Annotated in this window: 61 protein-coding genes and 1 pseudogene; 30 read left to right on the plus strand and 32 right to left on the minus strand. The window is 70.6% G+C overall.

All coding sequences use genetic code 11. From position 1 onward, the window contains the following. Both DEI91_RS13770 and DEI91_RS13775 read left to right on the plus strand, forming a co-directional pair. Positions 1-972 (plus strand): HupE/UreJ family protein (locus DEI91_RS13770; RefSeq protein ID WP_111052839.1); only part of this gene is annotated, 972 nt, incomplete at its 5' end. A 133-nt stretch (positions 973-1,105) separates the two neighbouring features. Next, entirely contained in the window at positions 1,106-3,238 is a 2,133-nt protein-coding gene (locus DEI91_RS13775) for an Ig-like domain repeat protein (protein ID WP_111052840.1), read from the plus strand. 98 nt (positions 3,239-3,336) lie between these two features. Here the strand turns inward: DEI91_RS13775 and DEI91_RS13780 are convergent, their stop codons facing one another. The 3 genes from DEI91_RS13780 to DEI91_RS13790 form a co-directional block, all read right to left on the minus strand. Then, positions 3,337-4,194 (minus strand): glycoside hydrolase family 16 protein, encoded by an 858-nt coding sequence (locus tag DEI91_RS13780; RefSeq protein WP_111052841.1) that lies wholly within the window; start codon positions 4,192-4,194, stop codon positions 3,337-3,339. 184 nt (positions 4,195-4,378) lie between these two features. Then, the gene (locus DEI91_RS13785) at positions 4,379-5,920 is read right to left on the minus strand and encodes an MFS transporter (RefSeq protein WP_111052842.1); all 1,542 of its coding nucleotides are present in this window, start codon (positions 5,918-5,920) and stop codon (positions 4,379-4,381) included. A gap of 213 nt (positions 5,921-6,133) precedes the next feature. After that, positions 6,134-6,421, minus strand: coding sequence for a helix-turn-helix transcriptional regulator (locus tag DEI91_RS13790; protein WP_111052843.1), 288 nt, complete (start codon positions 6,419-6,421; stop codon positions 6,134-6,136). A gap of 49 nt (positions 6,422-6,470) precedes the next feature. On the opposite strand from DEI91_RS13790, the gene map reads away from it, so the two are divergent. From map to DEI91_RS13810, 4 genes are read left to right on the plus strand one after another with little or no spacing between them, the layout of a single operon-like run. After that, positions 6,471-7,247 carry a type I methionyl aminopeptidase gene (gene map, locus DEI91_RS13795; protein WP_111052844.1) on the plus strand — a complete coding sequence of 259 codons (777 nt, stop codon included), beginning with the start codon at positions 6,471-6,473 and terminating at the stop codon, positions 7,245-7,247. 58 nt (positions 7,248-7,305) lie between these two features. After that, positions 7,306-8,079: a LamB/YcsF family protein gene (locus tag DEI91_RS13800; RefSeq protein WP_111052845.1), complete on the plus strand. Its 774-nt coding sequence runs from the start codon at positions 7,306-7,308 to the stop codon at positions 8,077-8,079. Beyond that, entirely contained in the window at positions 8,076-8,708 is a 633-nt protein-coding gene (locus DEI91_RS13805) for an allophanate hydrolase subunit 1 (RefSeq protein ID WP_111052846.1), read from the plus strand. The genes DEI91_RS13800 and DEI91_RS13805 overlap by 4 nt, the downstream gene beginning before the upstream one ends. Next, the gene (locus DEI91_RS13810; protein WP_111052847.1) at positions 8,705-9,646 is read left to right on the plus strand and encodes a biotin-dependent carboxyltransferase family protein; all 942 of its coding nucleotides are present in this window, start codon (positions 8,705-8,707) and stop codon (positions 9,644-9,646) included. Before DEI91_RS13805 ends, DEI91_RS13810 begins: the two co-directional genes overlap by 4 nt. A 35-nt stretch (positions 9,647-9,681) precedes the next feature. On the opposite strand, the gene DEI91_RS13815 is transcribed toward DEI91_RS13810, so the two are convergent. After that, a complete protein-coding gene (locus DEI91_RS13815; RefSeq protein ID WP_111052848.1) occupies positions 9,682-9,912 on the minus strand; it encodes a helix-turn-helix transcriptional regulator in 231 nt (76 codons plus the stop codon). Beyond that, positions 9,912-10,523, minus strand: a complete 612-nt coding sequence (locus tag DEI91_RS13820; protein WP_111052849.1) for a hypothetical protein — start codon at positions 10,521-10,523, stop codon at positions 9,912-9,914. Before DEI91_RS13820 ends, DEI91_RS13815 begins: the two co-directional genes overlap by 1 nt. A 165-nt stretch (positions 10,524-10,688) precedes the next feature. Between DEI91_RS13820 and DEI91_RS13825 the strand changes: the two genes are divergently transcribed. Then, the gene (locus tag DEI91_RS13825; RefSeq protein ID WP_111052850.1) at positions 10,689-10,994 is read left to right on the plus strand and encodes a putative quinol monooxygenase; all 306 of its coding nucleotides are present in this window, start codon (positions 10,689-10,691) and stop codon (positions 10,992-10,994) included. 82 nt (positions 10,995-11,076) lie between these two features. Here DEI91_RS13825 and DEI91_RS13830 read toward each other — a convergent pair whose 3' ends face one another. The 3 genes from DEI91_RS13830 to DEI91_RS13840 are packed head-to-tail and all read right to left on the minus strand — an operon-like array spanning position 11,077 to position 13,908. Continuing rightward, entirely contained in the window at positions 11,077-12,156 is a 1,080-nt protein-coding gene (locus DEI91_RS13830; RefSeq protein ID WP_111052851.1) for a DUF2891 family protein, read from the minus strand. Further along, positions 12,143-13,213: a DUF979 domain-containing protein gene (locus DEI91_RS13835; protein WP_111052852.1), complete on the minus strand. Its 1,071-nt coding sequence runs from the start codon at positions 13,211-13,213 to the stop codon at positions 12,143-12,145. The genes DEI91_RS13830 and DEI91_RS13835 overlap by 14 nt, the downstream gene beginning before the upstream one ends. Then, a complete protein-coding gene (locus DEI91_RS13840; protein ID WP_111052853.1) occupies positions 13,210-13,908 on the minus strand; it encodes a DUF969 domain-containing protein in 699 nt (232 codons plus the stop codon). Before DEI91_RS13840 ends, DEI91_RS13835 begins: the two co-directional genes overlap by 4 nt. Before the next feature lie 94 nt (positions 13,909-14,002). On the opposite strand from DEI91_RS13840, the gene DEI91_RS16050 reads away from it, so the two are divergent. Beyond that, a complete protein-coding gene (locus DEI91_RS16050; protein ID WP_181439611.1) occupies positions 14,003-14,644 on the plus strand; it encodes a GntR family transcriptional regulator in 642 nt (213 codons plus the stop codon). Between the two features lie 115 nt (positions 14,645-14,759). Here the strand turns inward: DEI91_RS16050 and DEI91_RS13855 are convergent, their stop codons facing one another. Then, positions 14,760-15,119 (minus strand): hypothetical protein, encoded by a 360-nt coding sequence (locus DEI91_RS13855; RefSeq protein WP_111052855.1) that lies wholly within the window; start codon positions 15,117-15,119, stop codon positions 14,760-14,762. A 265-nt stretch (positions 15,120-15,384) separates the two neighbouring features. Between DEI91_RS13855 and DEI91_RS13860 the strand changes: the two genes are divergently transcribed. Continuing rightward, positions 15,385-15,999 (plus strand): CoA pyrophosphatase, encoded by a 615-nt coding sequence (locus DEI91_RS13860; protein WP_111052906.1) that lies wholly within the window; start codon positions 15,385-15,387, stop codon positions 15,997-15,999. An 86-nt stretch (positions 16,000-16,085) separates the two neighbouring features. On the opposite strand, the gene DEI91_RS13865 is transcribed toward DEI91_RS13860, so the two are convergent. From DEI91_RS13865 to DEI91_RS13885, 5 genes are all read right to left on the minus strand, one after another. Then, positions 16,086-16,628, minus strand: a complete 543-nt coding sequence (locus DEI91_RS13865) for a hypothetical protein (RefSeq protein WP_111052856.1) — start codon at positions 16,626-16,628, stop codon at positions 16,086-16,088. Positions 16,629-16,876: 248 nt separating this feature from the next. Beyond that, positions 16,877-17,695, minus strand: coding sequence for an SDR family oxidoreductase (locus DEI91_RS13870; RefSeq protein WP_111052857.1), 819 nt, complete (start codon positions 17,693-17,695; stop codon positions 16,877-16,879). An 88-nt stretch (positions 17,696-17,783) separates the two neighbouring features. Continuing rightward, positions 17,784-19,334, minus strand: a complete 1,551-nt coding sequence (locus tag DEI91_RS13875; RefSeq protein WP_111052858.1) for an MFS transporter — start codon at positions 19,332-19,334, stop codon at positions 17,784-17,786. Positions 19,335-19,526: 192 nt separating this feature from the next. Then, entirely contained in the window at positions 19,527-20,291 is a 765-nt protein-coding gene (locus DEI91_RS13880) for a hypothetical protein (protein ID WP_146244305.1), read from the minus strand. Continuing rightward, positions 20,281-20,820, minus strand: coding sequence for an RNA polymerase sigma factor (locus tag DEI91_RS13885; protein ID WP_111052266.1), 540 nt, complete (start codon positions 20,818-20,820; stop codon positions 20,281-20,283). The genes DEI91_RS13880 and DEI91_RS13885 overlap by 11 nt, the downstream gene beginning before the upstream one ends. 162 nt (positions 20,821-20,982) lie before the next feature. On the opposite strand from DEI91_RS13885, the gene DEI91_RS13890 reads away from it, so the two are divergent. From DEI91_RS13890 to DEI91_RS13900, 4 genes and pseudogenes are all read left to right on the plus strand, one after another. After that, positions 20,983-21,507, plus strand: a complete 525-nt coding sequence (locus tag DEI91_RS13890; RefSeq protein ID WP_111052860.1) for a hypothetical protein — start codon at positions 20,983-20,985, stop codon at positions 21,505-21,507. After that, positions 21,504-21,884, plus strand: coding sequence for a hypothetical protein (locus tag DEI91_RS13895; protein WP_111052861.1), 381 nt, complete (start codon positions 21,504-21,506; stop codon positions 21,882-21,884). Before DEI91_RS13890 ends, DEI91_RS13895 begins: the two co-directional genes overlap by 4 nt. Positions 21,885-21,917: 33 nt before the next feature. Beyond that, positions 21,918-22,223 (plus strand): annotated as a pseudogene (locus DEI91_RS16930) (GNAT family N-acetyltransferase); the annotation flags it as partial. A gap of 63 nt (positions 22,224-22,286) precedes the next feature. Beyond that, complete coding sequence (locus tag DEI91_RS13900) at positions 22,287-23,570, plus strand: SDR family oxidoreductase (RefSeq protein ID WP_375537693.1); 1,284 nt, start codon at positions 22,287-22,289, stop codon at positions 23,568-23,570. 140 nt (positions 23,571-23,710) lie between these two features. Here DEI91_RS13900 and DEI91_RS13905 read toward each other — a convergent pair whose 3' ends face one another. The 4 genes from DEI91_RS13905 to DEI91_RS13920 are packed head-to-tail and all read right to left on the minus strand — an operon-like array spanning position 23,711 to position 26,170. Further along, positions 23,711-24,175, minus strand: coding sequence for a hypothetical protein (locus tag DEI91_RS13905; protein ID WP_181439612.1), 465 nt, complete (start codon positions 24,173-24,175; stop codon positions 23,711-23,713). Then, positions 24,141-25,055: a sporulation-delaying protein SdpB family protein gene (locus tag DEI91_RS13910; protein ID WP_111052864.1), complete on the minus strand. Its 915-nt coding sequence runs from the start codon at positions 25,053-25,055 to the stop codon at positions 24,141-24,143. The genes DEI91_RS13905 and DEI91_RS13910 overlap by 35 nt, the downstream gene beginning before the upstream one ends. Beyond that, complete coding sequence (locus DEI91_RS16935) at positions 25,048-25,623, minus strand: SdpA family antimicrobial peptide system protein (RefSeq protein WP_111052865.1); 576 nt, start codon at positions 25,621-25,623, stop codon at positions 25,048-25,050. Before DEI91_RS16935 ends, DEI91_RS13910 begins: the two co-directional genes overlap by 8 nt. After that, positions 25,613-26,170, minus strand: a complete 558-nt coding sequence (locus tag DEI91_RS13920) for a hypothetical protein (RefSeq protein WP_111052866.1) — start codon at positions 26,168-26,170, stop codon at positions 25,613-25,615. The genes DEI91_RS16935 and DEI91_RS13920 overlap by 11 nt, the downstream gene beginning before the upstream one ends. Before the next feature lie 396 nt (positions 26,171-26,566). Between DEI91_RS13920 and DEI91_RS13925 the strand changes: the two genes are divergently transcribed. Further along, the gene (locus DEI91_RS13925; RefSeq protein WP_258374438.1) at positions 26,567-27,193 is read left to right on the plus strand and encodes an SRPBCC family protein; all 627 of its coding nucleotides are present in this window, start codon (positions 26,567-26,569) and stop codon (positions 27,191-27,193) included. Then, on the plus strand, positions 27,193-27,861 hold the full coding sequence (locus DEI91_RS13930; RefSeq protein ID WP_111052867.1) for a DUF4166 domain-containing protein: 669 nt from the start codon (positions 27,193-27,195) through the stop codon (positions 27,859-27,861). The genes DEI91_RS13925 and DEI91_RS13930 overlap by 1 nt, the downstream gene beginning before the upstream one ends. Positions 27,862-27,900: 39 nt before the next feature. Here DEI91_RS13930 and DEI91_RS13935 read toward each other — a convergent pair whose 3' ends face one another. Continuing rightward, complete coding sequence (locus tag DEI91_RS13935) at positions 27,901-28,842, minus strand: LysR family transcriptional regulator (protein WP_111052868.1); 942 nt, start codon at positions 28,840-28,842, stop codon at positions 27,901-27,903. Between the two features lie 120 nt (positions 28,843-28,962). On the opposite strand from DEI91_RS13935, the gene DEI91_RS13940 reads away from it, so the two are divergent. Both DEI91_RS13940 and DEI91_RS13945 read left to right on the plus strand, forming a co-directional pair. Further along, positions 28,963-29,940: a putative oxygenase MesX gene (locus DEI91_RS13940; RefSeq protein ID WP_111052869.1), complete on the plus strand. Its 978-nt coding sequence runs from the start codon at positions 28,963-28,965 to the stop codon at positions 29,938-29,940. 20 nt (positions 29,941-29,960) lie between these two features. Next, entirely contained in the window at positions 29,961-31,010 is a 1,050-nt protein-coding gene (locus tag DEI91_RS13945; protein ID WP_111052870.1) for a methionine synthase, read from the plus strand. A 129-nt stretch (positions 31,011-31,139) separates the two neighbouring features. Here the strand turns inward: DEI91_RS13945 and DEI91_RS13950 are convergent, their stop codons facing one another. From DEI91_RS13950 to DEI91_RS13960, 3 genes are all read right to left on the minus strand, one after another. Continuing rightward, positions 31,140-31,637 (minus strand): hypothetical protein, encoded by a 498-nt coding sequence (locus DEI91_RS13950; protein WP_146244306.1) that lies wholly within the window; start codon positions 31,635-31,637, stop codon positions 31,140-31,142. Between the two features lie 55 nt (positions 31,638-31,692). Beyond that, complete coding sequence (locus DEI91_RS13955; RefSeq protein ID WP_181439614.1) at positions 31,693-32,472, minus strand: hypothetical protein; 780 nt, start codon at positions 32,470-32,472, stop codon at positions 31,693-31,695. A 107-nt stretch (positions 32,473-32,579) separates the two neighbouring features. Then, complete coding sequence (locus tag DEI91_RS13960) at positions 32,580-33,422, minus strand: serine hydrolase (RefSeq protein WP_111052873.1); 843 nt, start codon at positions 33,420-33,422, stop codon at positions 32,580-32,582. Positions 33,423-33,457: 35 nt separating this feature from the next. Between DEI91_RS13960 and DEI91_RS13965 the strand changes: the two genes are divergently transcribed. The 6 genes from DEI91_RS13965 to DEI91_RS13990 all read left to right on the plus strand — a co-directional run bounded on the left by DEI91_RS13965 (position 33,458) and on the right by DEI91_RS13990 (position 36,427). Beyond that, complete coding sequence (locus tag DEI91_RS13965) at positions 33,458-33,847, plus strand: SdpI family protein (protein ID WP_111052874.1); 390 nt, start codon at positions 33,458-33,460, stop codon at positions 33,845-33,847. 8 nt (positions 33,848-33,855) lie between these two features. Beyond that, entirely contained in the window at positions 33,856-34,281 is a 426-nt protein-coding gene (locus DEI91_RS13970; RefSeq protein WP_111052875.1) for a PRC-barrel domain-containing protein, read from the plus strand. Positions 34,282-34,373: 92 nt separating this feature from the next. Next, positions 34,374-34,727 carry an SdpI family protein gene (locus tag DEI91_RS13975; RefSeq protein WP_146244308.1) on the plus strand — a complete coding sequence of 118 codons (354 nt, stop codon included), beginning with the start codon at positions 34,374-34,376 and terminating at the stop codon, positions 34,725-34,727. Positions 34,728-35,101: 374 nt separating this feature from the next. Continuing rightward, the gene (locus tag DEI91_RS13980; RefSeq protein WP_111052876.1) at positions 35,102-35,659 is read left to right on the plus strand and encodes a histidine phosphatase family protein; all 558 of its coding nucleotides are present in this window, start codon (positions 35,102-35,104) and stop codon (positions 35,657-35,659) included. 91 nt (positions 35,660-35,750) lie between these two features. Beyond that, positions 35,751-36,023, plus strand: a complete 273-nt coding sequence (locus tag DEI91_RS13985) for a hypothetical protein (protein ID WP_111052877.1) — start codon at positions 35,751-35,753, stop codon at positions 36,021-36,023. Next, the gene (locus DEI91_RS13990) at positions 36,020-36,427 is read left to right on the plus strand and encodes a hypothetical protein (RefSeq protein WP_111052878.1); all 408 of its coding nucleotides are present in this window, start codon (positions 36,020-36,022) and stop codon (positions 36,425-36,427) included. Before DEI91_RS13985 ends, DEI91_RS13990 begins: the two co-directional genes overlap by 4 nt. Before the next feature lie 108 nt (positions 36,428-36,535). On the opposite strand, the gene DEI91_RS16755 is transcribed toward DEI91_RS13990, so the two are convergent. Continuing rightward, a complete protein-coding gene (locus DEI91_RS16755; protein WP_258374439.1) occupies positions 36,536-36,658 on the minus strand; it encodes a hypothetical protein in 123 nt (40 codons plus the stop codon). Positions 36,659-37,048: 390 nt separating this feature from the next. Between DEI91_RS16755 and DEI91_RS13995 the strand changes: the two genes are divergently transcribed. Both DEI91_RS13995 and DEI91_RS14000 read left to right on the plus strand, forming a co-directional pair. Continuing rightward, positions 37,049-37,456 carry a hypothetical protein gene (locus DEI91_RS13995; RefSeq protein ID WP_111052879.1) on the plus strand — a complete coding sequence of 136 codons (408 nt, stop codon included), beginning with the start codon at positions 37,049-37,051 and terminating at the stop codon, positions 37,454-37,456. A 21-nt stretch (positions 37,457-37,477) separates the two neighbouring features. Beyond that, positions 37,478-37,744 (plus strand): hypothetical protein, encoded by a 267-nt coding sequence (locus tag DEI91_RS14000; protein WP_146244309.1) that lies wholly within the window; start codon positions 37,478-37,480, stop codon positions 37,742-37,744. An 81-nt stretch (positions 37,745-37,825) separates the two neighbouring features. Here DEI91_RS14000 and nrdF read toward each other — a convergent pair whose 3' ends face one another. From nrdF to nrdH, 4 genes are all read right to left on the minus strand, one after another. Further along, on the minus strand, positions 37,826-38,827 hold the full coding sequence (gene nrdF / locus DEI91_RS14005) for a class 1b ribonucleoside-diphosphate reductase subunit beta (protein ID WP_065963154.1): 1,002 nt from the start codon (positions 38,825-38,827) through the stop codon (positions 37,826-37,828). 94 nt (positions 38,828-38,921) lie between these two features. Next, on the minus strand, positions 38,922-41,027 hold the full coding sequence (nrdE, locus tag DEI91_RS14010) for a class 1b ribonucleoside-diphosphate reductase subunit alpha (RefSeq protein WP_111052881.1): 2,106 nt from the start codon (positions 41,025-41,027) through the stop codon (positions 38,922-38,924). 17 nt (positions 41,028-41,044) lie between these two features. Continuing rightward, complete coding sequence (nrdI, locus tag DEI91_RS14015; RefSeq protein WP_111052882.1) at positions 41,045-41,461, minus strand: class Ib ribonucleoside-diphosphate reductase assembly flavoprotein NrdI; 417 nt, start codon at positions 41,459-41,461, stop codon at positions 41,045-41,047. Positions 41,462-41,577: 116 nt separating this feature from the next. Continuing rightward, on the minus strand, positions 41,578-41,811 hold the full coding sequence (nrdH, locus tag DEI91_RS14020) for a glutaredoxin-like protein NrdH (RefSeq protein ID WP_058769310.1): 234 nt from the start codon (positions 41,809-41,811) through the stop codon (positions 41,578-41,580). Between the two features lie 377 nt (positions 41,812-42,188). On the opposite strand from nrdH, the gene DEI91_RS14025 reads away from it, so the two are divergent. Next, a complete protein-coding gene (locus DEI91_RS14025) occupies positions 42,189-43,394 on the plus strand; it encodes an MFS transporter (protein ID WP_111052883.1) in 1,206 nt (401 codons plus the stop codon). 72 nt (positions 43,395-43,466) lie between these two features. On the opposite strand, the gene DEI91_RS14030 is transcribed toward DEI91_RS14025, so the two are convergent. Then, a complete protein-coding gene (locus DEI91_RS14030) occupies positions 43,467-43,919 on the minus strand; it encodes a hypothetical protein (RefSeq protein ID WP_111052884.1) in 453 nt (150 codons plus the stop codon). Between the two features lie 140 nt (positions 43,920-44,059). On the opposite strand from DEI91_RS14030, the gene DEI91_RS14035 reads away from it, so the two are divergent. Further along, a complete protein-coding gene (locus DEI91_RS14035; RefSeq protein WP_111052885.1) occupies positions 44,060-44,878 on the plus strand; it encodes an aldo/keto reductase in 819 nt (272 codons plus the stop codon). 71 nt (positions 44,879-44,949) lie between these two features. On the opposite strand, the gene DEI91_RS14040 is transcribed toward DEI91_RS14035, so the two are convergent. Next, positions 44,950-45,279, minus strand: a complete 330-nt coding sequence (locus DEI91_RS14040; protein ID WP_111052886.1) for a hypothetical protein — start codon at positions 45,277-45,279, stop codon at positions 44,950-44,952. 465 nt (positions 45,280-45,744) lie between these two features. On the opposite strand from DEI91_RS14040, the gene DEI91_RS14045 reads away from it, so the two are divergent. Next, entirely contained in the window at positions 45,745-46,266 is a 522-nt protein-coding gene (locus DEI91_RS14045) for a ribonuclease H (protein WP_111052887.1), read from the plus strand. 89 nt (positions 46,267-46,355) lie between these two features. Here DEI91_RS14045 and DEI91_RS14050 read toward each other — a convergent pair whose 3' ends face one another. Further along, on the minus strand, positions 46,356-46,607 hold the full coding sequence (locus DEI91_RS14050) for a DUF6458 family protein (RefSeq protein ID WP_111052888.1): 252 nt from the start codon (positions 46,605-46,607) through the stop codon (positions 46,356-46,358). Between the two features lie 74 nt (positions 46,608-46,681). Beyond that, positions 46,682-49,237 carry an RNA helicase gene (locus DEI91_RS14055; protein WP_111052889.1) on the minus strand — a complete coding sequence of 852 codons (2,556 nt, stop codon included), beginning with the start codon at positions 49,235-49,237 and terminating at the stop codon, positions 46,682-46,684. A gap of 105 nt (positions 49,238-49,342) precedes the next feature. Here DEI91_RS14055 and DEI91_RS14060 point away from each other — a divergent pair, with 105 nt between their 5' ends. Continuing rightward, positions 49,343-50,356 carry an LLM class flavin-dependent oxidoreductase gene (locus DEI91_RS14060; RefSeq protein WP_111052890.1) on the plus strand — a complete coding sequence of 338 codons (1,014 nt, stop codon included), beginning with the start codon at positions 49,343-49,345 and terminating at the stop codon, positions 50,354-50,356. Between the two features lie 397 nt (positions 50,357-50,753). Here the strand turns inward: DEI91_RS14060 and DEI91_RS14065 are convergent, their stop codons facing one another. Continuing rightward, complete coding sequence (locus DEI91_RS14065) at positions 50,754-53,336, minus strand: beta-glucosidase (protein WP_111052891.1); 2,583 nt, start codon at positions 53,334-53,336, stop codon at positions 50,754-50,756. Between the two features lie 123 nt (positions 53,337-53,459). On the opposite strand from DEI91_RS14065, the gene DEI91_RS14070 reads away from it, so the two are divergent. Then, complete coding sequence (locus DEI91_RS14070; RefSeq protein WP_111052892.1) at positions 53,460-54,050, plus strand: TetR/AcrR family transcriptional regulator; 591 nt, start codon at positions 53,460-53,462, stop codon at positions 54,048-54,050. Positions 54,051-54,162: the final 112 nt, after the last annotated feature.

Here is a 54,162-nt window from a genome sequence, read left to right on the forward strand (position 1 = left end):
GACGAGCCGGGCATGGTCCGGGCTGCCGAAGCACACCTCGACTCGATCGGTGGGTACCTGTTCGACCGGTTCGCGGTGTCGTCCGGCGGGGAGGCGTGCACCGGCACGCTCGACGACGCGGTGCGCGTGGAGATGCGCGACGAGGTGCCGTACGCCCTGGTGACGGCGGACTTCGCCTGCCCTCGACCCGGACACACCGCGCCCGGGCACGTGGTCCGCTCGGAGCTGTTCCCGGACAGCGAGACGTTCGTGCGGGACACGAAGACGATCGTCACCTACGACGTCGACGACCAGGAGGGCACGGCCACGCTCGACGCCGACGAGCCGTCGTTCTCCACCGAGCAGTCCGCGGGCGCACGGTTCTGGGAGTTCTTCACCCTCGGGGCCGAGCACCTGCTGACCGGGATCGACCACATCCTGTTCCTCATCGCGCTCATCGCCGGTTCCCGACGCCTGCGCGAGGTCGTGTACACGGCGTCGGCGTTCACGATCGCGCACTCGATCACGTTCATCCTCGCCGCGCTCGGCGTCGTGAGCCCGCCGTCGATCGTCGTCGAGCCGCTCATCGCGCTGTCGATCGCGGCGGTCGCGGGGTGGTACCTCTGGCGGCTGTTCCAGCGCCGGTCCCGCGCCGACGAACTCGTCGTGACCGACCACGGCCGGTTCGCCCTGGACCGGTCGGGGTGGTCGCGTCTGGCCGTGGTCTTCGCGTTCGGCCTCATCCACGGACTCGGGTTCGCCGGCGCCCTCGGCATCCAGGAGGCGTTCTCGTGGCAGCTGCTCGTGTCACTCCTCGTCTTCAACGTCGGCATCGAGGCGGTGCAGCTCGCGATCATCGTCGTCGTGTTCCCGCCGCTGTCCCTGCTGCGACGGAAGGGCCACATCGCGTCGCTCTGGGTGACCGGCGCGGTGACGGCCGGCGTCTTCGTGATGGGGATGATCTGGTTCGTCCAACGGCTCGTCGAGGACTGACGGCTCCTCGAGGGCTGAGCCCCTACCGCTTCATCCCTGTGAGACGGATGGTCACACAGCGTTTACTCACGATCTACCAGGGGGATGCAGAGTCGCTCTGCTGCACCATCCCTTGCCTTGAGAACGGACCCACATGAGTCTCCTGTCCGGCGCCCCTTCCCGGCGCAGAACCACCACCCTCCGCTTCGGCGGGGCCGTCATCGGCGCGGCCCTCATCGCCGGCGCCTGCCTGGTCGGCACCTCCCCCGCGACCGCGGCACCGACCACCCCGACGAGCAACATCTCGGCCGGCGGCCCGCTCCACATCCTGCTGGGCGTCGGCGCCACCGAGAGCCAGCGCATCGCCTCGTGGTACTTCCCGGCGGACGTCGACCAGTCGCTCGAGATCCAGAAGACCGACAGCATGACCGGCGGCGTCTTCACCGACGCGAAGACGACCATCGCCGCGTCGAAGGCCGCGAACACCGCAGCCGACACGAGCACCACCGACCGGTCGACCCGCTCGATCCCCGGCATCACCGCCGAGGCCGGCTACGTCAACGCCCACGCGACGATCAAGGACCTCGAGCCGAACACCACGTACACCTATCACGTCGGTGCCGCGGACGGCTCGGCCTGGTCCGCCCCGTACACGTTCACGACGAAGAGCTTCAGCGGCGACTTCGACTTCCTGTTCTTCGGTGACCCGCAGATCGGTTCGTCGGGCTTCGTGGACGACGACGGCGCCGGCTGGGCCGACACGCTCGAGTACGCGACCACGAAGGAGAAGGACGCCGAGCTCCTCGTCTCCGGTGGTGACCAGGTCGAGAACGCCAACAACGAGTACCAGTGGGGCGCGTTCGCCGACAGCAGTGACGTCCTCAAGCGCTACCCGTGGGCCTCGACCATCGGCAACCACGACGTCGGCGGCAAGGCGTACGAGCAGCACAACCAGCTGCCGAACTCCCTCCGCGTGCCGGACTTCTACCCGGGCGGCAACTCGACCGCGAACTCCGGTGGCGACTACTGGTACATGTACAAGGGCGTCCTGTTCATCGACATCAACTCGAACGCCTACTCCGGCGGTTCCGACGCGGCGCACGTGAACTACATCCGCGACGTCATCACGCGCCACGGCGACGACGCGAAGTGGACCGCGCTGGTCTACCACCACTCGATCTACTCGCCGGCCGACCACGCGAACGACCGTGACAACCAGCAGCGCCGCTTCGACTTCACCCGCGCCTTCTCCGACATGGGTGTCGACGTCGTCCTGCAGGGCCACGACCACTCCTACTCGCGCAGCTACGCGATCAAGAACGGCAAGAAGGCCAACCCGGACGAGCAGCCGGGTGCCGAGGACGTCTTCGCCGGTCCCGGCGGTGTCATCTACCTCACCGCCAACTCCGCGTCGGGCTCGAAGTACTACGACCTGACCGAGCCCGACCCGACCCAGGGTGGCTACGGCGCCGACCCGCTCGACCCGACCGGTCAGCGCCACTTCGCCAACTCGGTGGAGAACCAGGAGCACGTCCGCACGTACGTCAAGGTCTCGGTCACGGACGACGACCTCGCGGTCACGAACGTCCGAGCGGGCGACTGCACGACGCTCAACGCGGCGGTCCAGCACGGGAACGTCGACAGCTGCGGCGTGACCCTCAAGCCGACCGCGTCGGCCGACCCGGCTCCGATCGGCTCGACCGTCGACGACTTCACGCTGCACGCGGAGCTGCCGGCGACCACGACCACGCTGACGGCGACCGCCGCCAAGCAGGTCTACGGCACCACCAAGCCGGTCACCGTCACCGCCACCATCGGCGGCGGCCTCGGCACCAAGACCGGCACGGTCACGTTCTCCGAGGGCCGCACGAAGCTCGGCTCCGCGACGGTGGCGAACGGCAAGGCGACCTTCACGCTGCCGAAGACCTTCCCGGTCGGCAAGCACAGCATCACCGCGTCCTTCGTCACCGGCTCGGCGTACACCGCGACGGACGCGACCGCGACCCGTGCGCTCACGGTCGTCGTCGACAAGGCCCCGTCGAAGACGGTCATAGCCTACTCCGGCACCAAAGCGGGCTTCCACGTGAACGCGCCCGGCGTGAACGTGAAGGGCCAGGTGCGGATCTACGACGGCTCGAAGTTCGTCAAGACGATCAACATCACGAACAACGGCGGCGCCACGCGGTTCACCCTGAAGAAGGGCACGCACAAGCTGAAGGCCGTCTTCACCGGCTCCAGCACCGTCGCGGCCAGCACGAGCCCGACCATCACGGTCCGGGTGCGCTGACCTCCGGAGCTGACGAGTGCGGGCCCCGCGGCTTCGGCTGCGGGGCCCGCACCCGTTCCCGGGTCGACGTCTCGGCGACGTCGGCGTCCCGATGACGGTCAGGCGTTCTGCCAGACCCGGATCCAGTCGACGAGCATCTGCTGCGGGAACGCGGTGGTCGCGTCCGGCGAGCCCGGCCACCCGCCGCCGACCGCGACGTTCAGGATGACGAAGAACGGCTTGTCGAACGCCCACGGGTCCCCGTTCGTGTCGGCCGGCGTGATCGTCCGGTACGTCGCTCCGTCGACGGACCAGCTGATCGAACCCGGCCGCCAGTCCACGGCGTAGACGTGGAAGGCGTCCGCGAAGGCACCGGTCGGGAGTGTCGCCGCCGCGCTGATGCCCTCGGCCCCGGAGTACCCGGGCCCGTGCACGGTGCCGTGGATCGTGCCGGGTTCGCGGCCGATGTTCTCCATGACGTCGATCTCGCCGCACGCCGGCCACCCGACCTGCGGCAGGTCGGCACCGAGCATCCAGAACGCGGGCCAGATGCCCTGCCCCCGCGGGATCCTGATGCGGGCCTCGACCCGGCCGTACTGCACCGAGTACGTGCCCTGGGACGTCAGGCGGGCCGAGGTGTACGAGCCGTCGGCCTCCCGTCGGGCGGTGATCGCGAGGCTGCCGTTCCCGTCGAGCGCCGCGTTCCGCCGCGAGTCGGTGTAGACCTGCAGCTCGCCGTTGCCCCACCCGCCACCGCCCAGGTCGTACCGCCAGATCCCCGGGTTCGGGGCGCTGCCCGCCGCGCCGTCGAACTCGTCGGCGGCGAGGAGCGTGGGCGCGGTGGCCGCTCGGGCGACCTCGGGGCGGAGTGCGGCGACGCCGGTCATCCCGACCGCGGCGGCGGCGCCCAGGCCGAGTGTGAGCAGGCGGCGGCGGTCGATCGCGCCGCCGGCGCGGGACTGGTCGTCCTTCGTCATGGTTCCTCCGGCACGGTGTGCTGTCATGGGGTGGACGAACAGTAGACGACACGTTCCGCCCGGAGCGCCATGCCCCCGTCCGGGTCGGCCGCGCTGAGCGGCCAGAAGGCGTGGCCGGCCGGACCGGACGGGAGGCCCGTGGCGGCACCGCCACGGGCCTCCCGTCCGATCTGCGTCGCGCCGCTCAGGCGTGGCCGGCCGCGGCCTCGGCCGTCTCCTCGAGCACCTCCGCCGGCGCGTGCGCGCCGGCGGAGCGGACGAAGACCGCCGCGAGGACCGCCACGACGACCGCGACCACCCCGGCGACCACGAAGGCGGTGTGCATGCCGCCGAGGAACGCGTCCCGGGCTGCCACGGACGCCGCCGATCCGAGCCCCGCGGGGACGATGCCCTGGGCGAGGCCCTGCCGGGCGGCACTCGTCAGCCCGAGCCCGGCCGTGCCCGCGAGCACGCCGGCGCTCACCACGGCGGACAGCACCGAGGTGCCGAGCGCGCCGCCGAGCTGCAGCGCGGTCGCCTGGAACCCGCCGGCGACGCCCGCCAGCTGCACCGGGGCGCTGCCGACGACGGCCTCGGCACCGGCGGTCATCGTGAAGCCGGCACCGAGGGCGAAGACGACGAACGGGACCGCCATCCCGATGTACGCGGAGTCCTGCGTGGTGCCGGTCAGGGCGAACAGCGCCACCCCGACCATGAGCAGGCCGATGGTGAGCGTCCGGCGGATGCCGAGCCGGGCCACCAGGGCCGCGCCGATCGGCGACGCGATGACCGAGACGCCGCTCAGCGGGAGCTGCATGAGCCCCGCTTCCAGACCGGTCGCCCCGCGCAGGTTGAGCATGTACAGGGACAGGAAGAACGTGACGCCGAGCATCGCGAAGAAGTTCGCGCCGACCGCGAGTCCGCCGATCGAGAGCGACGACGAGCGGAACAGCGACATCGGCAGCAGCGGGTCGGTCACGCGCAGCTCGACCAGCACGAAGACGACGAGCAGCGCGAGACCGCCGAGCAGCACCCCGAGCGTGAGGGGGCTCCCCCACCCCCACGACTCGGACTGCACCACGGCCAGCACGATGCCGAACAGGCCGAGCGCGAGCAGCACCACCCCGGGCACGTCGAAGCGTCCGCGGTGGGGTGCGGTGGACTCGCGGAGGACGAGCCCGCCGAACACGACGCCGACCACGGCGATCGGGGCGTTCACGAAGAAGACGGACTCCCAGCCGAGGGCGGCGACGAGCACGCCGGCGACGATCGGACCGGCCGCGATGGCCACCGAGGACGCCCCACCCCAGACGCCGACCGCGACGCCGAACCGTTCCTTCGGGAAGGTCGCCCGCAGCAGCGCCAGGGTCTGCGGCATGAGCAGTGCGGCGCTGAGGCCCTGGACGGCGCGGAAGACGATCACGCCGGTGGCGGTCCCGACCAGGCCGATGGCGACCGAGGCGAGTGCGAACGCGACGACCCCGATCAGGTACATGCGGCGGCGACCGAACCGGTCCCCGAGCTTGCCGCCGAGGATGAGGAACACCGCCAGGGCGAGCAGGTAGGCGTTCGTGATCCACTGCAGCTGGGTGAAGGTGGTGCCGAGGTCGGCGGCGATCGCGGGGTTCGCGATCGAGACGACGGTGGCGTCGAGGCCGACCATGAACAGGCCGAAACAGACGGCGACGAGGGTGGCGATCGGGTTGCCGCGCAGGGTGCGGCGGGATCCGGGCATGGCTGTGCCCATGAGGGCTCCTTCGGACGACACGGACCGTGCTCCGGCGGTGGGACCGCGCGGCGAGAGGCACGAGGGGTGCGAACCGAAGGACGCGGGGTGGCACCGACTGGGAGCGGTACACGAGCCGACCGTCGTTCTCGCGTGACGGGCGGCCCCCTTGGTTCTGGCCCGACGACGGTAGCAGACGACCGGGCCGGGTGACGAACGGCCCGGGCTGACGCCTCAGGGAGCGACGGCGACTTCCACGGCCGGCCGTACCGACCCGCTCGCCGCGCCCACGTCGGCCCACAGGGCGTCGAGGGACAGGCCGAGCACGGCGGCGAGCGCCGCCACGGTCGGGAAGGAGGGCGTCGCGATCCGCCCGGTCTCGATCTTCCGCAGGGTCTCCGGAGAGACACCGGCATCGAGCGCGACCTCGAGCATCGAGCGGGAGCCCCGAGCGGAGCGGAGCAGGGCACCGAGACGCCGCCCGCGTTCGAGGTCGACCGGGGAGAGCGGCAGACGGACCATGACCATACGATAATACCGGTATGACAATCGGAACAGGAGCGGCAGCCGCATGATCGAGATCCTCACCCCGGCCGAGCTCCCCCGGGCACGCGCCGCCGGCGCCCTCGTGGCGGACATCCTGCAGACGCTGCGGAGCCGCACCACGGTCGGCACGAACCTGCTCGACCTCGACCGGTGGGCGGCCGAGATGATCACCGCCGCCGGGGCCACGTCGTGCTACGTCGACTACGCACCCTCGTTCGGGCGCGGCCCCTTCGGTCACCACATCTGCACCGCCGTGAACGACGCCGTCCTGCACGGGCTGCCGCACGACCGCGCCCTGGCCGACGGGGACCTGCTGACGCTCGACCTCGCCGTCGTGCACCACGGTTACGCGGCCGACTCCGCGGTCAGCTTCGTCGTCGGCACGAGCCGCCCCGCGGAGAGCGTCGCGCTCATCGAGACCACCGAGCGGGCCCTCGCCGCCGGGATCGCGGCCGCCCGCCCGGGAGCGCGGCTCGGGGACCTGTCGCACGCGATCGGGTCGGTCCTCACCGAGGCCGGGTACCCGATCAACCTCGACTTCGGCGGGCACGGCATCGGCTCGACCATGCACCAGGACCCGCACGTGGCCAACGACGGGCGCCCGGGCCGCGGGTACACGCTGCGTCCGGGCCTCCTCCTCGCCCTCGAGCCGTGGGTGATGGTCGACACCGACGAGCTCGTCACCGACGCCGACGGGTGGACGCTCCGCAGCGCCACCGGGTGCCGGACCGCCCACAGCGAGCACACCATCGCCATCACCGAGGACGGGGCGGAGGTCCTCACCCTGCCCTCGCACACCTGACGATGACAGCCGGCACCGGGCGCGCTAGGTTGTTGAACAATCTCGACAGGAGGTCCGGATGCCCACGATCGACCTGAACAGCGACCTCGGCGAGGGCTTCGGTGCTTGGACCGCGGGCGACGACGACGCGATGCTCGACGTCGTCTCCAGCGCGAACATCGCCTGCGGCGCGCATGCGGGCGACCCGACGATCATGCTCGACACCTGCCGGGCCGCCGCCGAGCGCGGGGTGGCCGTCGGCGCACACGTCGCGTACCGAGACCTCGTCGGCTTCGGCCGCCGCCCCGTCGCCGTCACCCCGGACGAGCTGTACGCCGAGGTCGTGCACCAGCTCGGCGCGCTCAGCGCCGCAGCCCGTGTCGCCGGCACCGTCGTCACCTACGTCAAGCCGCACGGCGCGCTGTACAACACCGCCTGCGCCGACCCGGTGCAGGCCGAGGCGGTCGTCCGCGCGGTCGCCGACGTCGACCCGTCCCTGTCGGTCCTCGCCCTCCCCGGGTCGGAGCTGGTGCTCGCCGCGGAACGCCACGGGCTCCGCGCGGTGAGCGAGGCCTTCGCTGACCGCGCCTACGAGCCGGACGGGTCACTCGTGTCCCGCAGCCGACCGGGCTCCGTGCTGCACGACCCGGACGAGGTCGCGGCCCGCGTGCTCCGCATGGTCACCGAGGGGGTCGCGACCGCGGTCGACGGTTCCGAGATCCGCGTGGCGGCGGACTCGGTCTGCGTGCACGGCGACTCCCCCGACGCCGTCGCGATGGCACGGGCGATCCGCACGCTGCTGACCGAGCACGGCGTCGACATCGCGGCGTTCTCGACGGCCGCCGCGGCATGACGCCCGACGTCCGGGTCGCCGGGGCGACGGCGCTGCTGGCGACGTTCGACACCCTCACCGACGTCGTGGCGTTCCGCGCCGGCCTCGCTGCGGCCCCGCTGGCCGGGATCACCGAGGTGGTCTCCGGCGCCAGGACCCTCCTCCTCCGCTTCGACCCGACGGTCACCGACGCCGGTCGGCTCCGTGCCCTCGTGTCGGACGTCGAGTCGGTACACGCCTCCGACGACCACGCGGACCGGGACCCGGTCGTCGTCCCGGTCACCTACGACGGCGCCGACCTCGACGCCGTCGGTGCGCTCACCGGCATGACCCGCGGCGACCTCGTGGCGTGGCACACCGGGCAGGTCTGGACGAGTGCCTTCTGCGGCTTCGCCCCCGGCTTCAGCTACCTGACCGGCACCGCACCGTCGCTCGACCTGCCCCGCCGCGACACCTCGCGCACCGCCGTCCCGAGCGGCGCCGTCGCCCTGGCCGGCGAGTTCAGCGCCGTCTACCCGCGGACCTCCCCCGGCGGCTGGCAGCTCATCGGCCGGACCGACGTGCCGATGTGGTCGCTCGACCGCACCCCGCCGGCGCTCGCACCGGCCGGCGTCCGGTTGCGGTTCGTCGACGCGGCGGCACGGTCGTGAGTGCCCTGACCGTCGTGCAGGTCGGTTACGGCGTGACGACACAGGACCTCGGCCGCCCCGGACTGAGCGACATGGGGCTGGGTGCGGCCGGCCCCGCGGACCGGGGGTCGGCCGCACTGGCGAACCGGATGGTCGGCAACCGTCCGCACGCTGCCGTCCTGGAGGCCCTCCTCGGCTCCGTCGCGCTCCGCACCGACGCGCACGTGGTCGCCGCCGTCACCGGGGCACCGTGTCCGGTGTCGATCGAACGCGCGGACGGACGAGTGCGCGGTGCGGCCGCCTACGAGGTGCTCCTCCTCGAGCCCGGCGACACCCTGCGGGTCGGGCTGCCGGAGGGCCGACTCCGCGCGTACGTCGCCGTCCGCGGAGGCATCGCGGTCGAGCCGGTGCTCGGCAGTCGGTCGTGGGACTCGCTCGCGCAGCTCGGTCCCGCACCGCTGTCGGCCGGGGACGTCCTGCCGGTCGGGCCCGCCGTGCGCGGTGCCGCGTCGACCACGGACGGTACGGCGACGGCCGGGGACGGGCTCGGCGTCGGCTCCTGGCCGGTGGTCGACGCGGTGCCGCCGCCGCTCCTGCCCCGGCCCGGCGACCCCGTGGTGCTCGACGTCGTGCCCGGTCCCCGTGACGACTGGTTCACGCCGGACTGGCGAGCCACCCTGACCGGACAGGACTTCCACGTCACCCCGGACAGCGACCGGGTCGGGGTCCGCACCACCGCAGACGCCCCCCTCGTCCGTGCGGTCACCCGCGAGCTCCCCAGCGAGGGCGTCGAGACCGGCTCGCTGCAGGTCCCGCCGGCCGGCTTCGCCGTGCTGTTCCTCGCCGACCACCCGGTCACCGGCGGTTACCCGGTCGTGGCGGTCCTGACGCCGGAGTCCGTCGACCGTGCGGCGCAGCTCCGTCCGGGCGACGCGCTGCGCTTCCGGCTCGTCCACTGAGCAGCGACGCCCGTGCGGTCCGGCGCCGGTGGGTGTCAAGTGCTCCGGACCGAGAACACCTCACCGGGCTGGCAGTCGAGCACGTGGCAGATCCGCGTGAGCGTCGAGAACCGGATCGCCCGCGCACGGTTGTTCTTCAGGACGGAGAGGTTCACGACCGTCACCCCGACACGGTCCGCGAGTTCGGTCAGGGTCATGCCCCGTGCGGCCAGGAGGTCGTCGAGGTGACACACGACCGCGTGGCCGTCGTCGGCTTCCGGCGCCATCAGACCAGTCCGGACTGGTCGCGGACCATCCGCTGTGCGGCGGTGAGGGCGAACCGGAAGCAGATCACGAGGAGCAGTCCCAGGTACACCGCCACGTACGGCGGGTCGACCACGGGCTCGGGCAGGCGACCGTCCCATCCGAGCCCGGACACGACCCAGTTCCACCCCATCCGTCGGACGAACGACGGGACGAAGCCGGCGACCACGACCATCCCCGCCAGGACGCCGAGGACCACGGTCGCGGACCGGTCGAAGAGTGCCCCGCGCGTGATCGTCCACGCCACGGCGGCGACGAGGCCGATGAGGGCGGCGACCAGCACGACCTCGAGGGCGTCGCCGGTGCGGATGAGTCCGATCGCGCCACCGGGCACGTCATCGGTCCGGACCTGCAGCACCAGCTGGTCGGCGCGGACCGTCGCGCCGCCGGGTGGCTGCGGGACCTCGGCCGTAGGTGCCGTGCGCACGGGGACGGACACGAGCCCGGACCGGACGGACGCGGCCAGGTCGAGCGCGTACCGCGCCGCCACCACCACGATGCCGACGGCACAGGCGATCACGTAGGCGAGGTAGGAGTTCCTCCCGCGAGGTGGGTCGTAGACGGGTGCGGTCATCGGTTCATCCCCTGTCGATCGTCGATGGTATCGAATTTCGATGCAACGATAGTCGATGGGGTGCCCCCGGACAACCCCCGGTCTCGGAACACCCGCGCCGCCGACGGGGTTGCACCCCCCGGGTCCTGCCGTCCGACGGGACCCGATCGACGAAAGGTGCACTCCATGACGCAGACCGTCTTCCTCGAGGTCCAGCTCCGCAGCGACGTCTCCGCGGAGGACGTGGCCGCAGCGGTCCGCGAGACGCTCGCGCAGACCGCCGTCCAGCCGGGCAACGAGTCCCTCGAGGTCCTGGTCGACGACGCCGACCCCACGCGCCTCGTGGTGCTGGAGCGCTGGGCCACCGTCGCGGACCACGACGCCTACGTCGCGTGGCGCGCCACCCCCGAGGGTGCTGCAGAGGCGCTCGGCACCGTGCTCGCCGCCCCGCCCGTCACCCGGACCTTCGGGCAGACCATCTCGCTGGACTGACGCTCCCCCGCAGAACGCAACGTCGGCGGCGGCACGTGACCGAGTTCCGGTGCGTGCCGCCGCCGACGTTGCGCGTTGCGTTTCAGCGAGCGGCGTGCTCCCGGGCCTCCATGGCGTCCCAGGCGAAGCTCGCGAGCCAGTGGGTGGAGTAGTACTCTTCGCCGACGCTCGCCGCGAGACCGGACGCGAGCAACGTGTCGGCGGCCGCGTCGAGCAGGTCCGCCAGGGCGGTGTCGTCGCCGCCCGCGGCCAGGAGCACGTCCGCGATCCGACGTGCCGATCCGGCCCGGGACAGGTCGAGCCCGAAGAGGTGCACCTGCTGCGGGTCGTTCTCGTCGCGGACCGTCGTCGGGGTGAGGATCGCGTCTCCGGCCGACACCTGCGCGAAGAACGTCCGCGCCCACGGCACGAACTCCGCCGGGGGCAGCACCGCGCGCATGAGGTCCGCCTCGGCCGATCCGGCGGACAGGAAGTCGTGCCCGCTCCGCTCCCACGCGAACGGCCACCCGGCGTCGGCGCCGAACCACTCGCGGGCGGTGCGCTCGACCGTGGCGACGAGCTCGGTCCGGCCGAGCGACCGGGCACCCTCGAGCACGAGCAGCAGCCCGAACGCGGAGTTCGAGTGGACGCCGTGTCGGACCGGGTGCGCGGCACCCTCGACCCAGCGGGTGACCAGGTCCTCGAGCACCTCGACCACGGGCGCGAAACCCGGCGCGAGGGCGCGGATCGCCGGCACCTCGGAGGCAGAGACCTCGGCGGCGAGCCGCATCAGCCACGCCCAGCCGTAGGGCCGCTCGTAGTGCGGCGTGGCCCGGAGGTACGCGGCCTCGGTCGCGAGGTGCTCCGCGGAGAGGTGGGCCTGCAGGACCGAGGTGATCCGGGCCTCCAGGTCGGCGGGAACGCCGAACGCGACCAGGCGGGTCGCGAGCCAGTGCATGTGGACCGACGAGTGCCAGTCGTACGACGTGGCGAAGGCGGGGTGCAGCTCGACGGGGAGCGCGCGGTCCTCCGGACCGGACGTCGTGTGGTGCGCGGCGTACGGGTACTCGCGCGTGGTGTTGTCGAGGGCGACGGCGGCGAAGCCGGCGGCCCAGGCGGCGCGGGTCAGCTCCGGCGCCGGCGAGGACGCGGATCCGACGGCCCCGGGGTCAGAATGCGACAAGGTACATCACTCCCATGTTGACGACGAGCAGGATCCCGGCGGTCGGGAGCTGCGCCTTGATCGGCCCGTACTTGTCCCGCATCTCGAGCAGGGCGGCGGGCACGAGGTTGAAGTTCGCGGCCATCGGGGTGACGAGGGTCCCGCAGAAGCCGGCGAGCATGCCGATCGCGAAGATCGCGGCGGGGTTGCCATCGAAGCCCTGCACGAGGACCGGCCAGCCGATCGCAGCGGTCATGATCGGGAACGCCGCGAAGGCGTTGCCCATGATGACGGTGAACAGGGCCATGCCGAGGCAGTAGACGACGACCGCGGCGAACAGGGACCCGTCCGGCAGGACCGCCTCGATGATCGTGCCGACCGCCGTGCCGACGCCGGCCTGGGTGAACACGATGCCGAGTGTCGAGAGCATCTGCGGCAGGAGCGCCGCCCAGCCGATCGCCTGCAGCAGCCGTGCGCCCTCGCGGACCGGGGTGTCGAGCCGCGGCGGACGGAGCACGAACACCGCGACGACCACGGCGAGCACCGAGCCGATGCCGAGCCCGGTCAGGGTCGCGCTCCCCTCGGCCAGGAGCTGCTCCCCGCCGACCGACACGAGCGGGCCGAGGGTCGCGACAAGCACGGCGACGACCGGGATCACGAGGGCGGGGATGAACAGCTTGTTGCCGAACCGCTGCGCGAACGCGGCGCGCTCGTCCGGGCTCGTCGTCGCGAGGACGCTCGTGCTCGAGCTCGGGCGGGTGGTGACGGCGGTCGGTTCGGCCGGGCCGGTCGCGGAGCCGACCCCGGCGCCGGGGACGCTCGCGACGCGGGTGCGGCTCGTCGTGCCGGTGAAGCCGAGGCCGGCGAGCGCCACCATCACGAGGACGGCGATCCCGAGCACCCAGGCGGGGACCGCCCCGGACACGACGAAGGTGCCGGCGAAGAACGACAGCCCGAGGATGCCCCAGAAGGCGGCGTTCCCGAGGCGCTTGGCGTGGGAGCGGTCCGTGACGATGAACACGGAGACGGCGATGAAGAACGCGCCGATGAGCCAGTAGAGCCATTCGCTGGTGATCATGCCGCGACCCCCTCGGTCTGACGGACGTCGGCCGCCATCCTGTCGAGCTTCCGGTCGAGCAGGAGCAGGCGGATGCCGTGCACGACGAGCGCCGCGATGCCGGTGGGGATCGCCCACAGCGCCAGGTCGATCGGTTCGAGCGCGAGACCGTACGTGGTGTCGACGAAGGTCGTGATGAGCAGGATCGACCCGACGGCGACGAACACGTCCTCGCCGAAGAACACCCCGACGGTGTCGGACGACGCCGAGAAGCCCTTGATCTTCTCGCGCATCCGCTCGTCGATGCGGCCGTACTTCTTCGTCGCCGCACCCTCCGCCATCGGGTGCACGAGCGGGCGGACGGTCTGCGCCGGCCCGCCGATGCTCGTCAGGCCGACCGCAGCGGTGACCTGCCGGACCGCCAGGTACCCGGCGAGGATGCGGCCCGTCGTGAGCTTGTCGAGCTTCGCGATGAGCCGCTTCGCCTGGTCCTGGAGCCCGTAGCGCTCGATGAGACCGATGACGGGCAGCACGAGCGCGAACGTCGTGACGCTCCGGCTCGACGCGAACCCGTTGCCGAACGCGGTGAGGATGCCGACGGGGTCGATCCCGCCGATGGCTGCCGTGACGATGCCCGCCACGGTGACCACGAGCAGCGCGTTGATGCGCAACGCGAAGCCGATGATCACGACGGCGACGCCGATGAGGACGAACATGCGGGCCAGTCTGGCGTGCATTGTTGAACAATCTCAAGGCCCCGCTGGCATCTGTAACACGCCGGTCACACGAGTGCTCTGCGAGGATCGGGGCATGGCACGGACGGTCAGCGGCGCAGAGTCCACCGCGGCACGGCTGCGGTCCTCGATCGCGGACGGCGCGTTCATGCCGGGCACGCAGCTGTCCGAGGAGCGCCTGAGCGACCAGTTCGGCGTCTCGCGGAACACCCTGCGCGAGGCGTTCCGGCTGCTCGCGCGCGACCGGCTCGTCGAGCACGTCTTCAACCGCGGGGTCTTCGTGCGCCGCCTGTCCGTGGCGGACGTCACGGACCTCTACGCCGCCCGACGCGTCCTCGAGGAGGCGGGCATCCGCGCCTGCATCCCGGAGTCCCCCGCCCTGGCCGCGGCTGCGTCCGCGGTGTCCGACGCGCGGTCGGCGGCCGCCACCGGTGACTGGCGCGCGGTCGGCACGGCGGACATCCGGTTCCACTCCGAGCTCGTGCGGGCCGTGCCGAGCGAGCGGCTGCACGTGCTCATGGACGCACTGCTCGCCGAGATGCGCCTGGCGTTCCTCACCACCGACGACCCGGCGGCGTTCCACGCGGACTTCGTCGACCGGAACGAGGCGATCGTCGCGGCGCTGCGGGCCGGCGACCGGGACGGCGCGGCAGCGCTCCTGGCGGACTACCTCGACGACGCCGAGGCGACGCTGCGGGCCGCCGCCAGCGCGGGCTGACGGCCGGGAGGCCCGACCCGCCTCGTGCGCGCGCCCGCGGCCGAGCAGGGCGCCGGAAACGGCCGGGTCCGGCGCTGCACGCCGACGGCGTCCCGGCCACCGTCCGCGTGCCCGCTCAGGGCTTCGCCGCCTCCGCCGGGGCTCCGGGTTCGTCGTCGCCCGCCGTCAGGTCCGACCGGGTGTCCGCGTGGATGACGGTGTCGTGTCCGAACGTGCGGGCAGCGGCGCGCAGCCGTGCCACGAACTCGTCGTTCTCGAGCTCGAGTTCGTCCTCCTCCGCGTCGGCGACGACGACCTCGCTCGACGGGCCGATGAGGATCTTCGTCGTCGTCATGGTGCCGTCCTCGGCGACCGACGGCACCGCCACGGTGTCGGCCCGGTCACCGCCGGAGAGCGCCGCGGCGTACTCGATCACGGCGTCGGCGACGTCGTCGCTCGTGAGGATCACGGTGTTGTCGTAGTGGATGGTCTTCATCGGGAGCCCCTTTCGCTGGACCAGCAAAGCCCCGCTCGACGGGAACCCACTGGGCAGGCCGGGCGGGCGCGCGTCCTGCGGACACTGCGGCGTCGCCGGTCGCCCACCCGACCACCGCAGACATGCGTGGCCCCGGCCCTGCCTAGGCTGACCGGGTGACCACACCGTGCACGTCGCCCGTCCGCACCGCTCCGAGGACTCCGTGAGCGCGCGCGACCGACTCGCGACGGCCGTCGCCCCCGGCGCGGCGCCGCTCGTCACCGGGATGCCCGCGGCAGCGTCACCGCGCCGTGCCGCCGTGCTCATGCTGTTCGGCGTGCTCGACGAGGTGCCGAGTGAGCGCCCGGCCCGGGCTGGGGACGTCGCACGGGACCTGGACGTGCTCCTGCTCGCCCGTGCCGCGACCCTGCGGTCCCACGCGGGCGAGGTGGCCTTCCCGGGCGGCCGTGTCGACCCCGGTGACACCGACGCGGTGGCTGCAGCGCTCCGGGAGGCCCGGGAGGAGACCGGCCTGGACGTCACGGGCGTGGACGTGCTCGGGACCGCGGCTCCGGTGCCGCTGGCGTTCTCACGGCACCTGGTGACGCCGGTGCTCGGGTGGTGGCGAGCGCCGTCACCGGTGCGGGTGGTGGACGAGGCGGAGTCGGCCGCGGTGTTCCGCGCACCGGTCGCCGACCTCCTCGACCCCGCGAACCGCGGGGTCACGGTCTCCCACCGCGACGGCCGGGAGTGGCGCAGCCCGGCCTTCACGGTCCACACCGCGTCCGGCCCACACGTCGTGTGGGGCTTCACCGCGACGTTGCTCGACGGTCTGTTCGACCGGGCCGGGTGGACCGAGCCGTGGGACCACGACCGGGTGGTGGCGCTGCCGGGACGGTGAGTGCGTCGGGCCGTCGACCGCACGACGGACGGGAGGCGCGGTGCCAGCCGGCACCGCGCCTCCCGTCCGTCAGCGGACCGAGCCGGTCAGCGACGCCACTTGTCGAGGATGCCGGCCTTCGACCGCTGCTGCTCCCCCTGCTGCGCACCCATGACGAGGAGCACGCCGGTGAGGGCCGGGGTGGCCCACTGGAGGATCTTCTGCTGGCGCTGCGCGGCCTTCAGGGTGTCCGACGCGTCGCCGCTCGGCTCGGTGGTGCCCTCGGCACCCTCGCGGGCGTGCTCGGCCATCTTCTTGCCGACCGAAGCGGACCAGAACGTCGTGACGAGGGCAGCGCCGGTCAGCACGAGCTTGACACTCGTGTTCGTGCGGGCGCCCTGCTGCACGCCGAGGCGGTCGCGGTTCGCGATGATCAGGCCGATGCCGCCGATGCCGTGCACCGCGAGCGCGGCGAGCTGCACCGGTGCCCACTTGCCCCAGCCGACGCTCGACAGGGTGAGGCGCTCGACGGGGTCCTTCGCGCCGGCGGCGGCACCGTTCAGGCCGGTGGCACCCATGAGGTTGCCACCGAACCAGGCGGCGAGGCCGAGGTCGTGCATGCTGCGGATGACGGTGTTGTTCTGGGACATGGGGGTCGCTTCCTGGTCGGTGGCGCTGGCGCGGCGGTCGGCCGCACGGGGCGGACAGCAGCCCAGGGCCGAGTCCGCGGCGGGGTCCGGGTGCAGATCGCGTACCGGTTCGCCCCGTCGTGTGAACCCGGACGCTACGCGTCGGCGGTCCGGTGTCGGCTCAGGTCGGCGGCCTGCGTGGCCGGGTCCTGACGGACGGGAGGCACGGTGCCAGCTGGCACCGTGCCTCCCGTCCGGACCGGGGCCGGTCAGGCGCCGTGCGCCTCCTCGGCGACGGGCTGCCACTCGCGCCACGTCGCCAGACGCGACTCGTAGTCCCGCTCCGCGATGCCGAGCGGGGCCTTGCCGAAGAACACCCGGAGCGGGGGCTGCTCGGCGTCGACGACCTTGAGGATCGCGGCCCGCGTGGCCTCCGGCTTGCCCGGGTCGGCCGCCGAGGGGCGCTTCGACGCGGCCTCGCGGACCTCGGCGTACGCCGGGTTCTCCTCGCTGTGCTTCGAGGACGGGCCGGACCAGTCGGTGGAGAAGCCGCCGGGCTCGATGAGGGTGACGGAGATGCCGAAGCCCGCGACCTCCTGGGCCAGCGACTGCGACAGGCCCTCGAGTGCCCACTTCGACGCGTGGTAGGCGCCGACCGTCGGGAACGCGCTGATGCCGCCGATGCTCGACACCTGGATGATGTGCCCCGAGCCCTGCTCGCGCATGATCGGCAGTGCCGCCTGGGTGACCCACACGGCGCCGAACAGGTTGGTCTCGAGCTGGGCCCGGAGCTCGTCCTCGCTGAGCTCCTCGACCATGCCGAAGTGGCCGAAGCCGGCGTTGTTGACGACGACGTCGAGCGACCCGAAGTGCTCCGCGGCACGGGCGACGGCGTCGCGGTCGGCGGTCCGGTCGGTCACGTCGAGCCGCAGCCCGAGGAACGTGTCCGGGTACCGGTCGACGAGGTCCTGCACGTCGTCGAGGTCGCGGGCCGTTCCGGTGACGGAGTCGCCGCGTTCGAGTGCTGCTTCCGCCCACTCGCGGCCGAAGCCCTTGGATGCTCCGGTGATGAACCAGGTCTTGCTCATGTGTCCTCCAGTCGTGTGACCGGGCCAGTCAACGCCGTGGTCGGTCGGTGCGCGTCGATGTCCGGATCCGGGTGCAGTGCGGGCGGCGTCAGACCGACGCCTCGGTGCCGTGCTTCTTCCCGACGACCACGTCGACGATCCCGGCGACCAACGCCGCCGCGACGAACCCGAGTGACACCACGAGCCCGAGCGGCAGACCCTGCGCGTAGTCACCCCGCGAACTCGCGAGCGTGGAGTAGAACACGCTGCCGACCGCCGCGATGCCGATCGCGGAGCCGACGCGGGCGCCGACCTGGATGAGCCCGCCCGCCGAGCCGCCCTGCTCGACCGGGACCTCGGAGAGCGTGAGGGTCTGGTTCGGCGAGATGGTGAGCCCGGACCCGATACCGGCCACGAGCAGCGGCAGGACGAGCCACCACCCCAGGTCGGACTCGAAGTGGTTCCCGACGACCCAGACGACCGCGCCGAGCCCGATGAGGACGAGGACCGTGCCGATGACGATGAGCTGCCGGCCGAAGCGGTGCACGACACGGCCGCCGACGGTCGAGGCGATGCCCGAACCGATGGCGAACGGGATGGACGCCAGCCCGGCCATCAGCGCCGAGTAGTGCAGGCCCGACTGGAGCGCGAGCGTCAGGACGAAGAACAGCGGGGTGAAGCCGGCGAAGTAGACCGTCGCCAGACCGACGCCGAGCGAGAACGACCGGCGGCGGAACAGCCGGAGGTCGACCACGGGCTCCTTCGTCCGCTGGTAGTGCCGCTCCCACAGGACGAACAACACGCCGAACACGACGGCGACGACGATGAGCCACCACTTCGCGTTCCCCTTCCACTCCTGTGACTGCACGAACGGCAGCAGCAGGGCGACCACGGCGGCGCCGAGGAGCAGGATGCCGACCGGGTCGAAGTCGTGCTTCTTCCCCCGCTCGTCGCCGCTCGGCGCGGGCAGGTACCGGAAGGCCAGGAGGATCGTGACGAGTCCGACGGGCAGGTTCACGAAGAAGACGAACCGCCAGCCGTTCTCGGTGCCGAAGGCCGTGATGAGCAGGCCGCCGATGAGCGGGCCGATGGCGGTCGCGATGCCCACGGTGGCACCGAAGAGGCCGAACGCCGTGCCGCGTTCCTTGCCGCGGAACAGCTGCTGGATGAGCGCGGTGACCTGCGGGGTGAGCAGACCGCCGGCCAGGCCCTGCAGCAGACGGGCGATCACCAGGACGAGGCCGTTCGGCGCGAAGCCGCAGAGGGCGCTCGCCAGGGTGAACAGGCCGACCCCGATGACGAACATCCGCCGCCGGCCGGTCGCGTCACCGAGCCGTCCACCGGGCACGAGCAGCAGGCCGAAGGACAGTGCGTAGCCGGACAGGATCCACTGGACCGCCTCGGGTGTGGTCCCGGGCAGCCCCGTCGAGATGGACTGCAGCGCGACGTTGACGATCGAGACGTCGAGCAGGACGATGCCGCCACCGAGCAGGCAGATGACGAGCGCCTTCCAGCGGTTCGGGTCCGGCTGGTCGCCGGAGCTGCGGTCGTCGGTCTGCGCGGGCTTCGAGGCATCGGCGGGCGCAGCGTGGTGCGCCGTGTGGTGGGCGACGGACGGAGCCGCATCGGGCTCGGCGGGTCTGCGGTGTTCGGCTGTCATGACGCCCTCACGGTAGGCGCGTCACGGTGCGGGGTCCGCAGGGAGGACGTTTCCTGTCCACACCCCGGCGCTGTTCACAGCACTCCGTGAACAGGCGCTCAGCCCCGCCGATGTGACGACGGGTGGGAAACGCCCCCCAATGGCCGCTTCCCACCCGTCGTCGGTCTCGTGTCGGTCGACGTCGCCGGACCGCTACCCCCAGATCTGCTGCTCGACGGCGTCGAGCAGGCCGTTCGTGGGGAAGTTCGTCTGGCTGACCTCGAACCACGTCGTGCCCCGGAAGTACCACGTGTCCGTGGTGTCGACGGGGTACGGCGCTGCCTGTCGGGTCTGCGTGCAGACGCGCGCCGGCCCGCGGTCGGAGCAGACGTGCCCCCGCTCGACGAGGGTGGTCTCGAAGGCGCTGATCTGCTCGGCCGTCCCTGTCCCGACGTCGATCGACAGCCCCGACACGTCAGCGCTCGGGTCCATCCACAGGCACGACAGCGCCGTCGTGAGCGGGGCAGCGGCGGTCCGCAGATGAGCGGTACCCGACGGGTCCTGGAGCGGGGTCCCGTCGAAGAGCCGGTCCCGCTCCGACGCCGGGACGAGCCCGGTGCAGTCCGACGGCAGCGTCGCAGCCGCCGGTGTCGGTGTCGGCGTCGGTGTCGGTGTCGGCGAGTGGACGGGGTCTGGGATCTCCTGGACCGGTGCCGCCGCAGGTGTGCTGGGCGCCGCTGGTCCGGTGGGGCTGGGCGCCGGGGCCGACGCCGTGAAGGGCTGTGGGATCATCCCGAGGGCGACACCGCCGCTGGTGGCACCGAGGCCGAGCAGCGCGATCACGCCGATCGCGATACCGGCACGGCGACCGCGACGCCGGGGTGCCGGTCGACGGTCCTCGGCGCGGTCGAGGACGGTCTGCTTCATCGAGACGAGCATCCGCTGCAGGTCGTCTCCAGTGGGGGGCTCAGTGTTCATCGTGCATCACCGCCTTCTTCAGTCGTGCGCGTGAGCGGGAGACCCGCTGGGTGACCGCCCCGACGCTGAGGCCGAGGACCTGCGCGGCCTCGGCGTAGGAGTGGCCCTCGAGCAGGCACAGTTCGCAGATGCGTCGGTCGGTGGGTGCCAGGGCCGCGATCTCGTCGCGGACCCAGCGGAGGCGTTCGCGGGCCTCGTCGGCACCCGGATGCGCTGCGAGGTCCTCGGGGAGCTCGTCCCCGCGGTTCTTCGCGATGCGTCGTGCTTGGTTGCGGGCGTGGTTGCGGCACACCACGAGCAGCCACGGCAGCAGCGCGCTCGTGGCGAGGTCGAGTCCGGCAGCTTTCTGCCAGAGCGTGAGGAAGGTGTCCTGCACGAGTTCCTCGACGTCCTGCCGGCTGTCGGCCAGGGCCCACGCGTAACGGGTCAGGGTCGGCGCGAACCGGTCGAACGCGTCGGCCAGCGCCGTGCGGTCCCCGTCCGCGAGCCGACGAGCCAGTGCTGCGTCGGCTTCGGTGTCGTCATCCACTGATGCCCCCTCTCACCTGGAAGTGTCGAGGACGAGTCGATCCTGACGAGGACCCCGGCCATCGGCGTGTCGGCGGCCCCGTCGTGTCGCCGAGGTTGCTGTTCGGTCTCGTTCGTCCGTACCGCGGCCCGTCCGGCGGCGCGACACCGCAGAGTGAGGGCCATGGACACGTGGCACCTCGGCGACACACTCGGCATCATCGGCCGGAGCTTCCTCTGGATGGCCGGCGTGACCGTCCCCGTCGGCGCGGCCGTCGTCTGTGCCGCCATCTCGATCAGCAGTGGCAGCGCGCCCGACGTCCTCTCCTGGGTCTGGTGGTTCCTCGTGTTCGTCGTCGTCGCCGACGCGCTGACCCTGCTCGGCGCCGTCCTGTCCATGCCGTTCACGCACCTGCTCGGTCGGGCACTGCAGCGGGTGCCCTCCCGCACGGTCCACACGTCTGCGCACGCGGCCATGGCCGGTGTACTCGGCGCGGGGTCGTCGGCGCTCGCGATGGCGTGGTGGATGGCGGGCGTCGTCCCGCAGCTCTCCCTCGGCATCGCGATCGCTGCCGGAGCCGCCGCAGCGATCGCCACCTGGCGCCGGGCCGGATCGCCACGAGGACGCGCGTTGGTCGTCGACGGCGATGTTCCTGCCGGCGAGGACACCGCCGCCATCGACTCCTCGGACGCGGTGATCGCGCGATGACGGAACGGACAGCGACCCGTCGCGAGCAGGTCAACGGCCGAGCGCTGATCGCGATCCTCCTGGTCGTCGCATGGTGTGCCGTCCTCGTCGTCACGGGCGCGCTCGGCCCCCAGGACGGTCCGCCGTCCCAGTTCGACTACGACTCCGGTCAGCTGCCGCCGACAGCGGCTGACCGCGCGAGCGCGACCCTGCAAGCGTCCGTGCTGATCAGTGCACTCCCCGTCTCCGTCGTCGCGCTGTGCATCTCGGCGAGTTCGCTGCGCGTGTGGCGGGAGCAGGTGACCGCTGTCATCGCGACGAGCATCTCGAGCCTGGCGACCCTGGTGAGCATCGGTCTCGTGTGGATCGGGTTCGGGACGTTCGTCTTCTTCTCCTGACGCCATGCCAGGAGCACCGGCTACTCCAGGGCGGACGCCGAGCGACTGGTCGCGGGTCAGTCGGACGGGCAGCTCCCCACTCCGGGTTGCTGGCTGCAGCTCGCCGTCCGCGAGCGCGTGTCCGGGCAGCTCCTCGGCGACCTCGCGGCGCACCGCCTCGACGACCAGCCTGACACGTTCGAGATCGGCGTCACGCTGGCGCGGTCGTCGCAGGGCCGTGGCATCGCCACCGAGGCGCTGAGCGTGTTGCTCAATCACCGCTTCGACCACGCGAGCGCTCGCCGGGTCGTCGCGTTCTGTGACGCACGCAACATCGCCGTCGGGCGGCTCCTGACGCGCGCCGGGTTCCGGCAGGAGTCCAGGCAGGTCGACGCCGACTGGTTCGAGGGCGAGTGGACCACGTTGAACGGCCACGCGCTCCTCGCACGGGAGCGAGGTGGAGCTCGCTCCCGAGCGGAACCGCCCGCCGACCACGGAGGCCGTCTCGTCCTGCGGTTCCTGAGTCCAGGCCGGGCTCGGCGGGGCAGGATCGGCACCGGCGTGGCAGCAGCTGCGCCGCGATCGCCATCCGACAGGAGCAGCACCATGGACGACGGATCCCCCGCTTCCCGGACACCGGCGGACAGCAGCGAGGCGGTCCTCGTCGTCGGGGCCGGCGGCGTCGTCGGGCGCAGCGTCGTGGAGCACTTCGCCCGCAGTGGTGTCCGCACCCGCGGTGCCAGTCGCCGCGCTCCGCAGGACCCCGTGTCCGGCTGGGACCACCTGCCCGTCGACCTGTCCGACGCGGACGCAGCGGTCGACGGACTCCGGCCGGCCGCCGACACCACGCGCCTCGCGTTCGCCGCCTACGTGGAGCACGCCGACCTCGCCGAGCAGATCGCCCCGAACGTCGCGCTCCTCGAGAACACGCTCGACGCCCTGGATCGGCTCGACGCACCGCTCCGCCACGTCACCCTCTACCAGGGCATGAAGTACTACGGCGCACACCTCGGCCGGTTCAGGACACCGGCGAAGGAGGACGACCCGCGACTCATGGTCCCGAACTTCTACTACGACCAGGAGGACCTGCTCCGGGAGCGTGCGGCATCCCGGGGGTTCGCGATGACCGTGCTCCGCCCCGAGGCCGTGATCGGGTACGCGCAGGGCACGCCCATGAACCTGCTCATGGCGATCGGGACGTACGTCAGCATGACGAAGGAGCTCGGGCTGCCGCTGCGGTTCCCCGGTGCCCGCACCACGTACGACGGCATCTTCTACCAGATGACCGACGCCGAGCTCCTCGCTCGTGCCACCGACTGGGCGGGGACGTCCCCCGTCGCGGCCGGGGAGGCGTTCAACGTCACGAACGGCGACGTGGTGCGGTGGAGCCACCTGTTCGAGCGCCTAGCCGAGCACCACGGCCTCGACCTCGCCGAACCCCAGTCGATGGAGCTCGCGCAGGTGATGCCCTCCCGCGAGGACCTGTGGCAGCGCATGGTGGAGCGCCACGGACTCGTCGCCACCCCGTACGCCGACCTCGTCGACTGGCGGTTCGCGGACATGATCCTGAACTCGGCCTGGGACAACGTCTCGTCCCTGATCAAGATCCGGCAGGCAGGGTTCACGGAGTGCCACGACTCGGCGGACCGGCTGGTGGAGCTGCTGGACGACCTCGGACGGCGGCGGATCCTGCCCGTCCCCGAGTGAGGCCGGACCGAGCTCACCGGCCCTCGGGGCCTCGACGACGAGGCCCGGCGAGAGCACCAGCGTCATCGACCGCCCCACCGGAACTCGACACGCTTGCCCTGCAGCTACGTCCTGACCCGTCCGTCGGAGAGCGACCGGCTTCACACGGCAGAGGTCAGCGCCGCAGCGATGCGCTCGGCCATCGTGCTCTGCACGATGATCGTGCCACGGGTCGTCTCGACCCGGACCCCTCGACCCGCGGACATCGCGAGCACGCGTGCACCTCGGGAACGTCGGATCCCCACACCGCCGAGGCGTACGGGATCGATCCTCACGACGGTCGCACGCCGTACCTGCGCGAGGTCGTACGCGACCCTGAGGAACGGGAAGAACGAGAACCGGATCGTGCCGCCGGTCAGAGTGATCGTGATCCGCGCGAACACCGCAGACAGCCCGGCCAGGAGACCGACCAGCGTGGCAACGAAGGTTTCGGCGTCGAAGCCGGTGACCGCATTGGTGATGATGATCGCCCCAGCAAGAGCGCCAACCGCACTCCCAAGTGCGCGCACAGCCAGCGGTGCTGGGACTTGATCACGTAACTCGGTAGGCGTGCTTTCGAGTGACAAACCAGTCTCGCTTTCTCGGGAAGATCTCGTCGTAGGTGGCGTTCACAGGAGTCAGATGCAGGAGGAGCGCGGCCGCCATCACCAGTGAGAACGAGGTGATGCCCATGAAGATCGCGATGGCACCGTGGAGGATCAGCCCGAGCACGAGAAGGAAGCGCCGCACTCGGGGAGTCAAGAGCGGTCCTATGGCGAGAGCGAACTCGAGTGCGATGGTCGAGAACGTCGCGAGCGCTGTGATGAGTGGTGCGGTGGTCATTGTCTGGACCATCGGAGCGAGCAGCGGTCCCGGCCCGAAGGTCGGACTGCGGAGCCAGTAGTAGAGGGCAGTTCCGTTCGCCCACTCCGGTACCGCGAGCTTCCCGACGGACGCCTCGAGATAGACGACGAAGATCTGCACCCGAACGAGCGCCCAACCAACGAACGCCAAGCTGCCGCGTACTGAAGCGCACCGATCAGAGGTCTGGTCCGACCACGAGCTTCGGCGCCAATCGGTGCAGCTGAGCGGGATCAGCAGAAGACCGAGGATCCCGTACAGCTGGTCACCACCATCACCCAACGTCATCGTCACGCTGGCGCTGAGGATGAGGTAGGCGGCGGGTAGGGCCGTGAGCCAGGGAAGGGCTCCGCTGGCGAAGACCAGCAGGACTGACCCGGCCAGTATGCGCGCGGTATCGAGGTGTTGACCGAGGAGGCAGAAGAACGCCCAGCCGTTGTACGCGTCGCAGAGCGGTGCCTCCTGCTGAACAGCGCTGGTCGTGAACAGAACCCATGCAGGATTCGTCAGCAGAGTCAGAGCCATGCCGGCGTAGAGCACACTCCGGGCAACACCGAGCCCCGCTCCCCACGGGTACGCGATCATCGACCCGCCGCGATCAGCCATTCCGGCAACTCACCTCGAGCGCGATCGCCTCACCGACGTAGGTGCGGTCGCGAGACAGATGCCGCCACTCCCAGGGAGTCGGCTTCGTCGCTGCCAGAAGAACGTCGCCGCAGAGCGTGGGATGCGGAAGCGGGTTCACGACGAAGCGCCGTCGCTGATCGCTCACACAACGCGCAACGTCCCCGCCGTGGCACCTCCGCCACGCTCCCCTCGGGATCCCGGCGAGGACGGACGCCATCTCCACCCCTTGCCGACGCCCCTCCCGGCTCAGGCCGCCGAGGAAGCGGAATTGCGCGTTCGAGAGTCCCGCGACCTGGATCCACCGGCCGCCATGCTGGACGTACGCGGTCGGGGTCGCGGAGCGAGCGGGTTTCGTGAAGAAGGCCCATCCCTGCGGAGCGACCCGGGAGAGCACCGCTCCGACGTCCCCCTGTCCGGGCAACTGCACCGCAGCGGTCCCGCCAAGCCGATCGGCCAGTGAGTAGCTCACGAACACAACCGCGAGCAAGAGACCACAGACCGTTACAGCCGGAGAAGCTTTCCAACTACGGCCTCGTTCACCGGCCACGGAACGCTTCGATCGCCTTGGCGGTCAGCAGAGCTTCGAGAGCCCGCCCGGTCGATCCTGTGGCTCGTCGGATCGCGTTCTCGCCGGCGATCTTCGTCGACCCCACGGCCACAGTCGACGCGAGTGCCAGGACGCCGACGCCCACAGCCGCGACCGTGACCACGAGCACCGCGCCAGCGACCACCCAGACCAGCACGCCGCAATCTGTTCCGATCTCACCGGGTACGTACGTCGACGCGGAGGGTGAGGCATGCGCCCGCAGCCGCTGCAACGTCGGCGTGCGTGGCACTTCCGCTCCGAGCTCCGACATCGCCGCCTGAACAGCGATCGGATCACTCGCTTGCAAGTTTCTCATCAGGGCCGCCGTCTGCCCTGGCACCCGTTGCTCCAACTCCGAGACGACAGAATGAGCGACCGCGGCGGCATCGGGGTCGGCCAAGGCTTCCCGAAGGGCAGAGGACTGCTCAGTCGAGAGCGGCCCGAGCGCCCCAGCGCGAAGCAAGTCCTCGCCGAAGTCGCCCTGCATGAAGAGCAGCCCCTCGAGCACTTCTGTTTCCGACCAGGCCGGAGCAGTCTTCGAAGCAACAGCGGGAGCATCGTGAACGGAAGGCGCTACAAGTGCCGTCACACCCGTGCTGAGAGCCCCGACGACCACAGCAGCGGTTCCCAGGTGAGCAAGTCCGGAATACGTCTCATGCCGCTAACATATTAGTATCTGGTCACTTGTCAAGGTCACGATGCATGCCTGCGTCAGCGGAGACGTCTCCGACCCACTCGGCCGTGTACCGCTGACTCCAACCTCGCAGACGGTCATTTCTTCGTCCGACAACCGGTACCAGCACCGGCGACTGCCGATCAGCGACCGCGTCGAGAGGTTCCTGTGCCGGCGAGACCGACGCTGCAGGGGCTGCCTCAGCCGCTTCCATCGCGCTACGCTCCGCACGTGGGGAGTCGGGGCATCTACGTCGAGACAGTCATCGACGCGCCACTCGAGCGGGTCTGGGACGCCACGCAGGACCCGGAGCAGCACGTCCGGTGGGACGTCCGCTTCTCGGAGATCCTGCCCGAGCCCGCCGACCACGAGGGCGTGACGCGGTTCACCTACGTCCGCGAGTCCGCTCTGCATGATGTGCACGGCACCGGCGTCAGCCTCGGCGAGCGCCGCCGACCCGACGGCTCGCGCACGTCCGCCCTCCGTTTCGCGACCGTCGACCGCCTCTCCCCGATCCGCTCCGGCCGGGGCTACTGGCGGTACGTCCCCACCGCGGACGGCCGGACGCGCTTCCTCACCGGGTACGACTACGACTCCGGGTGGGGCGTCCTCGACGTCCTCGTGCGGCCCCTCCTCGGTTGGGCGACCGCCTGGAGCTTCGACCGCCTCCGCATCTGGCTCGAGGGCGGCCCCGAACCGGAGGCCTGGCCGCTCACGAGCGTCCTGCAGGTCTGGCGACCAGACCGGCCACGGGCCTCCAGGACGCTCCGCGCGCCCGTCGGCGGCAGCCGACGCGACGACCACCTGCAGGATGCGCCGCCCACCGTGGCGGCACTGCCCGAGCCGGGAGGCCCGTGATGACGTCCGTCTTCGAGGAAGCGTTGGGCGCGGACTTCCGTCGCCTGCACCCGATGATGCAGCGCCGCTTCGGCGTCGGCCTCGACGCTGCGGAGGCGTGCGTGGGCCGCGGCAGGATGACCATCCGCCGCGGGCCGTGGTGGACGGTGCCGTTCCTCCAGATCGGGCGGCTGCGGAACATCCTCGTACCCGACCTCGGCACGGACGTGCCGTTCACGATCGAGAACTACCCGTACCGGGACGCCCTCGGCCGCGAGACGGTGACGTTCGTCCGCACCTACGCGACCCGTCCCGGACGACCGGCGCGGTTCGACGCGACGATGGTGCTGTCGGAGGGCCGGGTCCTCGACTACCTCGGGACGCACCAGCACCTCGCGGTGGACCTCGATCTGCGGGTGGACGATCGCGGCGGGCTCGTGTTGACGTCCGACGCGCAGCGGTTCCACGAGGGGCCCGTCTCGTTCCGCTTCCCGATGCTGTTCAGCGGTCGTGCGACCCTGCACGAGTGGTGGTCGGAGGACGACGAGGCCTTCCACGTCGACCTCGAGGTACACAACCGGGTCTTCGGCTTCCTCTTCGGCTACCGCGGCACGTTCACGTGCGAGTGGGTGCCGGCGACCGATGCTCCGGAGCGGTTGAAGCCGCGGCGGACGGAAGCGCGAGTCTGACGCCTCGGCCGCTCTGGCGGGCGACCCGGTGGCTCCGGCCTACCCGAGCGGCTCGACACCGTAGCCGACGACCACGGCCCGCAACTCGTCCAGGTACGCCTGCGCCTGCACCGTGAGCGGCACCGAGGCGTGCGCGATCCACCCGATCTCGATGCGTTCGTCGACGTCCAGGGGGATGGCGACGATCTCGGGGTCGAGGTCGTCGCTGATGAGCCCCGTCGAGATCGTGTACCCGCCGAGGCCGATCATGAGGTTGAAGATCGTCGCCCGGTCCGACACCCGGATCTCCCGCTTGCTCGACATCGTCGACAGGATCTCCTCCGCCAGGTAGAAGGAGTTGTTCGCGCCCTGGTCGAACGTCAGCCGCGGCAGGTCCTCGAGGTCGGCGAGGGTCGCCCGGGCCTTCGAGGCGATCGGGTTCCGCTTCGCCACGAAGATGTGCGGCTGGGCGACGAACAGCGGTGTGAACACGACTCCGGCGTCCCGCATGAGCTTCCCGAGCACCTGGCGGTTGAAATCGTTCCGGTAGAGGATGCCCACCTCGCTCCGGAGCGTGCGGACGTCCTCGATGATGTCCCACGTGCGGGTCTCGCGGAGGGAGAACTCGTACTCGTCGGCTGCGGCCCCTTCGACCATGCGGACGAAGGCCTCCACCGCGAACGAGTAGTGCTGCGCCGAGACCCCGAGCAGGCGGCGCGACGCTTGTCGGCCGACGTAGCGCTGTTCGAGCAGGGAGACCTGCTCGACGACCTGTCGGGCGTAGCCGAGGAACTCGACGCCGTCGACGGTGAGGACGACCCCGCGGGCGGAGCGGGTGAAGAGCGGGCGGCCGATCCGTGTCTCGAGGTCCTTCATCGCAGCCGACAGGGTCGGCTGGGAGATGTAGAGCAGGTCGGCGGCGGCGCTGATCGCCCCCTCGGACGCGACCTCGATGAAGTACCGCAGCTGCTGCAGGGTGATGTCGTTCGGGACCCGTGCCATAGGCGCAGGCTATACCGCCGCATAGCGTCTCGGTATTACCTGATGGCCCGCGCCTCCCGTCATGATCGAGGGACCCCTTCCCCAGTGCCCCCGGGCCCCACAGCGTACGGATGGCAGAACATGGCGAACGAGCCCACCTTCAGCATCACGAGGACCCGGTTCGACGAGGACTACAAGCCGTCGGACAGCTCACGGCTGACCACGAACTTCGCCAACCTGGCCCGCGGCGAGCACCGTCAGCAGAACCTCCGCAACGTGCTCGCCCTCATCGACGCGCGGTGCAACGACCTCGCCGGTTCTCCGGAGACCGACCGCTACCGCGTCGAACTCGACATCGTCTCGGTCACCCTGCACTTCGAGGACGCGGGCGTCGCCGAGCAGTTCCCCCTGATCGAGGTGCTCGACGTCACGATCGTCGACCAGCACACCGGCGAGCGCCACCAGGGCATCCTCGGCAACAACTTCTCGTCGTACCTGCGCGACTACGACTTCGCGGTGCTGCTGCCGTCGGCGCCCTCGCTGCCCGATGACTTCGGGCAGCTACACGGGCAGCTCTTCCAGCGCTTCCTGGCGTCTTCCGCGTTCGAGGACCACTTCAGCGCAGAGCCCGTCGTCTGCATCAGCGTCTCCACGAGCCAGACGTACCGGCAGACGTCGACCGTCCACCCGGTCCTCGGTGCCGAGTACGAGCACGAGCACTCCTCGCTCACCGACGACTACTTCGGGAAGATGGGCATGCAGGTCCGGTACTTCATGCCTCCGGGCGCGAAGGCCCCGCTCGCGTTCTACACGCGCGGCGACCTCACCGGCGACTACTCGGACCTCCAGCTCGTCGGCACGATCGCCACCATGGAGACGTTCCAGAAGATCTACCGGCCGGAGATCTACAACGCGGACACCGTCGCCCCGAGCACGTTCCGGCCGAGCCTCGAGCAGACGGACTGGACCTCGACCGGCATCGCCTACGACCGCGAGGAGCGCAGCCGCCTCGGCGTCACGCAGGGCCGCTACACCGAGGAGCACCTCGTGCAGCCGCACCGCGCGCTCCTCGAGCGCTGGGCCGCCGGCCGTTCCGCCGTTTCCACCCTCTCCCACTGACCGACTGGACCTCCACGCGCATGAGCACCCTCCTCCCCACCTCGATCGTCGGCAGCCTGCCGAAGCCCTCCTGGCTCGCCGAGCCCGAGCGCCTCTGGTCCCCATGGCTGCTCGAGGGAGACACGCTGGTCGAGGGCAAGCAGGACGCCCTCCGCTCCGCCGTCCACGAGCAGGAGCGCAACGGCATCGACATCGTCAGCGACGGCGAGCAGACCCGGCAGCACTTCGTCACGACGTTCATCGAGCACCTCGACGGCATCGACCAGGAGCGCAAGGAGACCGTGCGCATCCGCGACCGCTACGACGCCGCCGTGCCCACGGTCGTCGGTGCGGTGAGCCGCCCGGAGTCGGTGTTCGTCGAGGACGCAAGGTTCCTCCGTGCCCAGACCGACCGGCCGATCAAGTGGGCGCTCCCCGGCCCGATGACCATGATCGACACCCTCTCCGACCAGCACTACAAGAGCCGCGAGAAGCTGGCGTGGGAGTTCGCCACGATCCTCAACCAGGAGGCACTCGAGCTGCAGGACGCCGGCGTCGACGTCATCCAGTTCGACGAGCCCGCGTTCACCGTGTTCCACGACGAGGTGCAGGACTGGGGCGTCGCCGCGCTCGAGCGCGCTGCCGAGGGCCTTCGCGCGGAGACTGCCGTGCACATCTGTTACGGCTACGGCATCGAGGCGAACAACAAGTGGAAGGAGACCCTCGGCGCCGAGTGGCGGCAGTACGAACAGTCCTTACCGCTCCTGCAGCAGTCCTCGATCGACATCGTCTCCCTCGAGTGCATCCACTCCCACGTCCCGCTCGAGCTCGTCGAGCTCATCCGCGGCAAGAAGGTCATGCTCGGCGCGATCGACGTCGCGACCGAGACCGTCGAGACGCCGGAGGAGGTCGCGGAGGTCCTGCGCCGGGCGCTCGAGCACGTCGACGCCGACAAGCTCATCCCGAGCACGAACTGCGGCATGGCACCGCTGGCGCGGGGGGCGGCGCTCGGGAAGCTCAGCGCGCTGTCCGCTGGTGCGGACATCGTGCGGGCCGAGTTGGCGAACGTCGCGGTACCAGCTGCGCGGTAGCGGCGCGGCTCCTCCGGACGGCTCGCTTCAGCAACTGAGCGGGCCGTTCGTCGTGCCGCGTCTGGCAGGTGGCCGGGCCTCAGCCCGGACTGGAGGCGCGGCTCGGTTACGGCAGGCGAGTCACGTCTGTCAGTTCTGGCCGTCGAGGCTCATCTTGTCGAAGTCTCCCGCGACGCACAGCGAGCTGCCGTCGATCGTGTAGCCACGGGAATCAGCGCGGAAGTCGGACGACTCCACCGGCCCGCCCCGACCCCGCACGCCGAGGATCGGGTCCTCGCCGCCGGTCTGGTACCGCTCGGTCGCGACCCCGAGTTCCTTCCAGTGCTGCTCCACCGCCTCGACGTCGGCCTTCGGGTCGGCGCTTGCAGAGCGGACTTTCGCGTAGACGTACTGCACGCCCCCCTGCCCCAGGCCGAAACCGCATTTCCCGAGCCCGGGGCCCTCACCGACCTCCCAGCCGTCTCCCACGACGTCAGTCGATCCCTCGACGAACTCGACGACGGATCCCCTTGCCTGCTCTGGGCTCTTCCCGACCCCGGCGCTGCAGCCGGCGAGGACGGTGGCGGTGAGCAGTGCGGCTGCGGTCGCTCGAACGGTGATGGCGGGCCGTAAGCGAGTGTGTTGCACGCCGGAGCGCCTCGCAGACCGGTCGGCGTCTGCGAGGCGCACCCTCGTCCGGAGATCAGCGCTGCCGGACAGGGTCGCTCCACTTCGGCAACGGCTCCGAGACACCCGGCTCGGATTCATCGGGGAAGTCGGCGGGGTCGCGCAGTGCAATCGCCTTGATGAACTCCGGAGCATCGTGCGCCCAGAACGCCTCGCTGTACACCCCGAGCGAGTACTGCCCGTTCGGCCGCACGTTCCAGGTCACCCACCATCCGTCGCCGGTGTCGGCCAGAACCTCGTGATCCGTACCGACCTTCGCGCTGCTCCAGCGCCACCCTTCTTCGTCGAAGTAGCGCTGCATCGGCTCGAGGTCCTCCGCCGCGCCGGTCGCACCCTCCGGTTCGATGGTCCGTACGGCTCGGAACGCGTAGGAGTTCTCTCCGGTTGCACCCTCCGGCGCCTTGCCGAACGCGTCGTCGGCTGCGGGCAGAGGACGGACGTCCCCGCCGTTCCAGTACCACGTGCCGTCCGAGATCTGTCGTTGTGCAGCTGCGAGCACGGCCTGCCCGTGTTCGTAGCGCTCGCCAGCCAGCTCGAACTCGTCCTGCAGCGAGAGATCAGCTCCCTGCGCCCGTGTCGTGCCTGCCGCGTCTCGCGCGTCCGGTCCGGGCACGTCGCCTCCTCCGCCTGCGCCGCCCGAGGCGCATCCGGTCGTCGCGAGCACCACGGCCGCGAGCACGGTCACGATCGCGCCGCGCGGTCGCAGTCGGGAGGTATGCATTCGCAGGTCCCCGGAAGCCCCGTCTGCAGCAGCGATGGGGGCATCGCTTGCCCCGTCATCGAACACCATCGTCACGCACACCCCCGTGTGGCTCGCAAGCTGGTTCCCGACACTACTCATTGACCGACGGTCCCGTCCGTCCAGCTGCCTCGACTTCTGTGGGTCGGTCGCGTTGATCGGGGTCATGCGTCTCGGGCGCGGAGCGTCTCCCGCTGGACGAGCGCCGCCGCGATCGCATCGGCCGCGTACGGAGCCTTCGCCAGCGCATGGACCACGGCGGTCACACCCGCTGCCCGGGCGATCACCGCCCCTGCGGCTCGGACTTCGCCGTTGATCCAGCGGGAGCCCTCGTCGCGCTGCCAGCTGATCGTGCGGGAGGGCGGTGCACCCGGTTCCAGCGCCCAGTCGGCGTAGCGGCAGAGGTCGTCGAAGGTCGACCAGACCCCACCGGCCGCCGCGAACGAGGACGCACCTAGAGCCCACGGTCGGATCGCGCGACCGAGGAAGCTCGGCATGATGCGCTTCGATGCAGCCGGCACCAGTGTCGCGGAACCGATGCCCGCCGGCCGCAGGACCTGCTCCTCCACGGCGTCGAACCAGTTCCCGTGCACCGCGTCGAGGACCGCCCCGAGGAGCGCGTACCCGAGGTTCGAGTACACGTACTGCCCCCTGGGCGTCACCGGCACCGCGGTCGCCAGGTCCAGCGGCACCCCGACGGCCGGTCGGTACGGGTCACGGAAGAGGCTGTCACGGATCGTCGGCGGTACGCGGGACAGCCCGGAGGTGTGGTGGATGAGGTCACCGACCGTCATCTCACCGTCGGGCACGCCGGGTAGGTACGACGCGACCGGCCGTCCGAGCTCGAGCGTGACCGCAGCCGTCGTCCCGACGAGGCCCTTCGTGATGCTCCCCCACTCGAGCAACGACGCCTCGGCGTACCGTCCGGCGGGCTCGCGACCGGTTCGCCAATCGCCGCCGGTCCGGAGGCTCGCTCGCCACTGACCACCTGGAACATTGCCGTTCATGTCCCCGACGATAGGGTCGTCGCCATCCCGGAGCAATGGTGTGCACGCTCGCCCTCGAGATCGGCAGAGCGGTCCTCGTGATTCGGGTGACGTGGCGAGCCACGAACGGGCAGCTGGACCGGAACGACCTCATCCGGACGCGGGTCACGATGTCCAGCGACGAAGCCTGGCGCACCGGGCACCGAGCGGCGCTGCCGCCGACGCTGATCTCGGGCGTGATCACCGCCCTCTGGTGCGCAGTGTGCATCGTCGTGCCCGCGCTCCGCACCCCCGCGTCGGTGATCGTCGTGTCGGTCATCCTCGTGGGCAGCGCACTCCTCTCCATTCCTGTTGCCCACGGCGCGGTACGCCGAGCGGCGCTCGAGGGACGGGCCGGTCACGAGGACGCGCAGACTGATGCACCCGCATCGGGCCGAGGGCGTTGACTACAGGCATGATCACCAAGGCCAAGATCCACGAAGTGGAGAACGCGACCGTCCGAGACCGCGACGGCGCATCAGTCGGCAAGGTCGCACAGGTGTTCCCCTCCGACGAGGACGGCAGCGCTGCGTTCGTCAGCGTCGCGACGGGGATCCTCGGGGGCCACACCGTGCTCGTCCCGGTCGAGGACGCCACGTTCGACGGTGAGGACCTGCACGTCGGCTACACGAAGAGCGCGATCAAGGACGCACCCTCCCCCGGGGCCGGCAACACTCTTTCCAGCACCGAGGCGAACGCCGTCCGCAAGCACTTCGGGCTCCCTCCCGCTGGCAAGGCCGTCGGTGACATGGGCGACCCGCACGAGAACCTCGACCAGGCCGGTACCGGTCCGGCGGGCGCCGACGACACCGAGGGCGCTGGCACCACGCCCCCGGTGTGATCAGCGCCGGCATGAGGACATCCTCCACTCATGCTCCCGGACGCCCTACTGAAACATTGCCGTTCTTCTCCTGAGACACTACCGTCGTCGGCATGGACGGAGCGATGGTGTTCGCGATGGCACTCGAGGTCGGCGCAGCCGCCCTCGTCACCTGGTTGACCTGGAGGGCTGCCACCGGATCGTTGCCGCGGAACAGCATCGCCGGCGTCCGGACGTCAGTCACGCTGTCCAGCGACGAGGCGTGGCAGGTCGGCCATCGCGCAGCCCTGCGTCCGACCATCATCTCGGGGATCGCCACGGCGACGTGGTGCACGGTCAGCATCGCTGCCGCACCACTCGACACTCCGGTCGCCGTACTGGTGGCCGCGGGTCTCCTCGTCGCCGGTGCACTCCTGTCCGTCCCGGCCGCCCACCGCGCCGTGCGCCGAGCCTTGCCCGAGTCATGAACAGACCGACGCGCACAGCGGCTCCCGTGACGGGCCTGGCCTCCTCGTGACACCGCGGACGCGTGCCCTCGTCGGGCTCGGAGGCCTTGCAGCCACAGCGGGCGCCTTGGCACTGTTCGGTGTCATGCCTGCAGGCATGCTCGCACTCGCCACCCTCCGGTTCACGGCCTCCGGCCCTGGCGTCTTCGGAACGCCCCCTCCGGCGTCGGGAACGGCCGCCGACGTCGACCCGAGGGCAGTCCGCCGGTACCGCGAAGACCATCCGGGGACCACCATCAGCGACGCCGTCACAGCCGTACTCCGCCGGTGAGTGCGGGTGAGGACGCGCCCAGGGGGACGGCCGTGCCCACCGGCGACGCCGGTACGGTCGATCGATGCTGTGCGCGTGGGTGTCCCATCCCGAGGTGATCGTCGACCCGGCCGTCCGGATCCAGGACTGGGGTCTGTCGTCGGTCGGACGAGCCCGTGCCGCACGCATCCCCTCACTCCTCCCCCAGCCCCTCCGCATCGTCAGCAGCAGCGAGCGGAAGGCCCTGGACACCGCGGCGATCATCGCCGGACGATGGGGTACGGAGGTCGAGGTCGACGAGGACCTCGGCGAGTTGGATCGGAGCGCGACCGGCTACCTCGAGCCGAGCGACTTCGAGCCCACGGTCGACGCGTTCTTCGCAGAGCCGCAGCGATCCGTCCGTGGCTGGGAACGGGCCGCGGACGCACAGGACCGTGTCGAGCGCGCAGTCCGACGGATCGCGGCGCAGACGCCAGAGCGCGGCATCGCGTTCATCGCCCACGGCGGGGTCGGCGCGCTCCTGCTGGCGAGCCTCCGACGCGAGCGCATCAGCCGCGCGCTGGACCAGCCCGCGATGGGGAGTTCCTTCACCTTCGACCCGCAGGACTGGACGGCGTTGTCGTCGTGGGAGCGCAGCCGCTGACGCGGGCGAGAGTGCGGCCAACTGACAAGATACGGGCGCCCGTCCCGCTGACGGCGGTACCGTGACTCCAGGGGACACGAAGGGGGAACAGATGATCGCTGACATCCAGGCGCGATCCACGACTCGGCAGCCCGCGGGGCTCGCGGTGTTCGGACCACCCACGATCAACGTCAGCGTGGTGCTGTCCATCGCGTTGCACACCGCCCTCACGAGCGTCGTCACGGCCTTGGTGCGACTCCGGGTCCTCGCCCGCGCCTCCGTCGTCGGTGTGGTCGGCGCGGTCCGCTGCGCCGGAGAGCTCCTCGCCTCCGGCGCCTTCGTCGCCCTCTCCAGCCGACAGTGCCGACCGAGGCCGCCACAGTGAACGACCAGAACACGCGCGCAGGCCTCCCGTTCGGCTCCTGGCCCGAACCGGAGGTGGACGACCAACGCACCATCGCCGAGATCAACAGCCGCCGGAAGGCCTTCCGCATCGTGGCGCGGATCGGGTTCATCGTCGCACCGGCGATGTTCTTCCTCCCGCTCGCCTACCCCTTGCTCGGCCGCGGGTGGCACTCCATTGCGATCGTCTGCATGACGGCAGCGTGGGCGGTGCTCGTGTCCGCGTCCTCGTTCGCCGCGATGACGTACACGAAGCCGGGCGGTCACCCGTGGGTCCATCAGGTGTGGGCAGTACCCGTGGCCATCATCGCGATGTTCCCGGGCGGGATCGCCGCCTTCGCGCTGTACGGTTCGATCGTCGCAGCGGTCCACCACGCAACGGCGTGACGGGCGGGTGCCGTCGCGCCCGCGGGGTGCGCGCCTTCAGACCCGGACTGGAGGCACGGCTGGGACCCGCCTCGTCGCTCGCGTCGTCACCCTGGTACCCGGCGACGTTCAGTCCCAGGGACCGTCCGCGGTCCCGAGGTGCTCTGCACCCAGCGGCGCGATCGGCAGGGCCGCGAGGCTCGCGATCCCCACCTGCAGGAGCGCCGCTCGTGAGAGACCGACGCGTCCCATCGCCTTCATTCCTTCGATGACGGCGCAGAGGTAGGGGCCGAGTGCCTCGGCGTCGGACTCAACCTCGCCGGCCGCCTTCGCGAGGGCCAGCGGACTCGTCTCGTTACGCTGGCGTCGTGATCACCGGGGACCGTCTGACCCACTGTGGGGTGTGTGACCAGGACGTGCGGCGCTCGGAGCACTTCGGTGCCCACGCACCCAAGCGGTGCCGGGACTGCGAGCGGGTGCTGCCGCTCTCGGAGTTCGACGAGCACACCTCTGCAGCAGACGGCTACCGACGCATGTGTAGGCGGTGCGTCTCGGCAGCTGCAACATCCGCCCAAGCAGCGCGCGAGCCGTGCGCGATCGAGTCGGGCGAGTTTGCCCACCGACCAGCTTCCGCCGTGGCTGATGAACGACACGGAGCGGTCGACCGTCGCCATGCTCGTCGGCACGATCGTGCACCGGGCGGTGCTCTGGCCCATGCTGCGCCCGGTCACCGCCGATCGGTTGGCCGCCTTCGAGGGCGCCGAGTTCCTGGCCGAACGGGCCACCGCCGCGCTCGGCGTGCTGAAGCGCCGGATCGAACCACTGATCGCGAAGGCCTCCGACGAACACCGCGACGACGCCCTGGCCGCCGTCAACTTGGAGGGACCATGGGACACGGGCTCCTTCGAGCCATCGTGGGAATCGCTCCGCGTGCCCGCTCGACGTGAGCTCCTTCGGCGGCTCGACCCGCTGGTCGCGAACGCCGCGCGGGCCGTGTCGAACGTCGTGCGGAGCAGGAGCATCCGCGGCGACGGCGTGGTGTGTGCATAGTCGGAGGTGCCGCTCTTCGCGGTGGACGGGTTCTTCCGACCGACCGGCGACGAGCTCACGCGGATGAGAGCCGACCTCGTGGTGTGGCGCGAGCGCGGGGACGTCGAGGTCGTGGACCTCAAGATGCGTTCGACCCGAGAGACGGAGGACGTCCGACACGAGGACCGAGCCCAGATCGGCCGGTACGTCGAAGAGGTCCGTCGTCGCGTCCCGGCCGACAGGCGGGTTCGCGGCACACGGCTCTCAGTCGGTCCGGTGCGTAGCGACACCAGGATCATCCCATTCTGATCGGCGGCCACCGCCGCGGCGAGACACGGGGACGCCCCGCCGGCCGAAGCCAGCAGGGCGTCCCCATGAGTCACACCGGGATCAGAAGTCCCAGTCCTCGTCCTCCGTCACGACCGCCTTGCCGATGACGTACGACGAACCCGACCCCGAGAAGAAGTCGTGGTTCTCGTCCGCGTTCGGCGACAGCGCCGACAGGATCGCCGGGTTCACGTCCGTCGTCTCCTTGGGGAACATCGGCTCGTAGCCCAGGTTCATCAGCGCCTTGTTGGCGTTGTAGTGCAGGAACTTCTTGACGTCCTCGGTCAGCCCGACACCGTCGTAGAGGTCCTGCGTGTACTGCACCTCGTTCTCGTAGAGCTCGAACAGCAGGTTGAACGTGTAGTCCTTGATCTCCTGCTTGCGCTCCTCGGAAGCGCCCTCGAGACCCTTCTGGAACTTGTACCCGATGTAGTACCCGTGGACGGCTTCGTCGCGGATGATCAGGCGGATCAGGTCAGCGGTGTTGGTGAGCTTCGCGCGCGAGGACCAGTACATCGGCAGGTAGAAGCCGGAGTAGAACAGGAACGACTCGAGCAGCGTCGAGGCGACCTTGCGCTTCAGGGGGTCGTCGCCGGTGTAGTAGTCGAGGACGATCTGGGCCTTCTTCTGCAGGTTCACGTTCTCGGTGGACCAGCGGAAGGCGTCGTCGATCTCGGGCGTCGAGGCGAGCGTCGAGAAGATCGACGAGTAGCTCTTCGCGTGCACCGATTCCATGAACGCGATGTTCGTGTAGACGGCCTCTTCGTGCGGGGTGATCGCGTCGGGGATCAGACTGATCGCGCCGACGGTGCCCTGGATGGTGTCGAGCAGCGTCAGGCCGGTGAAGACCCGCATGGTGAGCTGCTGCTCCTCCGGCGTGAGCGTGTTCCACGACTGCACGTCGTTCGACAGCGGCACCTTCTCGGGCAGCCAGAAGTTGTTGACCAGCCGGTTCCAGACCTCGACGTCCTTGTCGTCCTGGATGCGGTTCCAGTTGATGGCACTGACCGCGCTGATCAGCGGGATGGACTTGCCCGTGGCGTGGACCGGGTCGGTGAGGGTCATGGCTTTCTTCCGGGTGGTGGTGGACGGAACGATCAGATGGACTGGAGGCGCGGGGCGGGGTCCGCCCCGCGCCTCCAGGAAGAGAGCAACAGTGCTACAGCATGCAGCTGACGCAGCCCTCGACCTCGGTGCCCTCGAGGGCGAGCTGGCGCAGACGGATGTAGTAGATCGTCTTGATGCCCTTGCGCCATGCGTAGATCTGGGCCTTGTTGATGTCGCGCGTGGTCGCGGTGTCCTTGAAGAACAGCGTGAGCGAGAGGCCCTGGTCGACGTGCTGCGTCGCAGCGGCGTAGGTGTCGATGATCTTCTCGGGGCCGATCTCGTACGCGTCCTGGTAGTAGTCCAGGTTGTCGTTCGTCATGAACGGCGCCGGGTAGTAGACGCGGCCGAGCTTGCCTTCCTTGCGGATCTCGATCTTCGACGCGATCGGGTGGATCGACGACGTCGAGTGGTTGATGTACGAGATCGAACCGGTCGGCGGGACGGCCTGCAGGTTCTGGTTGTAGATGCCGTGCTCCTGGATGGACGCCTTCAGCGCCTTCCAGTCGTCCTGCGTCGGGATGGTGATGTTCGCGTTGTCGAACAGCGACGCGACGCGCGGGGTGGCCGGCGTCCAGACCTGGTCGGTGTACTTGTCGAAGAACTCACCCGACGCGTACTTCGAGTCGCGGAAACCGTCGAAGGTCTCCCCCGTCTCGATCGCGATGTTGTTCGAGGCGCGCAGGGCGTGGAACAGCACCGTGTAGAAGTAGATGTTCGTGAAGTCGATGCCCTCTTCGGAGCCGTAGTAGACGCGCTCACGGGCGAGGTAGCCGTGCAGGTTCATCTGGCCGAGGCCGATGGCGTGCGACTTGTCGTTGCCGTCCTCGACCGAGCGGACCGACGTGATGTGCGACATCTGCGACACCGAGGTCAGGCCGCGGATCGCCGTCTCGATGGTCTTGCCGAAGTCCGGCGAGTCCATCGTCAGCGCGATGTTCAGCGAGCCGAGGTTGCAGGAGATGTCCTTGCCGATCTCCTTGTAGGACAGGTCCTCGTTGAAGGTCGTCGGGGTGTTGACCTGCAGGATCTCCGAGCACAGGTTGGACATGTTGATCCGACCCTTGATCGGGTTGGCCTTGTTCACCGTGTCCTCGAACACGATGTACGGGTAGCCCGACTCGAACTGGATCTCGGCGATGGTCGTGAAGAAGTCACGCGCCTTGATCTTCGTCTTCTTGATGCGCGAGTCGTCGACCATCGCGCGGTAGTTCTCGGAGATCGGCACGTCGCCGAACGGGACGCCGTAGACCTTCTCGACGTCGTACGGCGAGAACAGGTACATGTCCTCGTTGTTCTTGGCGAGCTCGAACGTGATGTCCGGCACGACGACACCGAGCGACAGCGTCTTGATGCGGATCTTCTCGTCGGCGTTCTCGCGCTTGGTGTCGAGGAACTTCATGATGTCGGGGTGGTGGGCCGACAGGTAGACGGCACCGGCACCCTGACGCGCACCGAGCTGGTTCGCGTAGGAGAACGAGTCTTCCAGCAGCTTCATCACGGGGATGATGCCCGAGGACTGGTTCTCGATCTGCTTGATCGGGGCGCCGGCCTCGCGGATGTTCGACAGCAGCAGGGCCACGCCGCCGCCGCGCTTCGAGAGCTGCAGCGAGGAGTTGATGCCGCGCGAGATCGACTCCATGTTGTCCTCGATGCGGAGGAGGAAGCAGGAGACGAGCTCGCCGCGCTGGGCCTTCGCGGTGTTGAGGAACGTCGGGGTCGCGGGCTGGAAGCGGCCGGCGATGATCTCCTCGACGAGGTCGATCGCGAGCTGCTCGTTGCCCTGCGCCAGGCCGAGGGCGGTCATCACGACGCGGTCCTCGAAGCGCTCGAGGTAGCGCTTGCCGTCGAACGTCTTGAGCGTGTAGCTCGTGTAGTACTTGAACGCGCCGAGGAACGTCTGGAACCGGAACTTCTTCGAGTACGCCAGGTCGTTGAGCTGCTGGATGAACTCGAGCGAGTACTGGTCGATCGTCGCCTTCTCGTAGTACTCGTTCTCGACCAGGTAGTCCAGCCGCTCCTTCAGGTTGTGGAAGAAAACGGTGTTCTGGTTGACGTGCTGCAGGAAGAACTGCTTGGCCGCCTCACGATCCTTGTCGAACTGGATGTTCCCGTTCGCGTCGTAGAGGTTGAGCATCGCGTTGAGGGAGTGGTAGTCCATCCCCGTCTGCGGCGACGTCAGATCGACGTCTGCAACTGCTGCGTCCAAAATGCATCCAATCCTGAGTTGACCGCCGACACGTCGTCAGGGGTCCCGAAGAGTTCGAATCGATAGAGCACGGGCACGTGGCACTTCTGTGCGATCACGTCACCCGCGAGACCGTAGGCCTCGCCGAAGTTCGTGTTGCCGCCGACGATCACGCCCCGGATGAGTGCCCGGTTGTGTTCGTCGTTGAGGAACTTGATGACCTGCTTGGGCACCGCTCCGTGGCCGTTGCCGCCGCCGTAGGTGGGGAGCACGAGCACGTACGGGCCGTCCGCGTGGAGGAACGGCTCACTCGGCAGGAGCGGGATCCGGTCTGCGTCACGGCCGAGCTTCTCCACGAACCGGGCGGTGTTGCCCGAGACACTCGAGAAGTAGACGAGGCGGCTCATGGTGCGCTCCCTGGTGAGGTGCGGACTGCGGACCGGAGGAGTGTGGCGGGGGCGGGACGAGCCTCCAGGCCGTCTGCCCACCACCGTGCGACGCGGGCCGAGCGGCCCGCAAGGCGTCAGGCCAGTTCGGCGCTGAGGGTCGCGATCTTGTCGGGACGGAAGCCCGACCAGTGGTCGTCGTCGGTCACGACGACGGGGGCCTGCATGTAGCCGAGGCTCTTGACGTGCTCGAGCGCGGCTTCGTCCGTGGAGACGTCGTGCACCTCGTACTGGATGCCCTTGTTGTCGAGCGCGCGGTACGTCGCAGTGCACTGGACGCAGGACGGCTTGGTGTACACGGTGACGGCCATGATCTCCCCTGGTTCTGGACCCCGAGGGGGCCCGACGTTCTGGTGCTGTGGTGAGGACGACGCTACTACATGTAGTGCCCGATGGCCCGATGGACCACTAGAGGAAGTGTTACACCCCTGTAGTTCTCCACAACGCCCTCCACAGTCTGTGGATTCCCGTGAGGCCCGGTTTTCCGCCACTCTCGCACCCACCACCGACACTTCCCACACCCCGTTGAGGGGGCCTGTCCACGGGTGTGGAAACCGTCTCGAGCACGTGCTGCCCGGCGTGTCTGAGAACGCTGCGCGGACAACCACCGATCGTCCTTCCCCCGGACAGGGGACACGGTCGTCCACAGCCCCTGCGGGCCGGTCCGTCCGGTCCGTACACTCGGAACGTGAGTGCGTACGGGTCCCTGTTGAAGACGCCCGGTGTCGGCCGGGTCATCGCCGCACAGCTGACCGCTCGCTTCCCGTTCGGCATGCTGTCGCTGGCCTACCTGCTGCACGTCGAGCACATCTTCCACTCGTACGGCGCCGCCGGACTCGTGCTCGCGACCACGAGCATCGGTCAGGCCCTCGCCGGGCCGTTGACGAGCCGGTGGATGGGCAGCTGGGGCATGCGTCCGGTCCTGGTCCTCACGAGCATCGTCGCGTTCACCACCATGGGCGTGATCGCCTTCTTCGTGATGCCGCTCTGGGCCTACGTCGTCATCGGGTTCGTCGGCGGCCTGGCCGTCCCGCCCGTCCAGCCCGCGGTGCGCACAATCTACCCGAAGATGGTGACGTCGAAGCAGCTCACCCCGCTCTTCTCGCTCGACGCCAGTGCCCAGGAGCTCATCTGGGTCGCCGGCCCGGTCATCACGACGTTCGTCGCGACGCAGATCGGCACGGTCGAGGCGATCGTCGTCGCGATGGTGTTCCTGCTCGTCGGCGGAGCGTGGTTCATCGCCTCCCCCGAACTCGGCCGCGTCCGCATCCCCCGCTCGAAGCGCGCCTTCGGTGTCGTCATGAAGCGCCCGGCGGTCGTCGTCGCGACCCTGACCGGTCTGCTCCTCATCGGGGCGTGCGCCGCGGTCGAGGCCAGCGTCACGAGTGTCTTCGGCGAGGGCAGCCCGAACGCCGGCATCGTCCTCGCGGTGTTCGCGGTCGGGTCGCTCGTCGGCGGCCTCGCCCTCGGCCACCGCCCGATCTCGAAGAACACGCTCTGGCTCCGGATGACGATCGTCTTCGTCGGCCTGGTCCTCGCCGTCGGCAACCCGACGTTCTGGTGGCTCTGCATCGCCCTGGTCATCGCCGGTGCGGGCATCGCACCGGCCCTCGCCGTGATGTTCGGCTCGGTGTCCGCGACGGTCAAGTTCTCGGACACTGCCGAGGCGTACGGCTGGATGGGCACCGGTCAGCTCATCGGAGCCGCCGGCGGCTCCGCGGTCGCGGGCTTCCTCATCGACAGCAACGGTCCGAGCGGTGGACTCATGGTCGGTGCGGTGATGGCCGCGGCCGGCGTCGTGCTGCCACTCGCGATGCGGAGCTGGCTGCCCGACCTCCGCGGCCGTGACGTGAGCCCCATCCCGGACACCGAGCCGGTCACGATCCCGAGCTGACGGCCCCCGGCGCACGAGGGGCGGGAGCGGTCCGTGCCGCTCCCGCCCCTGCCCCGCACGGGACACCCGACGTCAGACCCGCTCCGCGTACCAGTACGTGTCGAGCTCCCGGAACGGCGCGAACGTCGAGGCGAACGGCTTGCCGAACTGCAGCACGTAGTCCTGCTGGGGCTGGTCGTGCAGCGGGATGCGGATCGTGAACGAACCGTCCTCCGCCACCGGTGCAGACGTCTCGTACCCACTGCCGGCAGCGCCGCGGACGGTCGTCGGTCGGACCGGGTACGTGACGACGCCACGGACGACGATCTCGTCGCCGTCGAGGACGCTCGTCGTGATGGTCACGTTCCGACTCGTGTAGGCCGGTCCGGACGCCTCGGACACCTCGGTGGCCAAGGTCGCAACGGGCGGTGCCGGCGGGTGCGCGAGCGGGGCGGCACCAGCCGGGGTCGCGGCGAGCAGGGAGGCCCCGAGCGCCACGGCGACGCCCGTGGACGCGATGAGGCGGCTGGTCTTCGGCTTGGTCATGCGTTCTCCTTCGTCATGTGCTCCCGTCGGTCGACGGGGTGCGTCGATGCTGTCGGACCGCGCCTGTTGGTATCTCGTATGACTGCACATCACCGGTCGATGTGCCCGTCCCGGGAGGCCCGGCGCGGCAGGATGGGGACATGGTCACCTCCATCCCCCTCCGCGACGGCCGGAGCATCCCCGCCATCGGCTTCGGCGTCTACAAGGTCGACGACCTCGAGGCCGAGACCGCCGTCGGCCTGGCGCTCGACGCCGGGTACCGCCACGTGGACACCGCCGAGATGTACGGGAACGAGCGCGGCGTCGGGAAGGCGATCCGGGCCTCCCGGCTGGACCGCGACGACGTCTTCGTCACCACCAAGGTCTGGAACGACCACCAGGGTCGCGACGCGACCCTGCGCGCCTTCGACGCCAGCCTGGAGCGGCTCGGGCTCGACGCCGTCGACCTGTACCTCATCCACTGGCCGGCAGCCGCGAACGACCGCTACGTCGAGACCTGGCGCACGCTCGTCGAGCTGCGGGAGTCCGGCCGGGCGCGCAGCGTGGGGGTCTCGAACTTCCAGGTGCCGCACCTCGAACGGGTCATCGCCGAGACGGGCGAGGTGCCCGCGCTCAACCAGGTCGAGCGGCACCCGTGGTTGCCACAGCGCGAACTCATCGCCTTCCACGAGCAGCACGGCATCGCCACCGGGGCGTGGTCACCCCTCGGTCGCGGACGCCTCATCGAGGACCCGGTGCTCACCGGGATCGCCACCGCGCACGGGGTGAGCGTCGCCCAGGTGCTGGTCCGGTGGAACGTGCAGCAGGGCGTCGTCGTCCTGCCGAAGTCGGTCACGCCGACGCGCATCCGGTCCAACCTCGACGTGGACGGGTTCGTGCTGGGTAAGGACGAGCTCGCCGCCATCGCGGGCCTCGAGTCCGGGCAGCGCACGGGTTCCCACCCGGACGCGGTGTCCTGACGGAGGCACCCGGGCGATGACGGACGAGCCGGTCCGGCCGGGTGCGCGTCCGCGCCCGGACGGCCTGGCGCTCAGCCCTTGCGGTCCTCCTCGGACTGCCACGGCAGGTTGAGGTCACCGGGCTCCGGCTCCACGTCACCGGCGTCGTCGGCACCTCCGGTGCCCGGGGCAGCGACGATCTTCGACGGGTCGATGCCGTCCTCGCGCAGGTCGTCGTCGTCGCGCTGCTTCGTCTGGGACGCGTCCATCTCCCGCTCGCTCGAGGGGCTGTAGGACGTGTCGGCGGCCCGCTGCTCGCTGCCGCTGACACCGTCGACGTCGTCGCTGTGCGCCGCCGAGGCCAGGGCGTCGGACCGGTCGCGGTCGTCGGAGTGCTCGGGGCCTGCGATGTCGTTGCTCATGGTGGTTCCTCCCGTTTCCCCGAACGGTAGGCGGCGGAGGGTGGCCGGTTCCCAGGGCGTCGGGTTCGACCGGGGCACAACGGCGCCAGCCATCGTCACGAACGGCCGCCGGACCCGCGGGACCGACGCCCGACGACTCCGGAGGCACTGATGCTGTCCGGCAGTACGCGAACCCGGGCCTCGACCGGCTCCCGCGCGCGCGAGGACGTCGCGCTCCACGACGTTGCCGACAGAGACGCCCTCCTCGCCGCACTCCGCCAGCGAGCGGCCGCTGCCCCTCGGTCCGATCGCGCCGCGCAGCGGACGACGCGCCCGGTCACAGGGAGGCGCGACGAGCACAAGGGGGCACGAGGAGCGCAGCGGGACGCGATCCCGCACCGTCCCCGTCGACGCCCCGGAGGCACGCCCCGCCCCCGCAGGTCCGTTACGCTCGTCGGGCATTCGCCACCACCAGGAGGTCCCACCGTGACGATCGTCGCCGCCGCAGACGGCTCAGCCCTCGGCAACCCCGGCCCGGCCGGCTGGGCCTGGTACGTGGACGACGACCGATGGGCGGCCGGTGGGTGGCCCCGCGGCACGAACAACCAGGGCGAGTTGACCGCGGTCCTGCAGCTGCTCCGTGCGACCAAGGACACCGGCGAACCCCTGCACATCCTGTGCGACAGCCAGTACGCCATCAAGGCCTGCACCGAGTGGCTCGCCGGATGGAAGCGGAAGGGCTGGCGGAAGGCCGACGGCAAGCCCGTGCTGAACGTCGAGATCATCAAGGAGCTCGACGCCGAACTCCAGGGCCGCAAGGTCACCTTCGAGTGGGTCCGCGGGCACATGGGCCACGAGATGAACGAGGCCGCCGACGTCCGGGCCCGGGGTGCCGCGACCGCGTACCAGAACCGCACCGAGGTGCCGACGGGGCCGGGGTGGCCGGGCGTCCACGTCCCGGAGCCGGACGCGCTGCCCGAGGCCGTCCCGCCCGCGACGCTCTTCTGAGCCGAGCACGCAGCCGCACACACCACCCGGGCACACGACGAGGGCGGGACCGATCGGTCCCGCCCTCGCCGTTGTTCGTCCTGCCGGCGTCAGTAGGTGCCGTCGCGGCGGTCCTGCCGCGTGATCTGCTCACCGGACGCCGGGTCGACCCCGGAGCGGGTCGTGGTCGTGGTCCGACGTCCGCCGAAGCCGACCGCCAGACTGATGACGAACAGGATGACCCCGGCTGCGATGAGGATGTAGCCGATGAGCTTCAGGTCGATGCCCGCGAGTTGGTAGTCGACGGCGAACGCGACGATCGCGCCGATGACGATGAGGGCGATGCTGGAGCCGATACGCATGGGCGTTCCTTCCGTCGGGACCCCGACGGTACCGGACCGTGCACGCTCGTGTTCCGCCCTCGGTCGATCCGCCCTCAGTCCACGTCGACCTCGGCCCACCCGTCGAACCGGCCGATCTCGGTGACCCGGACGACGGCCTCCCCCGCCTCGTCGGAGGCGTCGAGGTCGATGGTGGCGGAGAACCCGAAGTCCTTGTCGCCCTCCGGGTCGGCGAAGATCTGCCGTGCCCGCCAGGTCCGGCCCTCCTCGGTGAGGACGAGGTACTGCATCGACCGGGCCTCGGCGTCGATGCCGACGGTGTCGTGCTCGTCGTAGTACTCCTCGAGCACGGCGTCCCAGGCGGAGCGGTCGAAGCCCTGCTGCGCGTCGAGTTCCCCGAGCGCGTCGATGTCGTCGCGGGCTGCGAGCAGCACCCGCTGGAACAGCGCGTTCCGCACGAGGACCCGGAACGCCCGGACGTTGCCGGTGAGGCGGGCGGGCTGCGGCGGGGCGATCTCCTCGTGTTCGGCCTCGGCGAGCGCGATGTCCCCGTTCATCAGGGCCTCCCACTCGTCGACGAGCGAGGAGTCGACCTGGCGCACGAGTTCGCCGAGCCACTCGGTGATGTCGTCGAGCTCCTGCGTGCGGTGCTCGTCGGCGATGGTCTGCCGCATGGTCCGGTACGCGTCCGACAGGTACCGCAGGACGAGCCCTTCGGACCGGGTGAGCTGGTAGTAGCGGACGTAGTCGCCGAAGGTCATCGCCCGCTCGTACATGTCGCGGACGACCGACTTCGGGGAGAGCCGGAAGTCGAGGACCCACGGCTGCTCGTCCGCGTAGCTCTCGTACGCGGCCGTGAGGAGTTCGTCGAGCGGCTTCGGCCAGGTGACCTCCTCGAGCAGCTCCATCCGCTCCTCGTACTCGATGCCCTCCTGCTTCATCCGGGCGACCGCTTCCCCGCGCTCCTTGAACTGCTGCTGCGACAGGATCGCACGCGGGTCGTCGAGGGTCGCCTCGACGATGGAGACCATGTCGAGCGCGAAGGTCGGTGACTCGGGGTCGAGCAGCTCGAAGGCCGCGAGCGCGAAGGGCGACAGTGGCTGGTTCAGCGCGAAGTTCGCCTGCAGGTCGACGGTGAGCCGGTAGCGCCCGTCCACCTTCTCGATCACCCGGGCGTTGATGAGCGTCCGCGCGATGGTGAGCGCCCGTCGGGCCATCGCGAGCTGCCGTGCGCGTGGTTCGTGGTTGTCGAACACCAGGGAACGGACGTCCTGGAACGCGTCTCCTCCGCGGGCGACGACGGAGAGCACCATCGCGTGCGTGATGCGCATCCGCGACACCATCGGCTCGGGCTCGGCGGCGATGAGGCGCTCGAACGACGCCTGCCCCCAGGACACGAAGCCCTCGGGGGCCTTCTTCCGCTTGATCTTGTTCTTCTTCTTCGGGTCGTCCCCCGCCTTGGCGACGGCGCGGGCGTTCTCGATGTCGTGCTCTGGCGCCTCGGCGACGACGTCGCCCTCGGTGTCGTACCCGGCGCGACCAGCGCGACCGGCGATCTGGTGGAACTCGCGTGCGGAGAGCTGCCGCATCTTCGTGCCGTCGAACTTCGTCAGCCCGGTGAACAGCACCGCGCGGATGGGGACGTTGATCCCGACGCCGAGGGTGTCCGTGCCGCAGATCACGGGCAGGAGTCCGCGCTGGGCGAGTTGCTCGACGAGCCGCCGGTACTTCGGCAGCATGCCCGCGTGGTGCACCCCGATGCCGGCCCGAATCAGACGAGACAGGGTCTGCCCGAAGCCGGCGCTGAAGCGGAAGCCGGCGATGGCCTCCGCGATCTCGTCCCGGCGCTCCCGACTGGCGACCTTGGCGGACATGAGCGACTGCGCGCGTTCGAGGGCCGCCGCCTGGGCGAAGTGCACGATGTAGACCGGCGCCTTGCGCTCCTCGAGCAGGCGCTCGACGGTCTCCTGCACGGGTGTCATCACGTACTCGTAGGCGAGCGGCACGGGCCGTGAGACGCCGGTCACCCGCGCGGTGGGGCGACCGGTCCGTCGGGAGAGGTCGTCCGCGATCGTGGTGACGTCCCCGAGGGTGGCCGACATGAGCAGGAACTGCGCGCGTTCGAGCACGAGCAGCGGCACCTGCCACGCCCACCCGCGGTCGGCGTCGCCGTAGAAGTGGAACTCGTCCATCACGACGACGTCCACGTCGGCGTCCGGACCCTGACGCAGCGCGAGGTTGGCGAGGATCTCGGCCGTGCAGCAGACGATCGGGGCGTCCGCGTTGACCGCCGAGTCGCCCGTGACCATGCCGACGTTCTGCGCGCCGAACAGGTCGACGAGCTGGAAGAACTTCTCGGACACGAGGGCCTTGATCGGTGCGGTGTAGTAGCTCCGCTTGCCCTCGGCGAGCGCGGCGAAGTGTGCGCCCGCCGCGACGAGGGACTTGCCGGTGCCGGTCGGGGTGCTCAGGACGACGTTGGCGCCCGACACGAGTTCGATGAGCGCTTCGTCCTGCGCAGGGTAGAGCGGTCGACCGCCGGAGGCGGCCCACTCGGCGAAGGCCAGGTAGACGGCGTCGGGATCGACGACACCGCCCTCTGCCGCCGGCAGTGCGGCGACGAGCGGAGGGACGGTGGTGACGTCGGTCATGTCCCCATCCTCCCAGCACCACGCGTCGCCGGTCCCGGGAGGCCCGCATCCCGTGGACAGGTCCCGCACCTTCCGCAGATCCATACGCCCGCATAGACTGCTTCCGTGCGCGAACTCGGCTTCCTCTCCTTCGTCCCGAACCACGGCGGCGCCCCCGGTGCTGCGAGCGCACTCGAGGACGGCCTCCGGCTGTTCCAGGCCGCCGAGGCGCTCGGCTACGGCACCGGCTGGGTGCGCGGTCGCCACTTCGAGCCCTTCCTGACGAGCCCGATGACCTTCTTCGCCGCCGCCGCCCAACGGACGAGCACGATCGGCTTCGGCACCGCCGTCCTCGGGATGCGGTACGAGGACCCGGTCCGGCTCGCCGAGGACGCCAGCACGGTCGACCTGCTCAGCGGCGGGCGCGTGCAACTCGGCATCAGCACCGGGATCGCCGGCTACGGCCCGATCCTCGACCCGGTGTTCGGCGCGTCCGAGCGGTCGTTCCGCGACGAGGCCGAGGCCCGCGCCGCCCGACTGGTCGAGGTCCTGCGCGGCGACGCCCTGGGGTCCGCCGGGCAGGGCTACGAGTCCATCCCCGCCGGCGCCGAGCTCACCCTGCAGCCGCAGAGCCCGGGCCTGCTCGACCGCGTGTGGTGGGGCGGCGGGAGCATGGGCACCGCGGTGAAGACGGCCGAGAAGGGCCTGCTGCTGCACTGCTCGACGCTGAACACCGAGGACACCGGCGCCCCGTTCGCCGAGGCACAGGCCGACCAGATCGCCGCGTACCGCGCCCGGTTCGCCGAGCTGCACCCGGAGCGCACTCCGAAGGTCGCCGTCGGGCGCATCATCGTCCCGCTCCTCGACGACGCCGACCGTGCCGCGCACGAGGAGTTCCTCACCGGGTACGCGTCCGGCATGGACGACGAGGGCCGACCGCTCTCCGGCCCGCCCTTCCGCTTCAGCCGTGTGCTCTCCGGCGAGCCGGCGGCGATCGTCGACGCGCTGCTGGCCGACCCGGCGGTGGCGGCGACCGACGAACTCGTCGTGACCCTCCCGGCCAACGGGGACCGGGCCTCCCACGAGCGGATCCTGCGGATCGTCGCCGAGGAGATCGCGCCGTCGGTGCGCACGGCCTGAGGGGCGAGGGCGCCGCGGAGACGGTGCCGCTGCGCGGCGCGACCGACGCAGACGTCCGGCGGGGCCGTCGGGGTGGTGGGTCCCGAGGCCCTCCCGCCGGACGACCATCCCGTCCCTGATCCACACGGGATGGTGGAGCCATCGTTCCACCGTGCGCGCGGTTTGTCACACAGACCGCGCAGATCGAGGATGCGCCCCCGCACGAGGTGCGGGGGCGCATCGGGACGCATCAAGCCCGGCGGGGCGCCGTCGACCGGATCAGGAGGCCGAGGCGCACGCACGACGAGCCGTGGGTGATGCGCGCGTCGCCGGTAACCAGCCGACTGACGCACCTCCGATCGTACCCGGCGGGTCCGTCCGTGCGCGGAAAACGGACCTGTCTACGGGGCGACGCCCCTCACTCCAGTTCGAGGGACGCCCGACCGGCCTCGTCGACGACGGACGCCCCGACGTGGAGGGTGAACGTCCCGGGCTCGTACGCCCAGCGCCCGTCCCGACCGCCGTCCCAGTGGGCGAACGCACGCGCGGGGACCTCGATCGACACCTCGGTGGACCCGCCCGCCTCGAGCCGGACCGGAGCGAAGCCGACGAGCCACCGCACCGGCCGGTCCACCGACGACTCCGCCCGCGACGCGTACACCTGCACGACGTGCTTGCCCGCACGATGCCCGGTGTTCGCGACGGTCGCGGTCACGATGACGGCGTCGCCCTCGGTGACGGTCGGGGTCGCCGCGACGCCGTCGATCGTCCACGTGGTGTAGCCGAGGCCGTGCCCGAACGGGTACGCCGGCTCGGTCCCGGCACGGAGCCACGCCCGGTACCCGATGTGCACGCCCTCGTCGTACGACACCGCCCCGTCGACCGGCGTGACGTCGAGCACCGGGACGTCCGCCATGGTCGCCGGCCAGGTGGTCGGCAGGCGTCCGCCCGGCTCGCGTGCTCCGGTGAGCACGTCGGCGAGCGCGTTGCCGTACTCCTGCCCGCCGAACCAGGTGAGCAGGACCGCGGCGACCTCGTCCCGCCACGGCATCTCGACGGGCGAGCCGGCGTTCACCACGACGACGGTCGCCGGGTTGGCCGCGGCGACCGCGCGGACCAGGTCGTCCTGGTGGCCGGGCAGCGCGAGGGAGGTCCGGTCGTAGCCCTCGGACTCGACCCTGCTGTTCGTGCCGACGACCACGACCGCGACGTCGGCCCGCGACGCGGCGGACACGGCTGCGGCGACGAGGTCGGCGGGGTCGTCGTCGGAGGGCTCGGTCCCGAACTGGTAGGCGAGGACCCCACCGAGCGTCTCGTCCTGCACGACGTCGTGTTCGATGCGGATCACGACCCGCTGTCCGGCCGCCACCGCGACGGGGACCGAGCGCGCCGGCGGGTTGAGGAACGCGGCACCGAGCTGGTCACCCTTGAACGGCACGTCCTCGTCGAGCAGGAGCTCCCCGTCGATCCACATCCGCGAGCGTCCGGCAGCGCCGATCCCGATCCGCACGGTGCCGTCCTGCTGCGCCGTGTACGTGGTCGTGATGTCCAACCGGTCGGCCTCGCGGGTGGGGGCGTCCCCGCCGAACCAGAACAGGGCGGTCGCGCGACGGTCCTCGGCGTACAGCTCCGACCCGTCGCGCATGAAGGCCACCCGGGCGCCGGGCTCGCCGGTCACCGGGTTCGTGATGGTGTCGAGCGGGAACTCGGCGATGCCCTCCTGCACGACGGCCCCGATCGCGTACTCGACCGTCGCCGCCGGGAACGCGGCCCGGATCCCGTCGAGCGGGGAGACGACCGACTCCGGGACGACGGTTGCGGACCCGCCGCCCTGCGTGCGCGCCTGATCGGCGTTGTGCCCGATGACCGCGATGCGGGACACCGCGGCGGGGTCGAGGGGCAGGACACCGGTGTTGCGCGCGAGGACGGTGCCCTCCGCCTCGGCCTCCCGCACGAACGCGATGCCGTCCTCGACCGCGGGAGCCGATGCCGAAGCCGAGCCAGCGGCCCCGGCACCGGCACCGGCACCGGCACCGGCACCGGCACCGGCACCGGCACCGGCACCGGCACCGGCACCGGCAGGCTCCGCGTCGCCGAGCCCGGACAGGGCCCCGACCCGGGCGGCGAGCAGCAGGATGCGGCGCACCTTCCGGTCGATCGCCGCCATCGGGACCTTCCCCGACGCGACCGCGGCCAGCAGGGGCCCCTCGCTCCACCACGGGTTCGGTCCGGGCATCGCGAGGTCCTGCGACGCCCTCGCCGCCTCGACCGACCGCACCCCGGTCCAGTCGGACACGACGACCCCGTCGAAGCCCCACTCGCTGTTGAGGGGCGTCTCGAGCAGGTCGTTCTCCGACGCGGTCACGCCGTTGACGGCGTTGTACGACGACATGACGGCCCACGCGTGCGCCTCGGTCACGGCCTTCTCGAACGCCAGCAGGTACAGCTCGCGCAGGGCACGCTCGGACACCTCGGTGGACGCGGTGAAGCGGTCGGTCTCGTAGTCGTTCGCGATGTAGTGCTTCGGGGTCGCCGCGACGCCGCGCTCCTGCACGCCGGCGACGTAGGAGGCCGCCAGGTCGCCGGTGAGCACCGGGTCCTCGCTGAACGCCTCGAAGTGGCGACCGCCGAGCGGTGAGCGGTGCAGGTTGATCGTCGGACCGAGGACGACGTCGACGCCCTTGCGTCGGGCCTCCAGGGCGGCCGCCCCGCCGTACCGCTTCGCGATCGCGCGGTCCCACGACGCGCTCAGCGCGGTCGCGGACGGCAGGTTGAGCGACGGCTCCCGCTCGTCCCACACCTCACCGCGCACACCGGACGGTCCGTCCGACATGAGGACCCGGCGGAGCCCGATCTCCTCGATCGGCCACGTGGTCCAGAAGTCCCGGCCGGTGAGCAGCTGCACCTTCTGCTCGGTGGAGAGCCGGCCGAGGAGCGCGTCGATGTGCTCACCGAGCGGGTCGGAGGCTGCTGGGGTCGATGCTGCGGGGGTCGCGGTCACGGTGGTCGGTCCTTCCGTCGGGGACGTACCGCCGAGCGCCGTCGTCGGCAGTGTCCTCACGCTAGCACCAATCCCTACTGCTATTCGGTTTCTGGTCGCGCCGCCGGGCGGTACTCTCTCGCCATGGCACGACGGGGTTCGTACGCGAAGGGCATCGCCAAGCGCGAGGAGATCCTGTCCGTCGCGCTCGACCTCGTCGCCACGCAGGGGTTCCGGCGCACGAGCATCAAGGACATCGCGGACGCGGTCGGCCTCACGCAGGCAGGGCTCCTGCACTACTTCGACTCGAAGGACGAGCTCTGGGTCGCGATCCTCCGCCGCCGCGACGAGCTCGACGACGCCGCACAGTGGGACGCGCCGGACTTCGCAGCACTCCTCGCCGCGGTCGTCCGACACAACGCCGAGGTTCCGGGTCTCGTGCAGATGTTCGTCAACCTGTCCGCTGCGGCGGCGACCGACCCGGACCACCCCGCGCACGCCTACTTCCGCGAGCGCTACGAGACCACGCGCAGCCGGATGACCGACGACTTCCGCCGGATGCAGCAGGACGGTCGGCTCCGCGCCGACCTCGACCCGGAGGAACTGGCCAGCGTCCTGCTCGCCACCTCCGACGGCATGCAGATCCAGTGGCTGTACGACCCGACGCGGGACATGGCCGAACACGTCGAACTCGTCAGCCGCCTCGCGATGGCCCAGGTCACCGCCGGCTCCTGACGGCCGCCCGGGAGGCCCGACCCCCGTCCCGACACGGGTACCGCCCGTGCCTGGTTGCGTCCACCGCCCGCGGTGCAGGATGGGAGCGACCCGACCCGGGTCTCGACGAGGA

It is taken from the genome of Curtobacterium sp. MCBD17_032, assembly GCF_003234855.1.
Classification (GTDB): Bacteria; Actinomycetota; Actinomycetes; order Actinomycetales; family Microbacteriaceae; genus Curtobacterium.

Bases quoted from the DNA above. Each gene is read 5' to 3' on its own strand.
- DEI91_RS13775 (WP_111052840.1), top strand. From the start codon at position 1,106: ATGAGTCTCCTGTCCGGCGCCCCTTCCCGGCGCAGAACCACCACCCTC.
- DEI91_RS13780 (WP_111052841.1), bottom strand. From the start codon at position 4,194: ATGACGAAGGACGACCAGTCCCGCGCCGGCGGCGCGATCGACCGCCGC.
- DEI91_RS13785 (WP_111052842.1), bottom strand. From the start codon at position 5,920: ATGGGCACAGCCATGCCCGGATCCCGCCGCACCCTGCGCGGCAACCCG.
- DEI91_RS13790 (WP_111052843.1), bottom strand. From the start codon at position 6,421: ATGGTCCGTCTGCCGCTCTCCCCGGTCGACCTCGAACGCGGGCGGCGT.
- map (WP_111052844.1), top strand. From the start codon at position 6,471: ATGATCGAGATCCTCACCCCGGCCGAGCTCCCCCGGGCACGCGCCGCC.
- DEI91_RS13800 (WP_111052845.1), top strand. From the start codon at position 7,306: ATGCCCACGATCGACCTGAACAGCGACCTCGGCGAGGGCTTCGGTGCT.
- DEI91_RS13805 (WP_111052846.1), top strand. From the start codon at position 8,076: ATGACGCCCGACGTCCGGGTCGCCGGGGCGACGGCGCTGCTGGCGACG.
- DEI91_RS13815 (WP_111052848.1), bottom strand. From the start codon at position 9,912: ATGGCGCCGGAAGCCGACGACGGCCACGCGGTCGTGTGTCACCTCGAC.
- DEI91_RS13820 (WP_111052849.1), bottom strand. From the start codon at position 10,523: ATGACCGCACCCGTCTACGACCCACCTCGCGGGAGGAACTCCTACCTC.
- DEI91_RS13825 (WP_111052850.1), top strand. From the start codon at position 10,689: ATGACGCAGACCGTCTTCCTCGAGGTCCAGCTCCGCAGCGACGTCTCC.
- DEI91_RS13835 (WP_111052852.1), bottom strand. From the start codon at position 13,213: ATGATCACCAGCGAATGGCTCTACTGGCTCATCGGCGCGTTCTTCATC.
- DEI91_RS13840 (WP_111052853.1), bottom strand. From the start codon at position 13,908: ATGTTCGTCCTCATCGGCGTCGCCGTCGTGATCATCGGCTTCGCGTTG.
- DEI91_RS16050 (WP_181439611.1), top strand. From the start codon at position 14,003: ATGGCACGGACGGTCAGCGGCGCAGAGTCCACCGCGGCACGGCTGCGG.
- DEI91_RS13855 (WP_111052855.1), bottom strand. From the start codon at position 15,119: ATGAAGACCATCCACTACGACAACACCGTGATCCTCACGAGCGACGAC.
- DEI91_RS13860 (WP_111052906.1), top strand. From the start codon at position 15,385: ATGCCCGCGGCAGCGTCACCGCGCCGTGCCGCCGTGCTCATGCTGTTC.
- DEI91_RS13865 (WP_111052856.1), bottom strand. From the start codon at position 16,628: ATGTCCCAGAACAACACCGTCATCCGCAGCATGCACGACCTCGGCCTC.
- DEI91_RS13870 (WP_111052857.1), bottom strand. From the start codon at position 17,695: ATGAGCAAGACCTGGTTCATCACCGGAGCATCCAAGGGCTTCGGCCGC.
- DEI91_RS13875 (WP_111052858.1), bottom strand. From the start codon at position 19,334: ATGACAGCCGAACACCGCAGACCCGCCGAGCCCGATGCGGCTCCGTCC.
- DEI91_RS13880 (WP_146244305.1), bottom strand. From the start codon at position 20,291: ATGAACACTGAGCCCCCCACTGGAGACGACCTGCAGCGGATGCTCGTC.
- DEI91_RS13890 (WP_111052860.1), top strand. From the start codon at position 20,983: ATGGACACGTGGCACCTCGGCGACACACTCGGCATCATCGGCCGGAGC.
- DEI91_RS13895 (WP_111052861.1), top strand. From the start codon at position 21,504: ATGACGGAACGGACAGCGACCCGTCGCGAGCAGGTCAACGGCCGAGCG.
- DEI91_RS13910 (WP_111052864.1), bottom strand. From the start codon at position 25,055: ATGGCTGATCGCGGCGGGTCGATGATCGCGTACCCGTGGGGAGCGGGG.
- DEI91_RS13930 (WP_111052867.1), top strand. From the start codon at position 27,193: ATGACGTCCGTCTTCGAGGAAGCGTTGGGCGCGGACTTCCGTCGCCTG.
- DEI91_RS13935 (WP_111052868.1), bottom strand. From the start codon at position 28,842: ATGGCACGGGTCCCGAACGACATCACCCTGCAGCAGCTGCGGTACTTC.
- DEI91_RS13940 (WP_111052869.1), top strand. From the start codon at position 28,963: ATGGCGAACGAGCCCACCTTCAGCATCACGAGGACCCGGTTCGACGAG.
- DEI91_RS13945 (WP_111052870.1), top strand. From the start codon at position 29,961: ATGAGCACCCTCCTCCCCACCTCGATCGTCGGCAGCCTGCCGAAGCCC.
- DEI91_RS13960 (WP_111052873.1), bottom strand. From the start codon at position 33,422: ATGAACGGCAATGTTCCAGGTGGTCAGTGGCGAGCGAGCCTCCGGACC.
- DEI91_RS13965 (WP_111052874.1), top strand. From the start codon at position 33,458: ATGGTGTGCACGCTCGCCCTCGAGATCGGCAGAGCGGTCCTCGTGATT.
- DEI91_RS13970 (WP_111052875.1), top strand. From the start codon at position 33,856: ATGATCACCAAGGCCAAGATCCACGAAGTGGAGAACGCGACCGTCCGA.
- DEI91_RS13975 (WP_146244308.1), top strand. From the start codon at position 34,374: ATGGACGGAGCGATGGTGTTCGCGATGGCACTCGAGGTCGGCGCAGCC.
- DEI91_RS13980 (WP_111052876.1), top strand. From the start codon at position 35,102: ATGCTGTGCGCGTGGGTGTCCCATCCCGAGGTGATCGTCGACCCGGCC.
- DEI91_RS13985 (WP_111052877.1), top strand. From the start codon at position 35,751: ATGATCGCTGACATCCAGGCGCGATCCACGACTCGGCAGCCCGCGGGG.
- DEI91_RS16755 (WP_258374439.1), bottom strand. From the start codon at position 36,658: ATGGGACGCGTCGGTCTCTCACGAGCGGCGCTCCTGCAGGTGGGGATC.
- DEI91_RS13995 (WP_111052879.1), top strand. From the start codon at position 37,049: ATGAACGACACGGAGCGGTCGACCGTCGCCATGCTCGTCGGCACGATC.
- nrdF (WP_065963154.1), bottom strand. From the start codon at position 38,827: ATGACCCTCACCGACCCGGTCCACGCCACGGGCAAGTCCATCCCGCTG.
- nrdE (WP_111052881.1), bottom strand. From the start codon at position 41,027: ATGGACTACCACTCCCTCAACGCGATGCTCAACCTCTACGACGCGAAC.
- nrdI (WP_111052882.1), bottom strand. From the start codon at position 41,461: ATGAGCCGCCTCGTCTACTTCTCGAGTGTCTCGGGCAACACCGCCCGG.
- nrdH (WP_058769310.1), bottom strand. From the start codon at position 41,811: ATGGCCGTCACCGTGTACACCAAGCCGTCCTGCGTCCAGTGCACTGCG.
- DEI91_RS14030 (WP_111052884.1), bottom strand. From the start codon at position 43,919: ATGACCAAGCCGAAGACCAGCCGCCTCATCGCGTCCACGGGCGTCGCC.
- DEI91_RS14035 (WP_111052885.1), top strand. From the start codon at position 44,060: ATGGTCACCTCCATCCCCCTCCGCGACGGCCGGAGCATCCCCGCCATC.
- DEI91_RS14040 (WP_111052886.1), bottom strand. From the start codon at position 45,279: ATGAGCAACGACATCGCAGGCCCCGAGCACTCCGACGACCGCGACCGG.
- DEI91_RS14050 (WP_111052888.1), bottom strand. From the start codon at position 46,607: ATGCGTATCGGCTCCAGCATCGCCCTCATCGTCATCGGCGCGATCGTC.
- DEI91_RS14055 (WP_111052889.1), bottom strand. From the start codon at position 49,237: ATGACCGACGTCACCACCGTCCCTCCGCTCGTCGCCGCACTGCCGGCG.
- DEI91_RS14070 (WP_111052892.1), top strand. From the start codon at position 53,460: ATGGCACGACGGGGTTCGTACGCGAAGGGCATCGCCAAGCGCGAGGAG.